This is a genomic window from Treponema primitia (assembly GCF_046533075.1).
GTDB classification, from domain to species: Bacteria; Spirochaetota; Spirochaetia; order Treponematales; family Breznakiellaceae; genus Termitinema; species Termitinema primitia_B.
The window spans coordinates 1-56087 of record NZ_JAJQRB010000060.1 but is presented as its reverse complement, the minus strand read 5'-3'; the positions used below and the strand labels follow the sequence as shown (position 1 = coordinate 56087).

Below are 56087 nucleotides of genomic sequence, written 5' to 3'. Positions count from 1 at the left end.
CTCTATGTGGTTCCATATCGGCGCCAACATGGATCAGCGGGAACAGGTGTTTATCGGCACTATGACTGCGAAGGGCCTTGGGGTCCGCAATGTCGGTGACGATTCTATTCTTTCGCTGGCCGATCCGGACAGCGCCAACCGTGCCATTGGAACCCTCGACGAGGCGTTGAAGAAGATCAGCAAACAAAGAGCTGATCTCGGCGCCTACCAGAACCGCTTGGAACACGCAGTCCGTGGATTGGATGTCGGAGCTGAAAATATGCAAGCTTCGGAATCCCGCATCCGCGATACCAACATGGCGAACGAGATGGTCAACTTTACGAAGAACCAGATCCTCAACCAGGCTGGAACCGCAATGTTGGCTCAGGCCAATCAGAAAGGTCAGACTGTTCTCCAGCTTCTGCAATAGCTTTAACCCGACGTCGGCCGCCGCATAAGCGGTGGCAGACACGGGCAAAAGATGTAACACAGAAGACGTACCGGGAAGGCGCCGTTCCGGCTTAGGCCGGAACGGCTTCTTTTTTCTTAAAACAGAGTTATGTTTATCCATGCATTTTAAAGAAGTCAAAGGTATCCTATCCGCAACTAACGGTATGAACATCAGCCGGGGCTGCCTTCACGGTTGTATCTACTGCGATGCCCGAAGTAAGTGCTATGACATGAAGCACGACTTTGAGGACGTGGAAATAAAGATAAACGCCCCGCTTTTATTGGAAGACGCCCTGCGGCGCAAGCGGAAACCCTGTATGGTCGGCACCGGCGCCATGAGCGACCCCTATATTCCCATCCCGGAGAACCTTGCCAATATTCGATCCTGTCTGGAAATCATCGAAAAGTACGGATGCGGTTTGGCGATTCAAACCAAGTCCAATTTGATACTCCGGGACCTGGACCTTTTAGTAAAGATAAATGAAAAATCGAAGTGTATTGTTGAAACAACCTTTACCACCTACGATGAGGCCCTGTGTAAGATCCTGGAACCCAATGTCTGCACAACCAAGATGCGTTTCGAAATGTTAAAAACCATGCGGGACAATGGCATAAAAACCATCGTGTGGATAAGTCCTATACTCCCTTTTATAAACGATACCGCAGAAAATCTCCGTGGCCTATTGCAGTACTGTGTTGAAGCAAAGGTGTACGGCATTATTTGTTTCGGTATAGGCATGACATTGCGGGAAGGAGACCGGGAGTATTACTACCGGAAACTTGAGGAACATTTTCCCGGGCTAAAACAGAAATATCAAAAAAAATACGGAAATAACTATCAGATTACCTGTGATAATAACAATGAATTGATGGATGAATTTTTTGCGGTTTGCAATCAGCACAATATCGTTTACGGTGTTGAAAAATTGTTCACCCATATGCGTACCTACGAAGAAAAACACCCGGTAATCCAGCTCGACTTGTTCAATGGAGTTTAATTATTTCTCCGTAAGGTTATCAACCCCAGTATCCCACTTTTCCGGACTTGGGGGTGCGGCGGTATATTTTTCACAGCGGTCCAGGTATAGTTTTGCTACCCGGTCCTGGTCGTTTTTCTGGTATATAGATTTGAAAAGATCCAGCGCCCCGGCGAAATCCTGGTTCTCGTAGGCGTTAAAAGCTTTTTCCCAAACGCTCAGCATATCCTGTATTTCCGGCGAAGCGTCTTCCCGAAGCTCCAGCATTTCGTAGAGCCGCAGGGGCGTATTAACCCCCACCACCCGCACCCGGCTTAATCCCCGCAGCACAAAGGCATCCCCGATTTTAGCGCGGGTATATTCACTTATCAGAATACCACTGGTATCGTATTGTTTGTTGACCCCCTCAAGCCGGGCGGCCAGATTTACTGCGTTCCCCATGATCGTGTAGTCCATCTTGTTGGGGGTGCCCATATTTCCCACCACCATGTCCCCGGTGTTGATCCCAATCCTGGTATAAAGGGGCCGCTCGGGGCGGATCACCCTATCGGCTATCAGCTTGTTTAAGGGAGTATAAAATGCGCCCCCACTCTTCATGATCTCTTCCCGTAATTCCAGTTCCCGCTTTTTCATCATGATGGCGCTGCGGCAGGCCAGAACGGCGTGCTGATCGGTCCAGATGGGAGCCCCGAAAAAGGCGATGATGGCGTCCCCCTCGAATTTGTCGATGGTTCCCCCATTGTTAAGGACAATATTACTCATCTCCGTAAGGTAGAGATTAAGGAGATCAACCAGTACTTTAGGGCCTTCATCGGCGTATTCTTTCTGGAGGGCTTCGGAAATTGAGGAGAAACGCTGTATGTCCGTAAAGATGGCGGTCATTTCCCGTTTTTCACCTCCCAGGTTAAGTCTTGAAGGGTCGACGATAATCTGTTCGATCACCGAGGGGGAAAGGTAGCGGGAGAAGGCGGATTTGATAAACCGCTTTTGGCTGCCCTCAGTGGCGTACTTGTAGATAGAGGCTGCCAGAAAAGCGAAGATCGCCCCCGACAGGGGAAATACAATGGGGACCCAATAGCCCAAGTAATAAGTAAGGAAACCTATACCGGTAATGATGGTGATCAAAGCGATACTACCGGCAACAGTAATGGTGATATGTGAACTATATAGAACCAGGATGACCATGATGCCTATGGCGAGAAGACTCATCAGGGGCGCCAAGGTGGAGGGGCTTTCCCGGATAAAATCATCATTAAGGATATTATCCAGCATGGTGATATGTATCCCCATACCGGGATATACGGTGCTCAAGGGGGTACTGCAGATATCAAAGAGCCCCGCCGCGTAGAAGCCGAAAAAAACATATTTCCCTTCAAAGTCTTCGGGGGGCAAGAGGGGTTCCTCTCCCCGGGCATAGGCTTCGGCGCTTTGGAGTATATTCTTTGCCGAATAGGGCCAATATTTGTCCAGGTTGCCTCCCTTGAACCGGAGGAGGCTGCCGCCGTTTTTCCCTGTTGGAATGGTATATTCCCCCCAACTGATGGTACGATCCTTCCGGTCATAGCTGATATCCGTATCACTTCCGGAGACTAAAAGGGAAGCTGCGGAAAGTCCCGGCACCGCTTTCCCGTCAAAAAGGGTAAAAAGCCGGGCTCTGCGAACAATCCCGTCCGATTCAATGAGGCTCGTCACATTGCCGATGCTTCCTGCGGTATTCATCAGACCGGGAATAGGAAACTGGGCGCCGGTCCGTCTTTCTTCGGCATCATTTACAAAATTCAGCAAATCGTATTGAAGAATAACCGGATCAAAACCGGTAAGATCGAAGGTCTTTGTGTTAAGTTCCCGGGGCCATGAATAGACGCTGCCCCAGCTGGAACTGAAAAAAACGGTATGTATGCTCCGCTTAAAGTCCTCGTCCGCGTTTATAAAGGCAACATCATCCTCCGGGCCATATACCGAGGGTTCAGAAAAAATAACGTCGAAGGCTACGGTAGCTGCCCCGGCGGTATTCATATAGTCCACCAATTCGGCATAAGCCTGTCGTGGCCAGGGCCAGCCCCACCCGCGTTCCTGATTAGCCCAGTCAATACTGGGTTGATCCAGAAGTATCACAATAACATCATCGGAAGTACGGTAGGAATCGGCAAAAAGCCGTACTCGAAAGTCGTAGGTCTTCATCTCAAGAAAATCGAAGACTCCGGCGATATTGGCAAAAAACAATACAACAAACACTGAAACTATTATGATTGGAACGGCAATTTTTTTGATGATGCTCTTTAGATTAAGTTTCATATTCTATAACACTTGTTTTACCACACCGAAGCGAGGTTCTCGGTAGGTCCGGGTGTCCAGTACTTTATCCCGGTACTGCCGCAGGTATTTTTGTACATTAGCTATCCGTTCCTCCGGTGTTGGGTGGGTTTGATTGAACCCGCCGGGATGCTGGAGCTGACTATGCTCCAAAGCCTGGAGCATAGTCAGCAGACTTGAGGGCTCATACCCGGCGTCGGCTAAAAGTACTACAGCCCGGTTATCTGCCTTATATTGCTGTTCCTGGGAATATCCTTCCCGCAGGGCGGTAACAATTTCCTCAGCTGCTTCGTCAAGTACACCTGCAAGTTCTGAAAGGGCAAGACTAGCAACGGAAGAACTGGTCTCGGCGATGGCACTTACCACCCGATTGGAACTAATAACTTCAATACCATGTTGTAGCTGGATATGAGCAATTTGTTGGGCAAGAACCGCCGCTAGGTCGTCCTCAGAGGTAGCGTAGGCAAGAAATCCCCGGGTAATAAAAATATGCCCTCCTGGGGTGGCAAATGCGTTAATCTCATCGCTGTCCAAAATCGCTGTATGATACCCATTATAAATTTCAGGTTTTGAGGAATGAATTACAATGGCGGTGGTAATCAAGTTTAGATAAAGGGTTAAATCCGGATTTTCGTTATAGATCTGATAGTTCGTAAGGATGTTCGCCCCCACAGCGCGGCCTATAAAGTACTCCTGTTCCGGAGTGATATACTCCAAGGCTCTTTCAATTGAAAGAGCGGACCGGGACAGGGCGTTGGCCCCTTTGGGATCTTCCATTTCATCGGTCCTATCCCCTATGGCCTTGGCCACACCGGTACAGGAAAGAATCGTTGTAGAGAAAACTAGGATAATGTAAAAAGGTATGAATCGGGAAATTCGGGGTACTACCGGATGGAATGGATTAAGTAATGTATTCATCATTATTACCAGTTTCATAAATACCTTTATAACCTAAAAATGAAATCAAAGAAAATACTGTTTACGTAATTGTACCAAAACGGGTTTCTCGGTAGGTCCGGGTGTCCTGTACTTTATCCCGGAACTGCCGCAGGTATTTTTGTACATTAGCTATCCGTTTCTCCGGTGTTGGGTGGGTTTGGTTGAACCCGCCGGGATGCTGGGGCTGACTTTGCTCCAAAGCCAGGAGCATGGTAAGCAGACTTGAAGGCTCATAGCCGACGCCGGCTAAAAGTTCTACAGCCCGGTTATCTGCCTTGAATTCCTGTTCCTGGGAATATCCCTCCCGCAGGGCGGTAACAATTTCCTCAGCTGCTTCATCAAGTACACCTGCAAGTTCTGAAAGGGCAAGACTAACAACGGAAGAACTGGTTTCGGCGATGGCACTTACCACCCGATTGGAACTAATAACCTCAATACTATGCTGTAACTGGATATGGGCAATTTCATGGGCAAGAACCGCCGCCAGGGCATCCTCCGATTTGGCGCAGTTCAAAAGTCCCCGGGTAATAAAAATATGTCCTCCCGAGGTAGCAAATGCATTGATCTCATCGCTGTCCAGAATAGCAGTATGATATCCATTATAAATTTCCGGTTTTGAGGAGTTAATTACAATAGCGGCGGTAATCTGGTTCAGATATAGGGTTAAATCCGGATCTTCGTTGTAGATCTGATAGTTCGTAAGGAGGTTCGCCCCCACTGCGCGGCCTATAAAGTACTCCTGTTCCGGAGTGATATACTCCAAGGCTTTTCCAATTGAATGGGCGGTCCGGGACAGAGCGTTGGCCCCTTTGGAATCTCCCATTTCGTCGGCGCTATCCCCTATGGCTTGGGCTATACCGGCGCAGGAAAGAACCAGGGCGGCAAAAACCGGGAATATACAGATGGGCAGGATTCGTTTTATTATTTTCACCCTACTCTCCCCGGGCCAAACGGCCTTCTTGCAGGAAGGTAAAGAGTTGCCTGTTTGGTATTTGCAGCGCCTCTATGGCGTCAATGGCATCATAATTCAGGGTCCCGTTTTGACGGTAGACATCTTCAACTTGCTGGTTGAAGCCTTTTCCCGCCAGGGCAATTTCGTTGGCGGAAGCGGAGGTTGTACCGGCGGATACTATGATGCGTTTGGCGGTGAGACTGGCGGTGGCAACCCAGCCGCTTATAACAGGCGGTTCCAAGGAGCTGATTTTAACCCACTTTCCGTATTCCTGCAGAACCGAAACCGGATCGCCGTAAGACATGGTTCCCAGGGTGTCCGAAAAAAATGCGGTTGAACTTTTTACCTCGATGGTTTTTGCGGTGACATACATGGTTTTCGACTGGGCGCTTAGGGCGCCTATCCCTAAAAGGCCAAGAACTGAAAATAGAACTAAACGTTTCATAAACACCTCTAATATACCGGTAACTTTATATACATAAGTATACCACTAATAAAAAAAAGTATCTAGAATTGAAACTAAAAATTAGGCCTTTAAGCGTTGACGGGTTACTTCGTAGAGCAGTACCCCGGCCGCAACTGAGACATTGAGGGAATCTATGCGGCCCCGGGAGGGGACGGCTACCACGGCGTCGCATTTTTCCTTGAGGAGCCGGGTTATACCGGTTCCCTCGCCCCCCAGGATGATGGCCGTCCGGCCCCGGAGGTCCTTGCTCCAGACCGGGTCTCCTCCCATGTCGGCGCCGTAGATCCAGAAGCCCGCTTCTTTGAGGGATTCCATCGCCCGGGGCAGATTGGCGGTTTCTGCAACCGGAACCCAGGAATCCGCCCCGGCCGAGGTTTTGGAGACGATTTCGGCGTATTTGGCGATGCGCCGGGTCCGGGTTATCACCAGATCCACCCCGAACTGGTCACAGGAGCGGAGTATGGCGCCGTAGTTGTGGGGATCCGTGACTTCATCCAATATTACCACAAGCGCATCCTTCCGGTCTTCCAGGCTAAGGAGGAAGCTTGCCAGGGTAACTTCATAACCCGCGCCGGTGTCTTCGGTGTAGAGGGCGATACCCCGGTGGTCCGGAGCCAGGCGGTCCAACTCGTGGGTACCTACCCGGTTCACCTGGATCTTCCGTTCCACCGCCAGGTCGACAATTTCCCGCGCCCGGGGACCCGCCTTGGCCACCAGAAGCGGCCCGGTCTGTCCCGGAGGCGAAGCTTTTATCCGTTCTTCAATAGCATGAAAGCCGCTTAAATACCCCATTTTTACACTTTATTCATATTTTTTATTTCAAGACTTATATCTTCAATAGTTAAATTATCCAGCCAAGAATGCCGTTCCTTAGTATAATCACCATAACCGGAATCAAATTGGTGCATAAATTCAACCATTCCTAACGGCCCCAGTTTTTCCATCAATGCTTCTATTCCTAATTTTCGTATGGCATTCATATCTCTTACGATTGCTTGATTATTCATTCTCAATCTCCTTCATATACCAAGTTACTGGATTTTCGATTAGCAATGATGATTTAATTTGTTTTGCAATGGTGACAAAATCTTTATCAACGGTTAATAAAACAGATACGTTTTTATATTCAGCAGAGGCAAAATGTAAACTATCCATTGCTTTTAATCCATGCTTTTGTAATTCCAATGCTCTGTTTTGTATCTCTCCATTGAAAGAAACAGTATCCTTCTTTATGGAATATATATTTAATACTTCATTTCTTTTGTTTAAATCCGGTGTTTTCATAATTTCATATGTTACTATATCACTTCCAATCAGGAGCCATTTTCCATAAAAGCACTTCCACAATATAGCCATAATGGTATCACTTTCTATATGGATTTTATCTTGAGTTTGATCATCAAATGGTCTGTTTAGACAACAACAATCCATATAAATTTCCATATTAAATAGACTAGCATATACTATAAAAAAAATCAATATGATTCTATCGACTCCCTATATTTAAGGCAATATCGCGTCTACACGTATAGACCCTCAAGTTGTAAAAGCTGTATTTTTTTGTTTATGCCGCCTGCGTATCCGGTAAGATTTCCATTGGCGCCGACAACGCGATGGCAAGGAATTATAATGGAAATTTGATTGTGACCTACCGCGCCGCCGACTGCCCGCGGGGACGTAGGTTTTTCTTTACTTTGAACCCCATACTGTTTTGCTATTTCCCCATACGTTATTGTTTGCCCGTAGGGTATTTTACAAAGAATATTCCATATTGATTTTTGAAAGGGGCTTCCCTTAGGCAGAAGGGGCGGCATAAAATCAGGTTCTTTTTCTGCAAAATAACAATCAAGCCACTTACGGACACCTTCGAATACCGGCATATTTTTTTCCACAGAGTCTTTGTCCAAAGTATGGGCAAAATATTTTTGCCCCTCAATCCAAAGCCCTAAAATATTCTCTCCGTCGCTTGATACCGTAAGCATTCCAACCGGCGATTTTATTTTACAAACGTATTCCATTTTTTATCTCCTTTTTTCTGTATTTTGATGGTGATATATCCATTTTTTTCCTAAACAGCTTATAAAATGCGGATAGGCTCTGAAATCCAACATCATACGCAATATCCATAATTGTATCATCCGTAGCAGCTAGTTTCTTTTTTGCTTCTTCAATCCTCAGGGTATCATAATATTCTTTAGGGGTCATACCATACCGTTCCTTAAATATGGTTACCATGCGATGCTGGGATATGCCAAGCTGTCCAAACTCTTCCATAAGTTTTTGTTGTTCGGTAAAATATTTATTAAGGAGTAGTTTTACTTTTTCCGCAATGTCCTTTATCGGCTGATATTCCAAAAGATCGGGACGGCAGCGTTTACAATAATGGTAATCAGCTTGTTCTGCCTTTTCTCTGGACTCAAAGTATACTACATTCTTTTTTAGCGGTAATTTTGATTTACAGGACGGGCGGCAGAATATTTTTGTCGATTTTACTCCATAAAAAAATATGCCGTCATAGTTTTTGTCATTTTCCGATACGGCTTTCCATTTTTGATCATCAGTCATTTTAAGCCGGCTTTTTTCTTTGGTGCGTAATCTTTCATTCCGGCAATTGCTCCTCCTGCGACTGTCCAGATATAGAGACTTGCAACCGTGCCATAGGGGCTAAACTTACGCCTGTATTTTTCAAATTTCTTTTTATCTATACTTCTATGGTGATACAGCATACGTAATCCCCTATGAATAGCCAGATCAGTATAGCTAAAAATATCCGGTCTTTGCAGACAAAATATCATGAGCATTTCAGCTGTCCACACGCCGATTCCTTTAAGGGCAGACAATTGAGTGATAATTTCATTGTCACTTTTATCGTTTATATCGTCTAAAATAAGTTCGCCGGATTTAATTTTGTTTGCAAAGTCCTTAATATATTCAGCTTTCCTAAAAGTCATCCCGAATTTTTGTATTTCATCTATACTTAGATCATTAATAGCATCTACGGTTATTTCTCCAATTTTACTATTAATTCGTTCCCATATTGTTTTTTGCGCGGCGGTTGAAATCTGCTGTCCTATAATATGATGTATTATTGATGAAAATAAATCTGTATCTACCGTTCTTTTGATATGGCCTATTTTGTCGATTGCATCGCCGAGTATTTTATCTCTGCTTTTTAGATAGTCGCTCTCTTTTTTTCCATATTTAAAAAACAAAATGCCACCTCTTTCCTAATAAAATATACTATACCATTTGGTGAAATTTCTTCCCGTTTTTGAACATTCAATTTAATTTTTTACTTAGATAGGGCGTCATCTGCCTGTCTGGAAAACCAGGATAGAATCGCCTCCGCACGGTTGGAGAAGGATCGCCCTGCCCGCTCGTTCATCCCCGGGAAAGAGGCGGCCTTGGCCATGGAGGCCACGTACACCAATAGGGAGTCCCCGGCGTCAATTACCGCCACCACTGAACGTAAACGGTTCTTTCTTACCACCGTGATAGGTCCCACGGTCATGGAGCTGATGTTTTCCTGAATAAAGATCAGGCTGTCCGGATACGCATAGTAGGTATACTGATAGATATTATCCCCAAAGGTAAGGTCTTTCTGGCGGGCATAGATAAGCAGTTCTTTCGGGGGCGTAGCATAAGCAGGGTCAGCGAGGGGGCGCTTGGTGTCCGGGTCGTCAATTACCGTGGAAGTTTCATAAAAGGTACGCATACGGTTCCGGCTTGCAGAAAAATACTCTATCCCCTGCAATGAACTGATGGCCAGGGTTGCGTTGTAGAGGGCGTTCCGTTCCGCTTCGGTCCAAGTTTCCTGGGGAGCTTCGGCCCTGCCGGCTGCGGCAGGTTTCTCGTACCGGTAGAGGCTTTCCACAAACAGGGTCGGCTCCAGGGCTTCCATGGCGTCGTTGATTAAGCGCCGAAGCCGCTCATCCCGGGGCATAAGCCGGGGCCGGGGGTCCCGAAACTGAACCTCGGTGAGGGGGTTAGTGGCGGCCAGTTCCGCTATCTTGTCGGCGCCGAGAAGCTCCTCCAGACCGGTGGAGGAGCCCGTAACGGCGATGGAAAGGAAAAGCATGATAGAAAAGAAACATTTAAACCGCAAGGACATCTCGTTCAAAGCTTTTAAATACCTTGGTGGGACATTTTTCCGAACAGGCGCCACAGGAAGTACACTTGGCATAATCCACCACGGGGATACCGTTCTGCAGGGTGATACAGTTTTCCGGACAGTTCTTGACGCAGAGTTCGCATTTAATGCACCCGCCCTTACAGTTTTTCATTACATTGGCTTTGATCGTGTTTCTGTTGGAGCAGATTACCAGGGAACCCTTGTTGTTCCTGGGCAGGGCCCGCAGAACACCTTGGGGGCATTCGGCAACACAGATCTTACAGCCCGTACATTTAGTGTGATCAATTTTTGGGAGGCCGTTTTCGCCAAGGCTTATTGCGCCGAACTGACAGACAAGGGTGCAGTCGCCGTAACCCAGGCAGCCCCAGATACAGAGCTTGGTTCCCCCGGTGGAAAGCTTGGCTCCCCGGCAGGTTTGCAGGCCCGTGTAATTTCCCTTTTTGGGCGCCCTATCCGGCGTACCCTGACAGGCAAGCACCGCCACCACCGGTATTACTGCGCCGGCATCGGACCCCATGATGGCGGCAAGTTTTTCCGCCACATCCTTCCCGCCGACCGAACAGTGGTTGGTTTCTGTGGATTTGGAGGCCACCGCAGCGGCATAGCCGTCGCAGCCGGGGAAACCGCAGGCCCCGCAGTTGGCCCCCGGAAGACAGGCCCGCACTTCGCCGATCAAAGGATCCTCTTCAACGGCGAACAAATTCTTGAAAACCCCCAATGCAATACCCAGCACAAATGCCAGAAGCGCCGCAAACAGGGCGGTGATTAAAACAATATTCATACCTCTCCTCCTACTTTACTAAACCGGAAAAACCCATGAAGGCCATGGACAGAAGAGCCGACGTTACAAACAGTATGGGGGTCCCCTTGAGGAACGAAGGAAGCGGGCTGGTTCTGATCCGCCTGCGGACTCCGGAAAGGAGGAGCATTGCCAGGAGAAAGCCTGCGGCAACTCCCACGGCATACATCACGGACTGCACAAAGGTGTAGGCTTGTCCGGTGAAGACACAGGATTTGTCAATCACATCCAGGGTAACCGCCAGGATGGCGCAGTTGGTGGTGATCAACGGAAGATAGATACCCATGGACGCATAGAGCGCCGGGGCGGATTTCTTAAGGTAGAATTCCACCAGCTGTACCAGGGCGGCGATAACCAGGATGAAGACCAGAAGCTTAAGGAAAACCATCCCCAGGGGTTCCAGGATAAACCTGAAAATAGGCCAGGTAACGCAGGTTGCCATGACCGTTACAAAGGTTACCGCCAGGCCCATGCCGATGGATTTATCCTCGTCGGTACTCATTCCAATGAAAGCGCAGAGGGCGATAAAGCGCATGAGAACAATATTATCAATGAGAAAGGCGGAGATGAATATCTTAAAGAGGATCATATCCGGGCCTCCTTATTTTTGGACTTAAGAAAACTATTGAAACTGATGAACAGGGCAAAGATGAAGAACCCTCCCGGGGGCAATATGAAGAACAGTATTGGTGTGTAGCTTTCGGGTAGGATCTGAAAACCCAGGATGCTGCCGTTTCCTAAAAGTTCCCTCACAAGGGAGATGCCCGCTAGCACCCAGGTGTAACCCAAGCCCATGCCCAGGGCGTCAAAGATAACGTTCCCCACGGGCTGTTTGGAAGCAAAGGATTCCACCCGGCCCATGATGATACAGTTTACCACAATAAGCGGGATGAATACTCCCATGGCCTTGGACAGATCCGGAAAGTAGGCCTTGAGCATATAATCTATCACCGTGGTAAAGGCGGCAATAACGATGATGAATATCGGTATGCGGATGGATTCGGGGATGAGCTTCCGGAAGATGCTTATCACCACTTCCGACATGAGGAGTACGAAGGTCATGGAAAGGCCCATGCCAATACCATTGACCACCGAGGTGGTAACCGCCAGGGCCGAACAGAGACCTATCATCAACACCAGCAGGGGGTTTTCCTTTACCAGACCGTTGGTGAATATTTTAAAGAACCGGCTCATTTAGCGCCTCCTCTTGAAGTTTCCAGCCAAGCCTTGCCCGCAGTTCCGGCGGCTTTAACGATCTGGGTTATGGAGCGGCTGCTAATGGTGGCGGCCGTTATGGCGATCACATCGCCCTTTACCTCGAAGGGATCGTTCATGGATTTTCCGGCGAACTGTCCATAAAAGGTTACGCCCGTAGCTTTATCCACAAAATAAGCGGGGGATGAGGCGTTTGCTCCCAGCCCGGGGGTATCGGAGATTTCCATGATTTTAATGCCACTGATCCTTCCGCCGGTGTCCACACCGATCAGAATCGTTGCGGGTCCGCCGTAGCTGGACCCGGTAGCGGTGATGGCGGCGCCTATAACGCTGCTCCCTTGGCGGACTTCGTACTGGGCGCCGAAGCTCACCGACGGGTCGGGGCTTTGTATAGCGCCGTCAAGGCTGCCAAAACCGTCCGCCTCGGGGAACAGCTCCTTCAGGGCGGATTCCAGATCCGTCTGTGAACGCTGTTCGATAACCGTTTTTGTGGCGGAGTATACAAAGGCAAGACCCACGCAAGCCACGGTGGCATAGATGGTCAGGGTGACGCCGAGTTTTAAGATACCGGGAACGTTCGTGCTTTTCATTTCGCTGCCCCCTTAGCTTTAGGAACTGTGCCGTATTTTTTCGGCAGCAGGCGGTTGAGGAAGGGGGCGGTGGCGTTCATTATCAGGATGGCGTAGGAGACCCCCTCAGGGTAGTTCCCGAACTTTCTAATGAGCACCGCGATGATCCCCGCGCCGCAGCCGAATATAAGTTTCCCCTTGGCGGTGAGGGGGGCGGATACATAATCGGTGGCCATGAAAACCGCGCCGAAGATAAGCCCGCCTGAAAGGACACTGAACAGGGGGTCCATACCCAAAACAAGGGAGAGGATAAACGCCGAACCTATCATGGTTACCGGCGCCCGCCAGTCGATAGTTTTTTTAACCAGCAGGAAAACTGCGCCGGCGAGGATAAGCAGTATTGATGTTTCCCCGGTGCAGCCCCCGTGGTTGCCGATAAAGAGGGTCCGCAGGGTAGCCCAGTAGTCGGCGGAAGAGGCCAGCTTATTTGCGGCAAAGTCTGCGCCTACCGCCTGTATGCCCGCTGCCGCGTTTTTACCCAGCTTGAAGATCCCCAGCGGGGTAGGGCCGCTTACCGCATCGCTTAGGGCCGTTCCAAAGCCCAGAGGCCGGGCCCAGTTAGTGACCGCCGCCGGGAAGCTCATCAGGAGGAAAGCCCGGCCTATAAGGGCGGGGTTAAATACATTGGCGCCCAAGCCGCCGAAGAACTCCTTGGCCACCACAATCGCGAAGATCGCCCCCAGGGCGGTCATCCAGAGCGGAGTAGTGGGGGGGAGTACCAGCGCCAGGAGCAGCCCGCTTACAATAGCGGAATTGTCCTTTATCCGGATATCCTGTTTGGTGATGTACCGGAACAGGGATTCCGCCGCCACCGCCGATACAATGGAAACCAGGATATTCAGCAGGGCGGGAAGCCCAAAGCTCATGACCCCAAAGATGGTGACCGGGGCCAGGGCAATCAGCACATTGCGCATCAGCGCCGCGGCGGGAACCTTGGACGCAATGTGAGGGCTTGAGGAGAGGAAAAGCTCCTGCGATAGAGATTCGGTTTGTGCCATTAAATTCTCCTTAAGTTTTTGCGGGGGCAGGCTTTGCAGCCTGTGCGGCTTGTCGGGCCTGTTGTCTGATCCGTAGGCGCCCTTTTCCAACCCGGAACCGTTGTACCAGCTTAATCCGGGCGGGGCACATGAAGGTGCAGCTGCCGCATTCTATACAATCCATCAGCCCCGCGGTGACCGCTTCGTCCAGGTCTCCCGCTTCCAGGGCCATGTTCATAATCACCGGGGAAAGCCGTATGGGACAGTTCCGGATACACCGGCCGCAGCGGATACAGGGACCTTCCAACTCCGCCACGGTTTCTGCGGCGGTCATAAGGATGATGCCCGAGGTGTTTTTCTGTATCGGTATGTTCAGATTCGGAACCGCGTTACCCATCATAGGGCCGCCGTAGAGGATCTTACTCAGTTTGTCGTACCCAATCTCCATAAACACCGGCGGCAGATCCGGCAGCAATGTCCCGATGGGCGCCCGGATGTTTTTAGGGGTTTTACAGGCCCCGCCGCTTACCGTAAGGTCCCGGTCAACCAGGGGCTTACCCAGACTAAAGGCTTCGGCAATGGCCACCAGGGTACCCACGTTTTGGACTATGCAGCCCGCATCCATGGGCAGCCCGCCGGAAGGCACTTCCCGTCCGGTCAGGGCGGTGATGAGCAGCTTCTCCCCCCCCTGGGGGTAGCGGGTCCTGCAAAGCCCTATGCTAATTTCGCCTACCGATGCGGCCTGTTCGCTTAACCGGATCTCCCGCTCTATCATGGGGATAAGCTTAGCCTTGTTATCCTCCATCCCGATGATGGCCTTTTTCACCCCGGTGATTTTCATCACGATGGTAAGGCCAAGTATTAACAGGTTGGGTTTTTCGGTGAGTACCGCCTCGTCGGTGGTAAGGTAAGGTTCGCACTCGGCGCCGTCGGCAATGATAATGTCGATGGGTTTATTCGGAGGCGGGTTGAGCTTTATGTGGCAGGGAAACCCCGCTCCGCCCATACCGATGATTCCCGCTTCCCGAATCCGGGCCAGGGCTTCCTCTTTGGTACAGGTAAAAGGATCCAGGGGCGGAAGAAATTCTTCCCCGCCGGACCCGGAATCGACGCTTTCCGCCTCGATAAGTACGCAGATTCCCTCGGTATTGTTGGATTGGGTCCGGGGCTCGATCTTCTTAACCACCCCGGTAATGGACGCATGGACCGGTACGGTCATGGGCCCCGGAGCCGCAGCATCGGCGATTTTCTGCCCCCGTTTTACATGGTCCCCCACATTTACCAGACATTTATTCGGCGCGCCGAAATGCTGATTAATGGGGATCACCACTTGTTTGGGCAGAGGGGCAAGCTCTACGGGCTTCCCCTCGGTAGCATCCTTCCGGGTTGGAAGGCGCAAACCTCTCTTGAATGTACTTACAGCCATTAGCGACCTCTCTTCTAAATAAACTGCCTACAAACTATATTATGGGTATATTATAATATTATCAAATTCAACAGGCGTCAAGATATATTAAATAAAATTTTATAGATAAAATATTTTTTATTTGAGAGTCTGGTTTTATTACTGCCCTGCGAGTTCCGAAAGGGGAATAGGTTTGGGTGAATCCACTTCGCCTTCGACCTTGGACAGCTCTTCCATGAGTTCCCGCCCCCGTTTGGAAAGCTTGGCGGGGATCTGCACTATGACCTTGATGTAGAGGTTACCCCGGCGACCGCCTGTGGGGACGCCCTCATCCCGGATACGCAGGAGTTTGCCGTTCTGGATTCCCGGGGGGATCTTAACTTTTATGGTTTTGCCATCCAGGGTAGATACCTGAATATCCGCCCCCAGGCTGGCCTGGGTTACGGAAATGGGTACCGCGCAGTAAAGGTCTTCATTCTGTCGCTCAAAATATTCATGGGATTTAACCCGGATAAATACGTAGAGATCTCCGGGAGGACCGCCTCCGGGGCCGGCGTCTCCCTGCCGGGAGATTACCACCCGTCGGCCATTTTCCACCCCCGGCGGGATAGTAACCATAATCTTCTGTCGTTTTTTCTGGGTTCCCGAACCGCCGCAATCCTTGCAGGGATGCTCGAAAATATACCCTTCCCCGCCGCAGGACGGACAGGTACTGGCCACCGAAAAAAACCCCTGACTGTGACGAATCTGACCTGAACCTTGGCAGGAGGGGCAGACTTTTTTTCCGGTCCCGTTGGCAGCTCCGGACCCCTTACAGGTGGGGCAGCTTTCATTCCGGGAATACTGGATTTCAACCTTGGAGCCAAAAACTGCATCTTTAAAGGGAATCTCAATATCGTAACGAAGATTGGCGCCCTGTCGGACGCCGCTATGCCCGCCGCCGGAACCGCCGCTGCGAAAACGAGTACCCCCACTGCTCCCAAAAAAAGAATCGAAGATCCCGGAAAAATCTCCAAAAATATCCTCGAACCCCCGAAAGGCCTGGGAAAAATCCTGACCGCCCCCCATACCTTCAACCCCGGCATGGCCGAATTGGTCATAGGCCGGGCGTTTCTGGTTGTCCGAAAGGACTTCGTAGGCCTCGCAGGCTTCCTTGAATTTCTCTTCCGCCTCTTTATTCCCCGGGTTTTTATCCGGATGGTACTGTATGGCAAGCTTTCGATAGGCCTTTTTTATATCATCCTTGGAAGCGTCTTTCTGGACCCCTAAGACTTCGTAGTAATCACGCTTAGCCACATCATCACCCTTTCTTTAATGTAAAGAAAGGAATTTGAAGAAGGGATGAAAAATAATATTTTCTTCTCTCTCCTCTCCAAATCCCAATTTCTTATTTGTCGTCTACTACTTCGTAATCGGCATCTTCCGCACTTTTGGTGTTGTTACCGGGGCCGGAGGAATCGTCGCTGCTGGGACCCGCAGAGGGGCCGCTGCCCATGCCGCCCATTCCCATATCCGGTCCTGCGCCGCCTTGAGCGCCCTGCTGCTTGTAGAGCTCCTCGGCGATTTTGTAGGAAACCTGTTTCAGGGCTTCGGTTTTGTCCTTGATGGTTTGGATCTCTCCACCCTCCAGGGCCCTGCGCAGATCCGCAATGGCTTCTTCGGTCTTAGACTTATCTTCGGCGCTTATTTTATCGCCCAGGTCCTTAATGTTCTTTTCGGTACTGTAGATCATGGTGTCCGCTTCGTTGTGGACCTCCGCCTTTTCCCGCTCTTTCTTGTCTTCCTCGGCGTGGAGTTCCGCTTCCTTAACCATGCGGTCAATATCCTGGTCGTTCAGGCCCGAGGAGCTTTCGATACGGATTTTCTGTTCCTTACCGGTACCCAGGTCTTTCGCGGATACGTGCACTATACCGTTTGCATCAATATCGAAGGCGACCTCAACCTGGGGAACTCCCCGAGGCGCCGGCGGTATGCCCACCAAGTCGAAACGACCCAAGGTACGGTTCTGGTTGGCCATTTCCCGTTCACCCTGGAGTACATTGATGGAAACCGCGTTCTGACCATCCGCAGCGGTGGAGAAGATCTGGCTTTTCCGGGTGGGGATGGTGGTATTCCGGGGGATGAGCTTGGTCATAACCCCGCCCAGGGTTTCGATGCCCAGGGAAAGGGGTGTTACGTCCAGGAGGAGTACATCCTTCACATCACCACCAAGGATACCGCCCTGGATAGCGGCGCCAATGGCTACCGCTTCGTCAGGGTTAACCCCTTTATTTGGTTCTTTTTTAAACAGATCCTTTACGATCTGTTGTACCGCAGGGATACGTGTGGAGCCCCCCACTAAAATTACTTCGTCAATCTGATCCGCAGTGAGCCCCGCATCGCTCAGAGCCTTTTTACAAGGGTCTTTGGACCGTTCCAGCAGGTCCCCTACCATCTGTTCAAATTTTGCCCTGGTGAGGGACTTTTGGAGATGTTTGGGTCCCGTCTGATCCGCCGTAATAAACGGAAGGTTCACTTCGGTACCCTGCATGGCGGAAAGCTCTATCTTAGCTTTTTCCGCTGCCTCCCGAAGCCGCTGCAGGGCCATACGGTCCTTGGAAAGGTCGATTCCCGTATCCTGTTTGAATTCGGTGATAAGCCATTCCATGATGCGGCGGTCAAAATCGTCACCCCCCAGGTGGGTATCGCCGTTGGTGGATTTTACTTCAAAAACCCCTTCCCCCAGTTCCAGGATGGAAACATCGAAGGTACCGCCGCCCAGGTCGTAAACGGCGATGGTTTTTTCTTTTTTCTGGTCCTTATTGAAACCGAAGGCCAGGGAGGCCGCGGTTGGTTCGTTGATGATCCGTTTAACATCAAGGCCGGCGATCTTTCCCGCATCCTTGGTAGCCTGGCGCTGGGCGTCGTTGAAGTAGGCCGGTACGGTAATAACCGCCTCGGTAACCGCCTCGCCCAGATAGTCCTCGGCGGTCTTCTTCATCTTCTGCAATACGAAGGCGGAGATCTCCTGGGGAGAATATTTTTTCCCGTCAACGTCCACCCGGACATCATCTCCCTGTTCTACTACCTTATAGGACACCAGACTCATCTCGTTGGAAACCTCGGAATACCGACGTCCCATAAACCGCTTTATGGAATAAACAGTGTTTTCGGGGTTGGTGATCATCTGGTTTTTCGCGGGCTGGCCCACAGGCCGTTCGCCCTTGCTGGTAAACCCAACAATGGAGGGGGTTGTCCGGCCCCCTTCTGAATTCTGGATAACCACCGGTTCGCCGCCCTCAAGGACAGCCACACAAGAGTTGGTGGTCCCTAAGTCAATACCAATAATTTTGCCCATATATCGACTCCTTTACTTTAATATACTTAATTTTCTTGCCGAAGGGTTTCCTCGGGCATTAAAACCTTTACTTTAGCGCTTCTCACGACCCGGTCTTTAAGAGTATAGCCTTTAAAAAAATCTTCTTGAACCACGGGGTCGGTAATTTCCGGAGATTTTTCCATCATAATAGCCTCATGCCGGTTCGGGTCAAAGGCTTCACCCGCAGAATCAAATCGCTTAAGCCCCCATTTGTTTTCCAGCTGGGTGGTAAGGCGTTTTTCTATCAGGGTGATACCCTCGTAAAAACTGTCAAATTCCTTTGAGTTTTCCGCGGATTTAATAGCCCGGTCAAAATCGTCGATTATCAGAATAAGGTCTAAAAGCAGGCTCTGGTTGGCAAAGTCTATGGCATCCTGCTTTTCCCGGTTCATCCGTTTGCGGAAATTTTCAAAATCCGCGGCCTTCCGCAGATACAGATCATTGGCTTCCCTAAGCTTTTCTTCCAGGTCGGCGATCTTCTCTTCCGGGCTAAGTTCGGCTGACGCCGTTGCCGAGTCTGCCCCAGCATCCGCCGCCGGGTCGGATGACGGTACATCTATAGAAAGATCCGGCTCCGATCCACCCTGAACCGGGGCTGTCGGTTCACCTTCAGCGAAAGCTGCTTCTTCTGATTGAGTTTTTTCAATATCTTTCATTTTGTACAAAAATACTTATACCAGAGATAAAGGTCAAGGAAAATCCTTTTATTAATTAAAAGAAGAAATGGAAGAAATGCTGATCCGCCAGGACCAGGAAACCCAGGATCGCCATATAGAGGGCGAAGCCTCGGAAGGACCGGGTTTTGACAATTTTCAGCATAAATTTTATTGAGAAAAAACCGATTACCGCAGCGGTCACTGTTCCGGCTATCATAGACGCCGGATCCATAGTTGGGGGGAACCCACTTTTGGCAAGATCCTTTAGCTGCAAAATCAGGGCGCCCAGGATTGCCGGAATGGAGAGGAGGAAGGCGAATCGTGCGGCAAAATCCCGGTTCAGCCTGCGGGAAAGAGCCCCCGAAATGGTCAGCCCGGACCGGGAAACCCCCGGAATAATGGCGATAGCCTGACAAATACCGATAACCAGGGCATCAAACCAGTCCATAGCCGCCTGAGGCTTAACCCTTACCGAAAATCGAGACACCTGTTCCGATACCAGGAGGGCTAGGGCAGTGAAAAGGAAGGAAAATCCCAGAAAAGCTGCTGATTGGAAGGTTTCTTCGATAAAATCTTTCAAAAGGAGGGCCACAATAACCGTAGGTATGGTTGCCAGGATGAGGTACCCCGTAAGGGGCTGAACAATTCGCCGTAGGATGGTCGAAATATCGTTCCATAATACAATAAAAACCGCAATCAAGGTCCCCACGTGGACCAGGGTATCAAAAAGCAGCATCGGTTCAGCGATACCGAAAATTTTTTGTAAAAGGACCAGATGTCCGGAACTGCTTACCGGAAGAAATTCCGTAAGCCCCTGAATAGCGCCCAGAACAATGGCTTCAAATATATTCATTAATTTACCATAATGATAATATCAGCCCTATACAAGGCTACATCCTGTCCGGAGCTAAATGACGGCAATCATGACCCTAATCTTTAAAATATTACCTAAAATACCTGCTCTGTTGGTTGTAGTCAGTATTTGGTGTCTTTCTTCCCAGAGCATCCTCCCCACTCCAAAGGGCATCCTGGGCTTCGATAAACTCCAGCACGTAATTGCCTATCTGGTCCTCGCGGTTACCGTATTCTTCTGGTTTTCTCCCGCCCAACGTAAATTCCACCGTCTGCGGACCCTGTTTCTGCTTGTTTTTATCAGCTCCCTCTATGGGGTAATTGACGAGGTACACCAGTTTTTCGTACCCGGCCGTGACTGCAATGTATGGGACTGGATAGCCGACACCATCGGCGCCTTTCTCGGGGCTGTTTTTTTGGGGTCTGCTCTTTTCACCCCTCCCCCAAGTAAGCCTTCTTAATCCCCTCATTATTCAACAGCGCCGCTCCCGTGTCTTGCATGGTGATTACCCCAGTCTCCAGGACGTAGGCGTAGTCTGCTATTTCCAGCGCAGCGTGGGCGTTCTGTTCTATCAGCAATACGGTGGTACCGTTTTTGTTTATTTCCCGGACGATTTCGAAGATCATCCGGGAGACCAGGGGGGCAAGGCCCAGGGAGGGTTCATCCAGCATGAGAAGTTTTGGGCTTGACATGAGACCCCGGGCTACGGCGAGCATCTGCTGTTCACCGCCGCTCAGGGTACCGGCGTGCTGATGGGATCGTTCTTTGAGCCGGGGGAAGAGGGTGTAACAGCGGTCGCGGTCTTTTTTGATGCCCATCTTGTCGCTGCGGGCGTAGGCGCCCAGGCGGAGGTTTTCTTCCACCGTCAGGTTGGGGAATACGCGGCGGCCCTCGGGGATCAACACCAGACCCATGGAGACTATATCCTTGGTGTCTCGGCCGGTAATATCCGCTCCATTCCAAAGGATTTTACCTGAAGAGCTTTTTATCAGGCCAACAATACTGTTGAGCATAGTGCTTTTGCCTGCGCCATTGGCGCCGATAAGGGTAATGATCTTACCGTCCTCAACCTCTATGTCGATACCCCGCAGAGCGTGGATGCCGCCGTAGTATACCGAAAGGTTTTCCAGTTTAAGCATAACCCCTCATTTGTGCGGCGGATACCGCACAGTTGAATCGAAACGGAACGAAGTTTCGCATTAGTCCACCCCCAGGTAGGCGTCGATGACCTTCTGATTTTTCCGTATCTCTGCGGGGGCGCCCTTGGCGATGGTAATGCCGTAATCAAGCACATAAAGCCAGTTGCAGATACCCATCACTACCTGCATATGGTGTTCTATCAGTAATACTGAGATCTTGAATTTGTCCCGAATACCCACAATAAATTCCATCAGCTCCTGGGATTCCTGAGGGTTCATCCCCGCGGCAGGTTCGTCCAGGAGCAGCAGGCTTGGCTCGGTGGCCAGGGCGCGGACTATTTCCAGGCGGCGTTGTTTCCCGTATGGCAAGGATACTGCGTTATCATTGGCGTTATTGAGGAGTCCCACCGATTCCAACAGGTTTAAAGAAAATTCCCGGGCCTTTTTTTCCCGGGCTATATAGCCGGGAAGGTGCAGCACCGATTCAAAGAGATTGGGTTTCTCCCGGAGGTTACAGGCCACCAGAAGGTTTTCCAGCACCGTCATCTCATGGAAAAGGCGTATATTCTGAAAGGTCCGTGCTATACCCGTACCGGTGATCCTATGTGGCTGTTTACCGGCGATGTTTTTTCCGTTGAAAAGTATGGTTCCCCTGGTGGGTGTATAGACCCCGGTAATTACGTTAAAGGCCGTGGTTTTTCCCGCACCGTTAGGGCCGATGAGTCCTACAATTTCACCGTCCGCCACGGTGATGGAAAAATCGGATACCGCGGTGAGGCCGCCGAACTGCATGGTAATGTTGTTGGTTTCCAGCATTACGCGCCTCCACGACCCAAGAGTTTTTTTATTAGCCCGGCATCAAGGATGCGGTTCCAGGAAAATTCTTTTTTCCCCATAAGGCCTTCCTGGCGATAGATTACCACTAAGAGAAGGAGGGCGCTGAATACCACCATCCGGAGGCCCGGAAGACCCTGGGTTCGGAAAAGCAGCAGGTTTAGGGGGCCGTCCAGGAAACGGAGGGCCTCCATGGAGATCGTTACTATAAGTGAGGCGATTATCGATCCGGTGATGCTGCCGTTGCCCCCAAGGACCACAATGAGCAGGATGTTATAGGTCAGGCTGAAGGTGAACATTTTTGGGTCAATGGTGCTCATCAGGTGGCCCAGGAGGGCGCCGCCTACGCCGGCCATAAAACTGGAAATAGTAAAACTGAGGATTTTAACCCGGGCAATGTGGATGCCCATGGCCTGGGCAGCTATTTCGTTATCTCGAACCGCCTTGCAGGCCCGGCCAAAAGCGGAGTTTATGAGCGCAATCATGAAGACCACCGTTAGGAACACTAAGGCCCAGATCATATAGGTACTTGCATATTTCGGCAGCCCCTTAAGGCCCAGGGCGCCGTTGGTTACCGGTTGAAGATTGGTGAGTACCACCCGGATTATCTCAGAAAAGCCCAGGGTGGCGATGGCTAGATAGTCGTCCCGAAGCCGCAGTACCGGTGTGCCGATGAGGAAACCCGCCAGGGCTGCCGTAAGCCCGGCAATGATAAGGGCGGGGATAAAGGGAAGCTCCACATTCGCCAGGATAGGGACAATGGGGGTCATAAAGTAATTCATGCTTTTCTGGGCAGGACTCATGGTGAGGAGGGCGCTCACATAGGCGCCAATGGCCATGAAACCCGAGTGGCCCAGAGAAAAGAGTCCGGTAAAGCCGTTAAGCAGGTTGAGCGAGAGCGCAAGAATAATATAGATTCCGCAGAGGTTGAAGATCCTTCGGGAAAAGGAACTAAAGACCGTGTCCGCCAGAATGACAAAGCCAAGGGCCAGGATGAGAGCGATAATGCTTACGGTACGGTTTTGTTTTTTGTCCAGAATCATCCGCCGCTCCCTATACCTTTTCTACCTGGTTTCTGCCCAGAAGACCCGAGGGCTTTACCATGAGCACAAAAATGAGTAATACAAAGGCAAAGGCGTCCCGGTAACCCGTAAGGGTTGGGAGGAATGCGATGATCATGATCTCGATGAAGCCCAGGAGGAGACCCCCCAGGACAGCTCCGGATATATTGCCGATTCCGCCGATAACTGCGGCGATAAAACATTTGAGCCCGGGAATCATCCCCATGGTGGGGTTAAGCTGGGGGTATTTGGTTGCCCACATGACTCCCCCGATGGCGGCTAATACCGAACCGGCGCCAAAGGTAAACGAGACGATCCGGTTTACATCAATGCCCATAAGCCGGGCTGCGGACAGATCCGTGGAAACTGCCCGCATGGCCATGCCGGTTTTTGTTTTGAGCACAATGATCAACAGTATCGTTAATAATACTGCGGTAAGCACCGGAATAAGGAGGCTGATGTAGGCTACAGAAACACTGCCAATGTGGGCCACATGGTTAAAAAGCTCCGGTACCGGGAAGCCCTTGGGCCGCCCGCCGAAGATTACCGTGGCCAGGTTTTCCAGCAGGAAGGATGCGCCGATGGCGCTTATCATAATGGAAATCTTGGGAGAATTACGCAGGGGTTTATAGGCCACCCGTTCCAGACCTATGCCGAAGATCCCCGTGAGTCCAAAGGCTACAATAAAGCCGACCCACCAGGGCATAAAAAAGACCGTAACCGCGTAAAAGGCGATATAGCCGCCGAGCATAAACACATCGCCATGGGCAAAGTTGATGAGCCGGAGTATGCCGTACACCATGGTATAGCCGATGGCGATGAGGGCGTAGAGACTACCCAAGGACAGGGCGTTGGAGATATGCTGCAGAAATACATCAAAGTTCACTCGTCCTGTCCTTTTTTACGATCTAGGGATTAACAATGGTCTGGAAAGCGAACTTTCCCCCCTTAACAATCTTGAGGAATGCACTCTTAGTGGCATCCCCGTTGGAGTCTAGGGAAACGATCCCGGCGGCGCCCACAAAGCCCTGGGTTTTTGCAATAGCGTCCCGAATAGCCTGGGGGTTCACCGAGCCGGCCCGCTTGATGGCGTCCAAGGCGACTAGATAGCCGTCATAACCAAGCGCGGTTACTGCAGCGGGTTCCTTGTTGTACCGGGCGCGGTATTCTTTAAGGAAGGATTCCGCTATCGGGGAAGCAGCGTATTCGGAGGCGAAGAAGGTAGAAAACACTGCCCCTTCAACGTATTCCCGGCCCACATCGATGAATTCCGGGGTCTCCCAGGTATCACCGCCGATAAAGGGCACATTGATGCCCAGTTCCCGGGCCTGTTTAATGACCAGGGCGGATTCGGTGTAATTGCCCGGAGCGAAGATTACCTCGGGATTCAGGGCTTTGATACCGGTGAGTTGGGCGCTGAAGTCCTGATCGCCGGTATTGTAATTAACTGTGGTCAGGATGGCGCTATTGTTCTTGGTGAGAAGCTTGAAATTATCGGAGAAGAATTTCGCCAGCCCTACGGAGTAATCGTTAGAAACCTCCTGAACAATGACGGCGGTCTTAGCCTTGAGATCGTTGAAGGCGTAGTTGGACATAACGATTCCCTGGAAGGGATCGATAAAGCATACCCGGAAGTAGTAATCATTTCCCGCAGTAACCAGGGGATTGGTGCAGGAAAGGCCGATTACGGGGATCTTTGCATCCTTGGCGACTTCGCCTCCGGCCATGGAAAGGGATGAACCCCAGGAACCGAGGATGACCTGGACCTTCTCCCGGTCGATAAGCCGCTGAACCGCAGTGGCCGCTTCAACCTTATCGGATTTGTTATCCACAATAGCCAACTCAACTTTGTAGGTCTTCCCGCCAACTTCAATAGTGGGGAAAAGTTCGTTGGCAAGACGTATTCCTTCGGTTTCCATAGCCCCGCCCGCAGCGTTTGCCCCGGTCATGGGTTCAAAAACCCCGATTTTGATAATATCCCCATTACCGGCCGCGACGGTATTCTTTTTACAGCCGGTAATCAGGGAGACCGCCAGGAGCGCCATAAACACCCCTAAGCTTAACCCTTTAATAGCTTTTTTCATAAATTCCTCCATTTTAAAAAAACGCTTAAAATATTACGCTATTATGCATTATTACCGCCAATATAGCAAGGATGTTGAAAAACCGTTTAGGGATTGATTGGACCGGGAGCTTCTTCATTTGCCCCGGATGGTGTTGTATTCCAAATAAGCCTTTATTGCCCGTCTGGTTGAATCAAAGGCCAGATCCTCCGGTTTAATGTCTCCGGGTTTAACAAAACGAATCCCGCCAATTTCCTTTTCTTCCAGCTTGAAATCTCCGGGTTTGAGGCCCGGAACGGTGATGGTAAAAAAAAGATCGCAGGTATTGTAGGTAATGTTCTTATAAGGGTAGATATTGGGGAAGGAGGCAAAGAGGGTGAAGTTCGGCCCCGGGTCCCAACCGAGCTCCTCCCGGCATTCCCGGCGCAGGCCCTCAAAGGCGCCCTCTCCGGGGTCCACAAAGCCGCCGGGTAGATCCAGCTTTCCCTTGGCGGGGTCCTTGGCCCGGACCAGGAGAATAATTTCCTCCCCCGTACTGACAACACAACCCGTGGCGGCGGCGGTATTATGGTAATATGAAAATCCGCAGTCCGGGCAGTGGAATTTTTTGTTGTTTTCAAACTGAATGTTTTGGGAACCGCAGGACGGGCAAAATTTAAACATGCTAACCTCGTTGAATAGGACTTTTCTGTATTATATAATAGCAACCATGATTTGTGAATGTTCTTTAACGGTTCGTACCTACGAATGTGACAGCTATGGCCATGTGAACAACGCCAACTATCTGAACTACCTGGAATTTGCCCGGTACCAGCTGCTCAAAGCCGTGGGCTTCGATTATCCCAAGGTGATTAAAGCCGGTTACGGGGTCTATGTTGCCAAGGTTGTGATCGAATACAAGAAATCCGCCATAGCGGAGGATGAGCTTCTTATCAAATCCTGGCCTATCAAGAAGGGCGCAGTAAGCGGCATTATCGCCCAGCGCATACTCCGGGGCGAGGATATCATCGCCGAGGCGGAGGTCACCTGGGCCTTCGTGGATTCCAAGGGCATACCCACCAAGATCCCCCCGGAATGGGATATGCCAGGGCTCAAACCGGATTCAGCGTAGCATCAGGGAAGCCCCCCTCTTCTCCGTGTCCTCTGTGTTCTTCCCTCTGCGTCCTCTGCGGTTTCTCTTCTTTGTCCGTGGTTAAATTCTTGGTTATTTCACCGTAAAAGCAGTATCCGCCAGGGTGCGGACGGCGGCGCTGAGTTCCCGGGCGGAGAGCTTTGGGAGCGGGATGGGGCGCTGCCATACCGAGGCGCCTCGGCCGGCATCGTAGAGTTCGCAGCGGAGTTCGCCGGAGCCGATGGTGACGGTCAGGCGGAAACGGGGCGGAATGGCGTTGCTGGTTTCGTATACCGGGATCAGCTGAAAACCCGCCTTGGGGAGCAGCCTACGAAGGGACCGTTCTATGCGGCGGGTTTCTTCGGCCGGTCTATCGCCGTCGGAACCGAAGAGTTCGATGATAAGTTCCACCGGGAGTTTAATGCCCTTCTGGCGGAGAGCTCCGCGGTTCAGAGCGTAGAGCCGTTCGGCGGTGTCCTGCCGTTCATCACGGCGGTTAGCGCCCTTGGCCAGAAGGGCAAGTTCGGTATAGGTATCGGCTATCATATCCCGTTCCCATATTGGGTCAAAGGCGTCGATGGTCTGGCGGAGGAGTTCCCGGTTCTTAAAGAGGGCTCCCGCTTCTTCATCGTAGGAATTGGCCGCCTGGGGGATCAGGGACGTCTCAAAATCCCGGGCCATGGTAAGATAAACATTGGCCCGCCGGGGGTAGGCCTCAAAGGCGTTGTAGTATTGGATTAGGGCATCCAGACGGAGTTCTCCTGATACCGGCGTTTCCGCCCCATAAGCTTGGGCCGAAAGGAGGCTGTACTTCCGGAAGAGATGGCGGTGGACGGCGGACTTAAACCGGTAGTATTGCAGCCGGACGAAATTATTGAGGCGATCCCTAAGACCGCTGTAGGGGCTCAGGGCTTGAGTTTCCGCCAACCCGGAATAGGTGTGCCAGAGGATTTGGTGGAGATCCCGTTTATACCGGTCCGGATCGATACCGTAGTTCATCATCCATGACAGGTCTCGGGAATTAAGGCTGTCTTCGGCATAGAGCCGGGCTTCCTCAAGCCGGCCGGCGATTTGGAAAACCTGGGCCATGTTGATCTTGGACAGGGGGGAGTTATCGATTTCGTAGGCCTCCTGGTAATCCGCAAAGGTCCGGGGAAAATCCAGCCGGTGGAGGTACAGTTCCCCCCGTGCCAGCCATCCGGAGGCGCGGTTCTGGGAGGCCAGGGAAGAGTTGGTCCGCTCCAGGGATTCGGGAAAATGGTAAAACCGGGCTTCCAGAAGGGATAGGTTGTAATGGGCCACCGAAGCAAAGGCCCGATCCCCCCACTTTTTCCCCCCCTCAATTGCTTCCAAATACCATTTTTTCGCGTCCTCGTACCGAAACATTTCGGAATAGATGGTACCCAGGGTCATGGCGAAATCGGGGCTTGGGCCGAACCGGTTCTGGGTATCCAGGAGGAGCCGTTCCCCTTCGCCCAGCCGGTGGAGCTTGTAGTACATCCACGCCAGGTTGCCGATGGCATCCAGGTTGTCCGGGAATGTGGTTAAGAGCCGTTCCAGATACTCCACCGCTGTGGCGTTTTCGTTCAGATACCCCGCGGTAAGGGCCATCTCGTACAGAAGATCCGGGTCGTAGGGTATCAGGGTTTCCGTTTTTCGGAAGGCCTCCCAGGCAAGTCCGTAGAGCTTACGGCTTTCGTAGAGCCGCCCCAGGGCCCAGGAAAACCGGAAGTCCAGGGGAAATTCTTCCATACCCTGGGTGTATAGCTCGATAGCCCGCTCCCAGAATTCAGCCTGCTGGGCATCCTGGGCTTGGTTGTAAAGCGGGGCGAATTCGCTGCTTTCCGTTATCCGGGACTGGTCATCCTGGGCTCGCGCCGTATCCCCGCTTAGGGGGATCAGCAGGATTGCCAGGAACAGCGCCAAGCGGCGTCCGGCGTTTTTTGCGGCCATGGCCAGGGGCGGCAGGAGCCAGCCGAGGATACGCCGGGGGAGGGATACCTGTTTCCGGTAGTTTGCCGAGAATAGGCGGTACTGCCCGTCCAGGGTTTTCCACTGTTCCGCAGTATATTCCGGGGCGTAGCGGGCGGCGGCTATGTTCTGGTAAAGATCCCGGGTACCCGGGAAGAAAGGCTCCATATCCCGGGCCCACTCGGCCTCTCCCTTTGTCCGGGCATCCCGTTTATAGCCCGCCAGGCGGAGCCTCCGGAGAGTATGGACCCAGAGAAGGCCCGCTTTTTTCCGGGGCTTTCGCGCCAGCTTTGAAAGCCAGAGGAAACCGGTACGTATGCTTAAGAAGATGCTGCAGACCAGGGTGATCACCAGGGGCAGCCAATGGTTCCGGAGGAAGGAACGGACATTACGGCCAAGCGCGCCCAGGACAGTGGTGGTAGAGTTATCGTCGGCGCCTTCCTTGGGATTCAGGCGGGAACGGTTTTCCAGGATTTCCCGCATAAGCCGTTCAAACAGATCCTGGGGAACCCCGGAGGAAAAGCGAAAGTCCTCGTCCTCCGCTAAGTTTTCCGTGGTGGGGTCGTATTCTATCCAGCCGTACCCGGGGTAGCGGACCTCCACCCAGGCATGGGCCATATCGGAACGGACCGGGTAATAGTTAAAGGTATCCAGAGAAGGATCGATAAAAAAGCCTGCGGCGATCCGGGCAGGGATACCCAGGGAGCGCAGGAGCATGGTAAAGGCAAATGCGTAATAGGAACAGTAACCCTTTTTAGTTTCAAAGAGGAAATAGCCCAGCTGATCGCCGTCCGGGGCAATCCCCGGTTTCAGGCTGTAACGGTAATCGCCGTATTTCAGGGTCTCAAAGATAACCTGAATCTTTTCCCAGTTGGATGCAAGCCCCTGGGTAAGCTCCTTGGCATATTCGGCTATCCGTTCGTTTTCGCCGTACTCGGTATAGTAGGCGTACTCTTCCGGGCTTAGTTCCAGGCTTTCCCCCGAAAGCTCCTCCGGCATGGCGTCCGCCAACTCGAAGGGCAATACTTCGCTGGTCTGGCTTTGAACGGCATAGGCGGAACTGAAGGAGGAGGCGTCCCAACTGTCAAAGGGAACAATTTCCACGGGCTCCTTTAAGGCGATCAGGGCGGAGGAATCGAAATTAACCAGAAAATATTCCTGGTTGGTAAAGCGAAAATTTTCTATGGGCTCCGCTTCCAGAACGATACGCCGGTCCGGCAGCCGCTGTGGCTGGGCGGCTTCATCGATCGTTTCGTGGCGGTAGAATCCCTGTTTGGGGTTGTAGCCGGAAAGTACGTAACGCCTCAGGTAAATGTGATCATCCTCAGGATCCTTGCGGACGATAAAGACCAGATCATCGTTCATGCTGATTTCACTTTCCAGCCGCAGTACCTGGGAAAAATCGAAGTGGAACATATTCGGTTCCAGGAGCCCACCGCCCTTATCCACCGCCCCTTCCTGGGAAGGCCGTATCATGAGCATCCCCCCAAGGACAACCAGTATAAACAGGGTCAGCCCCCCCAGTATCCCCTCCCGTTTTTTCAGCCGGTACTCCGGGGGCAGGGAGAGCATAAACGCGAGAATCTGCAGGAAAATGATGAGGGAAAAAACGGCGATCATCAGCACCGGCCAGCGGTAAGCGGGGAGATCAGAGCTGCGGACTATGGAGTAAAGCACCAGGAGGAGCACGTCCGCGGCGATAATATCGGCCCGCAAAAAACGGCGGAACCGGGCGGCAAAGTAGGTAGAAAAGGCCGCCCAATAAAAGGGAACCAAGACGACAAAGCTGTTCCGGTCCAGGTTGAGGAGCAGGGAATCCAGGGTGATAGCAACACCGGGCACAAAGAGCCGTGGCAAGGCGATACCCGCCCGGGCAGCCCAGGGTATGAGAAATAGGATCAGTAGGGCGCCAACGGTGCCAGGCACCTTTTTGGCGAGATATAGCGCACTAAGGAAGGCGAAGATTAGGGTGGCGGCGTAAACAGCGGTATCCGCCAGATCGGCGGCCAGGAGACGGAACTGCCAGAGTATGGCGAAGAGGGCTACGGACCTAAGAAGGAGGGCGATTAGGTGTTGAAGCTTTGCGGATCGATCGGGCATCTCCATTTTTAGAGCGTAGCATAAATAAGGCGTTTTGCAAACGCAGGACCTTCCGGAACAACTTAGCCCCTCTGGGACATGATTTCCAAAATTGCCCTGTTGGTATTTTCCATCCCGGTTTTTGTAAGATATTCCATGTTCCGGAATACATCGTGGATATCTTCCGCCAGGATGCCATCATCTTCGGATATGGAAAAATCCGAGACCGCGGTCATGGCGGACAGGGCGGCGGTGGCGGCGGAAATGGCTACCTTGTTGGCGCAGCCTTCCTTGGCGCCGTCGCAGATCATCCCGGTTATTCCGCCGATCATGCTGCGGATGGCTCCCATCATTTGGGCGGTATTACCGTCCAGGAGATAGACTATACCTACTGCGGCGGCAAGGCCGGAAGCAACGCCGCAGGCGCATATGGGCGCCAGGGTACCCAGGTAGGCTTTGGCGAACAGATTCACCCCCATGGCCATGGCAAGTCCGCGGATTAGCTTTTCCCGGGGCACTTCCAGTTTTTCAGCCGCCGCCGCAACGGTGAGGAAAATGGTGATCCCCTGGTTTCCGCTGCCCGTGGCGATCATCACCGGCAGCTGAACCCCGGTCATACGGGCAAAGGAGGCCGCCCCGGTAAGCATCTGCACGTGGGGAATAAGGGAGTCCCCCCAGAGGAGGTTCTTGTTCAAGGCAGAAAGGGATTTGCCAAAACCCATCTCCATCCCCTTGGCCGCTATGTTCCGGTTGATCGCCACACCCTCTTCAAGAAAACTGATTTTTTCAAGGGCGGCCTCGTCGGCAAACTGCCGCAACCGGCCCAGGGTGAATTTTTTAATCCGTTCCGCATCAAGGTTAATCTCCGGCTCAAAGACACTGTAGGGGGGGTGCTCGACACCGGCTATGTGGTCGTGGTTCTTATAGGTGATGACCCGGGTTTCGGCAATGTCGGTGGTTATGATCGTTTCAATGTAGAGTTCGCTGCAATCTTCCCGGGGACTGACGGCGATCCGGGGCAACAGCGATTGTGCGGCCCTTTCATGCTCCCCCGTAATCCTGCTCAGCACATCCATCCCGTCGTCGGGATCTCCACCCAGGATGCCCAGGGCGGCGCAGAGTTTAATACCCCGGCCTGAAACTCCGGGGATCCCCACGAACATGGCGTTTTTAAGTAAGCCCATATCCATTTTAATGGTTACCGATTTGATTTCCCCCGGAGTATGTTTACGGGCAACCGCGCAATTCAGGGCAATCGCCACGGGTTCCGTACAGCCTGTGGCGATTTTCACGGAATCCTTGATCTGGTCAAGGAGAAATTCAAAGTCTTCCATCAATCCCTATCCATTGTTACAGGCAATGGCTTCAATTTCTATGGATGCATCCCTTGGAAGCCGGGATATTTCTATGGTTGACCGGGCCGGAAAGACGGACCCCGCAAAAAATTCACCATAAATCTTGTTTACCGTCTCAAAATCCGCCAGGTTTTTAAGAAAAATAGTGGTCTTAACCACATTATTCCGGCTAAGCCCCGCTTCCTGTAGAATGTTATCGATATTCTGCAGACTTGCCCGGGCCTGTTCGCCGATGTTACCGCCCATTTTTCCGGTTTCCGCATCTATAGGCAGCTGGCCGGAGATGTAGAGAAATCCCCCGGCCGATATAGCCTGTGAATAGGGGCCTATGGCCGCCGGCGCCTTGGTTGTTGCGATTGCTTTTTTCATACCGTTTCCTTTTTTTGGGACGATTTATGTTCCCGTATATAGTTGTAAATGGTGTAACGGGAAACCGAAAGTTCCCGCGCCACAATATCGATCGCTCCGCGTATATCAAATAGTCCTTTCTTAATAAGTTCACACACGATGGTCTTGTTTTTCTCGTGGTTGGGAATATCATGATGTCCGTTTATGTTTATGATCGTTGCCCGCAGGGTTGTTTGTATCAGTTCATCCAGGTTAGTCACGAAATTTTCCGGACCTTCGGGATTTTCCGCCTGTGGAATAGCCAAGGTGTTAATCAGGCTAAGCAGTGGGGCGTTCATGTTCATGTTAATACATATCATGCCAATAGGCTTGTTTGCGGGGTTACGGATCGTGACGGTAATGGACCGCAGGGTTTTTCCGTCCGTGGTTTTTGAATAGGAGCAATCGGTGACATCCTTGCTGGTGTTGGCGGATTCCCGGAGAATTTTCATTCCCAGTTCCGTTATGGGGGACCCTAGACCTCGGCCGGTTACATGGCTGTTGGCAATATGAATAACTGAGCAATCCAGGCTCTCAAGGGAATGGAGTACCACCTCGCAATTCTCGCCCATAAAAGCGGCAATACCGTCTACAATGGGTTTTACGGAGTCCAGAATCTGCTTATCCTTTACGGTTATTGAAGCATGGGTTGTTGTCATCTCTGAAATGAATAATAAACCAAACTTTGCAAATTTGTCAATAAGAATTAAAAAATATTAATAAATATTAAATTTTTTTAATGGGTACTTGCTTCTTTTTTCACATTGATCTATAGTGGTTCGTAAAACTCAGAGGAGAGGAGCCTTAGTATGTCGCAAATCAAGAATATCGCAAATCCCACCGACGTGGTTGGGGACGTAAATCGAGCCCAGATTGAACACCGGGCAACCTGGATGGGACTTATCTATGACGAGATGAAGAAAGCCGGAATTGACGCCGAGCCGATTATCCGGCGCGCTATTAAACGGTGCGGCCGTATCCACGGGGAAAACATCAAGGGCAAATGCGCTGATCCGAAGGACTGCTCGGATTTCAAAGATAACTTTTTAAGCGATCTGGTTATCAAAACCTTTGATATGCGGCCCATCAAGACGGATAAGGATAATCTCAATGTAGATTTTCATTATTGCGCCCTGGTCAGCGCCTGGCAGAAACTGGGCTTTGACGAGGCAACCTGTACCCTCCTTTGCGATATGGCAATGGACGGGGACCGGGGTATCGCCGAAGTAATGGGCCTGACCTTGGGCTTGGACGAGACCATCGCTAAGGGCTGCCCGGATTGCAAACTGCATTTCTATAAATAAGTAAACACGGGCTTTCTTATGGAAGACCTGAAAACAAGAGGAGGAAAAAATGAAAAGAGTATTGGTTTTGATGTTGGCGGGCCTGTTGTCCGCAGCTGCCGTTTTTGGTAACGGCCAGCAAGCAAGCGGCAGCGGTGATACCGTAAAGATTGCGGTGGCGCTGCCCATGACCGGGGACAATGCCGAATACGGGCAGAGTTTTTTGACTGCGGCGCAAATCATGGTAGAAAGGTGGAACAAAGCGGGGGGAGTTTTAGGCAAGCAGATAGAGCTTGTTATCTACGATGATAAAAACTCCGCCGAAGAAGCCGCTTCCATCGCCCAGAAGATCGTAAGCAACAAGGATATTATCGGTGTTCTGGGACACTTCTCCTCCGGGGTCAGTATGACCGCGGCGCCGACCTATCAGGAAAACAAGGTTATTGAGATTTCCAACTGCGCTTCTCATCCGGACTATTCGAAAATCGGTAATTATATTTTCCGGAATAATACCGTAATTTCAGAAGAGTTCAAGGTTGTAGTTGATGTGGTGGCCAACGATTTAAACCTCAAGAATGTCGGTATTATCGCTATTAAGACCGACTGGGGAACAACCGCCGGGGGCATTGCGGCGGATTATGTCAAGTCCAACAATAAACTTAACCTGGTAGCCTACGAACAGGTTCTTGAAACATCAGACGATTATACCCCGGCCATTGCTAAACTGAAGGCCGCGGGCGCCGAAGCGGTTATTGCAGTTGGTATGTACAGCCTCTACGGGCCCCTGGCCAGGCAGTACAAAGAAGCGGATCCCAAAATTCAGCTTCTTGGGGTATCCAACGCGTACACCCAGCAGATCATTCAGCTCGGGGGCAGCGCCGTTGAAGGTCTCTTTGCGCCGGTAAGCTTTTTCGCCGAATCTCCGGACCCGACGGTTATGGAATTTGTCAACGAGTTCAAGAAGCGGTTCGGCATGGAGCCGTCTTCCCTGGCTGCACAGGCCTATGATTCTATCGGGATTCTGCTTGAGGCGATCAAAAAGGCGGGTACCCTGGACCACGAAGCGGTGCGGAATGCGGTGAACAACATCAGCTATCCCGGTATTACCGGCCCCACCACATTTGATGCCATCGGAGACGCTTCAAAAACATTCCAGAAGGTGGTAATCAAGAATGGTAAGTTCGTTCAGTATTAAACAATAGTGGCGACCACAGGGGGTGAACCGTGGCAGTATTGATACAGCAGCTTTTTAATGGAATCGCTCTGGGGCTGGTATATGCCCTGGTGGCGGTCGGTTATTCATTGGTATTCGGTATACTTAGGCTGATCAACTTTTCCCATGGCGCGGTTTATGCCTTTGGCGCCCATGCTGCGCTGTTTTTTGTGGGTATACATTTTGGTCCCATCCCCGCGATTATTTGTGCGGTGGTCATAACCGGTCTCCTTGGCGTGTTGATCGATAAACTTGCCCTCTCTCCGCTGCGGAAAAAAAAGTCCGTACCCATTGCTGCCCTGGTAACCACCCTGGGCATATCCAACATAATCCAGAATATGCTGGTGGTTATTTTCGGCAGTCAGCGGAAACCCTTTCCGGATTTTTTTAATCTGGGGATGCTCAACTTCAACGGGATACAGATGAACAGCCGTCAGTTTGTTATGTTCGGTGTGTCCCTGGCGCTGCTTTTAGTTCTGCTGCTGGTTGTACAGAAAACCAAAATCGGTCTTGCCATGAGGGCGACGGCTCAAAATATTAAAGCCGCCTCCCTCATGGGTGTTAATGTAAACAGTATCATTACCCTTACATTCCTGATGGGGGGAGCTTCCGCCGCCATAGCCGGGGGTATGGTCAGCGGTTACTATCAGGTGGTGTACCCCGGCATGGGCTTTATGATTGGTCTTAAAGCATTTGCCGCTTCGGTGTTAGGGGGTATCGGCAGCCTCCCGGGGGCGCTGGTAGGGGGCCTTGCGGTTGGAATCATCGAAAGTGTCGCCGCCCTGTACATCGGTTCCAATTACCGGGATTCCATGGCCTTTATTATTCTTATTGTGGTTTTGATTTTCCGCCCCGCGGGAATCTTCGGTAAGAATGAAGTAATAAAGGTGTAAGCCATGGCAAAAAAACAGACGGACTTTTTCTTTAAAATAGAAGAATTCCTATCCGCCCGGAGGGTTTATTTCTTTGCCGGTCTTATCCTCCTGCTTGCGGCGGTACCCCTTTTCGGGTTCAGCCGGTATATCATGCGTATCCTCATCGTTATCGGCATCTATTCCATCCTGACCCTGGCGCTCAACCTGGTCGCCGGGTACACGGGTCAGCTTTCCATGGGGAACGCCGGTTTTTACGCCATCGGCGCCTATACCTCCACCCTGCTGATGATCCGCTTCGGCTTGAGTTTCTGGCTTTCCATGTGCGCCGGGGCGGTGCTGGCAGGGTTCTGCGGGTTTTTGCTGGGACTGCCAACCTTCCGATTAAAAGGTTCCTATCTGACCATTGTTACCCTGGGATTTGGGGAGATCATACGGATGATTCTGATGAACTGGGACCCGGTTACCAATGGGACCCTGGGGATACGGAATATTCCCCTGCCGGTTTTTTTTGGCATAAAACTGTCCTTCGCCAATAACGGTCTGTACTATTTGATCCTGGCCCTGGTAATTCTGGTTTCTCTTTTTTGTAGACTTATTATTAAGTCCAAAATAGGCAGGGCGTTTATTTCCATCCGGGAAGACGAGATCGCCGCCCAGATGATGGGCATTAAAACGACCTACTATAAGGTGCTGGCCTTTGTGCTGGCCGCGTTTCTTTCCGGAATCGCCGGGGCCTATTACGCGCCCATGGTTGGGTACATCGATCCCAATTCATTCACCTTTGATGTTTCTTCACAAATTATCAGTATGACTATTTTGGGCGGACTCGGCACCATGCGGGGGATGTACTTTGGGGCGGCAGTTCTGATCATCTTCCCCGAGATATCCCGGTTCATGATGGATTACCGGTTTGTGCTCTACGGGCTCATCCTGGTTTTGATGATGCGTTTCAGGCCCCAGGGGCTTTTGGGCTGGCAATCGCGGCTGCCCTACGGGTTTTCAAAGGACATGAAAAAAATTTTGGAAACCGACGGGCTTCTTTCTATAAAGTAAAGGCGGGGCGGAAATGGCGTTATTGGAGATAGATGGGATTGGTCTTAGTTTCGGCGGCCTCCGGGCGGTTGATAATGTAAGCCTCTATGTTAACCAGGCTGAGGTTGTCAGCTTGATTGGACCCAACGGAGCCGGCAAAACCACGATTTTTAACATACTGACGGGGATCTATAAAATTGACACCGGGAAAATCCTGTTTGAGGATAAACCTATCCATAATCAGATACCCCAGGACATTGTAAAGGCCGGGATCGCACGGACCTTTCAGAACATCCGGCTCTTCCGCAATATGCGGGTAATTGAAAATGTCCTGGTGGGCTCCCATATTACCGCCCATTACGGGCTGCTGGAGACCATTTTTCGGACTTCCCGGTTTAAGCAGGCGGAAACCGAGAATACGGTTAATGCGGTACATCTTCTTAAGGATGTGGGGCTCCTGAACCGCCTACACGACTATGCGGCTAACCTTCCCTACGGCGAACAGCGGAAGCTGGAGATAGCCCGGGCCTTGGCTACCGGGGCACGGCTTATCCTGCTGGATGAACCCGCTGCGGGGATGAATCCCCAGGAATCCGCAGAGCTGCTGCGTTTCGTCCTCAGCCTGCGGGACAAGGGTTATACGATTCTTATGATAGAGCATGATATGAACGTGGTGATGAATATATCTGACCGGATCTATGTGCTTGATTACGGTAAAGTCATCTCCCAAGGACTGCCGTCTCAGGTAGCCAATGATCCCAAGGTCATTGAGGCCTATTTAGGGAGTGCTCCGAATGCTCAGAATAAGTAATTTGAATGCCTTTTACGATAACATACATGCCCTCAAGGATATCAGCCTGGAAATACAGCAGGGGGAGATTGTTTCCCTCATCGGTAGTAATGGTGCGGGAAAGACCAGTACCCTGGCTTGTATCACCGGCCTTGTACCCGCCCGATCCGGCGCCATCATCTACAAGGACCAGCCTATTACCAATATGCCGGTTCACAAAATTGTGGACCGTGGGATAAGTTTGTCCCCCGAAGGACGGGAGGTATTCCCCGGGCTTACGGTGGAGGAGAATCTTAGGCTGGGAATGTACTCCAAGAAAAATAGCGCCGCAAAGACACATGAGGCCTTTCAACGGGTATACGGTCTTTTCCCCCGGCTTAAGGAACGGGTAGCTCAGATTGCGGGTACCCTTTCCGGGGGGGAACAACAGATGCTTGCCATAGGCCGGGCGCTGATGAGCGAGCCGGAACTCCTGCTCCTGGATGAGCCCTCCTTAGGGCTTGCCCCCAATCTAGTCCTGATGATTTTTAAGCTCATAAAGGAGATTAACAAGCAGGGGGTTACCATCCTCCTGGTTGAACAGAATGCCAATATGGCTCTGTCTATTTCCAACCGGGCCTATGTCCTTGAAACAGGTAGGATTGCCCTGTCCGGGGAATCTCAAAAACTAATGAATGACGAAAATATACGGAAAGCATATCTGGGCAATATTTAAGTTCCAAGCCGGGTTTGCCGGGCATGAACTCCTGCTCTCTGGCTGTAGAGGCGAACACAGGTTTGGGCAGCCTCTTCCAGTTTGTCATCCTCGTAGAGGAAAACCAGATCCACAGCCTGTTTTTTCAGGAACCGGTCTAGGGCGCTTTCGGTGATGGTCCGGGGCAGGGCGAGGATCAGGATACCCCGGTCGGCGGGGGCCGCGGGCAGCTCAGCTTGGGCGGGAAGCTCCGTTGCAAGTTGCGCTGCGGGATAGGCCAGGGCCTCGGCAAGTACCGCGCCGGTTCCTTCGACGATGCTGCTGCCGCCTGCATAGCCGATGGACAGCTCCATGCCCCGGCGCTGGTACTCCAGGGCGATGGCCAGGGCGTTTTCGCAGAGCAGGTCCACACCCCGTCTGCCGGCCGCAGGACTGTAGAGCGCCGGGTCGGCCAGGGTGTCTACCAGGATGATTAAACGGGAATGGGGCGGCGGTTCGGGCTCGCCTTCCCGGACAAAAAGCTCGTTGGATGGGGCGTGGCCGTACAGCTTCCAGTTAATCCGCCGGGGATCGTCTCCGGGCACGTAAGGCCGGTGATCGATCAGGTTGTCGGTGCGCTGGTAGCGGACATTTTGCCGTTGAGATTCGCCCCCGGAACGGATGTATACCGGAATAGGTTCCGCCGCCGCCTGGGGAAGGGCCAAAATGCGGGGGGTTTTATCTTGGGGCAGGGGCAGATAAAAACGGAAAAGCCCCAGGATGTCGCCGATAAAAAACCGGTCCGCCTCCCCGTAATAGGCGCCGCGCTCAGGAACCGGGAAAGAGTAAGAGGCTTCGTCTTTTCCATCGGGATCGAAAAGATGCCGGATTTCCCGGCCATCCCGGGTTGTAAGCCGGAGCTCATAGCGGATAAGTATCCCCGGGAGGCGGAAAAACCGGCCCTTTCCAACCTTATCACGGTTTAAAATGACCTCGGCGTTTTTTCCGGCAAGGATATTCCGGTTCAGGAACCGGGAAGAAAGGAGCCGGACCCGCTTGGAATGTATGCTCCCCAGAATAATTGCGGAGAGGACGGAGAATACCAATATTACCAGGAAGACTCCGCCCACCAAGGTCAGAGCAAGCTCCTTCCGCAGGGCCCCTGCCCCAAGAGCAAGGATAGTCAGGATAAATAGGAATATTCCCAGATCAGACGGTCTTGATCCTGTCGATTCGCGCAAGGCAGATCTCCCGTATAAGCTTTTCACCCTGAGAACGGGGATCACGCAGTTTAAGCCTGTGGGCCAGAACTGGCGCCGCCAGGACAGTCAGATCTTCATCAATAACGTAATCCCTACCCCGGACCAGGGCCAGGGCTTTGACCGCGCCCAGAAGTTGGATGGCCGCACGGGGAGAGGCGCCTAAAAGAAAGCCCCGGTGGGTACGGGTATCCCGGACTATGTCGGCAATGGCTTCTTTCAGGGAGGGATGGCAGAATATTCCCGCTGCCGCTGCCTGGGCTGCCAGGAAATCTTCTATAGTGAGCACCGGTTCCAGCTCATTTAAGGGGGTTTCCGAAGGATTTTCTTCCAGGATAGACAGCTCCGCCTCCCGGTCCGGGTAACCCAGAGAGAGGCGCATCATAAACCGGTCCAGTTGGGCCGCCGGCAGGGGAAAGGTTCCCTCGCTTTCGATGGGGTTCTGGGTGGCAATTACAAAAAAAGGCAATGGCGGGTAGTGGGTTGCGGCGCCGATGGTTACCTGCCGTTCAGCCATCACCTCAAGGAGGGCGGATTGAACCTTTGGCGTGGTCCGGTTGATTTCATCGGCCAATACTATGTTAGCCAGTATAGGCCCGGGGATGAACCGGAAAGAGCGGCTTTCGGGATCGAATACGTCCACCCCGGTGATATCATAGGGTAGCAGATCCGGGGTAAACTGGATACGCTTAAAAAGCAGGGGGTTTCCGTCTTGCCCGGCAATCAGCTTTGCCACGGTCTTTGCCACCGTGGTTTTTCCCAGCCCGGGGTTATCTTCGATGAGTATATGCCCTTTGGAGAGAATTGCCGCGGTAAGCAGTTCCAGAAATTCCCGCTTTCCCAGGATTATTCGCTGGATTCCCGTAATCAGGGTTTCCGCCGCCTGTTCAGGTTTCATATCGAATTAGCATAACATAGGCGGGGTATTAATTGGAAGGAGGGAGGGTAGGCGAATAATATCGGAGTTTTTAAGAAAAAGTTAAGAAATTTATAGGCAAAACAGCAATTATTGACGATAATTATCATGGTAAACTATATTAGACGGGTTGGATATAAAATGAAAAAGCTCATGTGTCTTACAATTCTTTTATCCTCGGCGATTCTGGCATATTCTCAGAATAGGGCAGATACAACCTTGTATATCGAACCTATTAGCGGCGGCTCTGCGTCGGATCGGTCTTTCTTCGATGAAAACCTAAAAATGGAAGTTAATGCCGCCGGTTATGCCCTGATCGACGATCTCCTTGACGCCATATATTCGATAAGCGGCGCCATTGCTCCGGAGGATGATGGTTACGTCCTGAGCATAACCCTGAGCAACGTGGAGGAAAGCAGGGAAATGGTTACCCAGGAATTGTTTTATGTTAAAGTAGAAGAATCCTACGAGATACTCCCCTTCCTGGTCTGGCAGATGCTTGCCAACGCCCCCTTCCTCGTTACCGAAGCCCCGCCGCCGCCACCTCCGCGGGCGTACAATACCGATACGGAAAGTTCCAATAACTCCGGCAGGATGGCCCCCATTGTTAACCTGGTAAATGCCGTTCCGGATGACGATTCCTGGAAAAATAAATGGATATATCTGGGCGCAAAATTTGGGGTATCCCCCCGGTTTTATACATCCAGCGGGGAAGATGTTAATGCGGAGACCATAACCTTTGAAGTTGGGGTGGATATGGGAATACAGGTACTGGATTTCCTGGTTGTCCAGCTTGAAGCGGACTTCGGTATGGATAATGCGGACTATCAGAAATTAAAATATCCAACCATAGGGGAAGTTACCAAGGATCCTGATGATATTACGTATAAAACTTCCATATTGAGCTTCCCGCTGTTGATAAAGGGTGTGTTAAAGCCCGGAAGATCCTTTCTTGTGGAGCCCTACGGGGGCGCTTATCTCAACCTTCCCTTTGGTACGGAAACCGCGTCCCCCGTTGGCGGGTGGCTCGCCGGGATCGATTTTGGAGTTAAAGTTGGGGGGAACGGCTACATCTTTTTTGATTTCCGTTATGCCAATGATCTTGGAAATACTAAGGTCAAGGATAAACGGGTTGAGTATAATAGAAATATTGTTTCAGTTACCGCCGGGTATAGGGTGGGATTCCTTAATCGAAAGCAAAGCGCCAGCCGTTTCAGAGGCGCGCGATATTAACGCGATACAAATAGAGGTGTAAAAAAATGAAACGCTTAGTAACGGTACTTTTGTTGGGTATAAGTATTACTACCCTGTGTGCGGCTCAGGCACAAATCCGGAATTTCAAACAACGGGGCGCCGCCACGGGAACCTTGGATTCCGATGGGATTACTGCGGCACACCCCAGCTTGCCAATCGGTACCCTGATAAAGATTACCAATACGGAGAATGATAAAGAGGTAACTGCAACCGTTACGGGTCGTATATCTACCTCGGTTGACCGGATCGTGGATCTTTCCGCCGCTGCCGCTTCAGCCATTGGGGTGCCCGGCGATGGATCTGTCCAGATAATCCTTGAGCGGGTGAACGCCGTACCCCAGCCGGAGCCGGTTATTGTCGAGGCCAAGCCGGAACCGGAACCGGAGCCCCTACCGCCGCCGCCTCCCCCGGTTATCGCGAGTGCGCCTCCGCCGCCACCTCCCCCCCCGCCGCCTCCGCCGCCGCCTAAGGTGGCTAAGGGTCCTGCGCGGATCATTCCCCGCATGCCCGATCCGGGAAGTACTACGATTTTCCGGGTGCAGGCAGGATCGTATCTGCTGCCCCTCCATGCCAGAGAAGCTTTTGATCGCCTGGTAGCGGCGGGATTCCACCCCTACTTTGAACGGTTTGAAAACTATATCCGGGTGGTTATCCCCGGGGTCCCCGCTGCGTATATCCCCTGGATAGCTCAGCGCTTAGGCGACCTGGATGTTACGGAAGCCTGGATTAGGCCGGAGAGTTATTAAACAGATTTGATAATAGAGTATAAAAAAGGACCCCGGGTTGGGGGTCCTTTTTTGTTTAGCGGATTTATTATTGGCGCCAGTAAATAGTATCGTCTAAATTAATTGAAGTACCGATGGTTGCTAATTCTCCGCCCCTCTGCAATTTTGTTATCCGGCGTATATCCGGGGCTCTCCATTCGAAGACATGGATTGCATCGTCATCCCAGCCGACAATACGCTGGAAATGATAGGTACCGGCAGCGGCCTGGAGTACCTTTGCATTGCTGATATTGATTACTTCGTTGACAATCGGGGCGTTAACATCAAGGGCAAGGATATTGCTGTCATTATCGGAGCCTATTATGACATATACGGTGTCATCAATAACCTTTAAATCTCTGATATGGGCATTAGATCCTACGGCAGCAGACCCAATAAAAGTGACATTGTTGTTCTCCTGTTTGAATTTTAAAATGGTTGGTATATTTGTGGCAAAAAGAGTACTAAGATTGCCGGTATCGACACCAACATATATAAAGGTATCATTACCATCATTGTGAGTTGAAACAAACTGCTGGTCTGAAAAGTACCCAAAAACCCCCTCGCTGTCCGTCCATTGCTGCTGCTTAGTACCGGTTGAATCAACAGAATAAAGTGTAAGTACATCGGTAACTACTACCCATACCTTAGTAGTATAATAGACCCGCCCGCCCTTTCTGTCATAGCCGATGCCATAGGGCCGATTTTCAATAATGTCAGTTACGGCTTCATTTTTATCTTTGTTAACCTTGGTAAGTTGAAATTTATCATTAACATGATTCCAAATAAATAAATTGCCATAGGGATCGAAGTCAAAGGGCGATATACTATTGTTGATCTGTATTCCCAGGTTTGTTACATTTATTGGTGTACCATCGGCAGGATCTGCATAGGAAAATAGAACAGATTGACCGCCGCTCGGCTGTCCCAGCAGAACTACCTCCGTTTCCCGGAGGGAAAGGGGTATGGCAGCAGCATTGTTTTTGAATGGTCCTTCCGCGCTGCCTTCCAGGGATTTTATAAAGGGAAATGAATCATTCCCGGAGTGATTCACCACCGCTTTTATATCTACCGTGTAGTTTTTTTCTTCAGGAATAGGAACATTATAAGAATTGTTACTGCCGCGGGTATAGCTTACTGTTTTCCCATTAATACTGATAGTTACAGCAGAGAATGTCGGGAGCTTGACGGGCGGATCATACACCGCCCTGGAGGAATCGCTCTCCCCCAGATATAGGGTTAGTTGTCCGTGCTGTCCCAGGTCTTCGTTACTGAAAAAGAAACCACAGGCGCTAAGCAGCAATACTAAGCCAACCGAAAAAATCGTTGTGTGTAATAAACGCGTATTCATGTTTCCCTCCCTATCTCCTATTAGGCCTGTACCAATCAAGACTAATCCCCAATGAATTGTTCATCGGCCGGGGGCCTGTGCCTGCCGGGGCGCCGAAAACCAGAGCGCCGGCTGGCCCCACCGGAGCCGGGGGGGCCAGCCGGGCGATGGTGACTTCCGCCGCGTTTAAAGCCCAGCCAAAGCGGCCGCTGATATAGCTTGATTCGCCGGCCCTGACTACGGCGGGGACTCCGTCGCTGCCGGAAAGATTTACCCGGCCGCTGGCGACGCTGAGATTTTCTCCGTCAAAGTCAAAGCTGGTTCCCCGCACCGAAGCGGTGGCCACGGGGCTGCGGACGGTAAAATCGGTTTTCCCCCCGCTGGGAGGGGTTACTTCGGTACGTATCCGGCCGGAATGGATGTATATTTCTACCTTTTCCGTATCCTGGTTCCGGGTCAGTTCTTCCAGGCTTAAACGGGTCAGGGGACGCACGGTAATGATCGAATTGCCCAGGGCTATGACCGCAGTACTCTTGATGCCCGTGGATATGCTGGCGGCCTTTACCAGCGGCATCCCCTGTCTGGCCGCTGTCCAGTCCGCAGTACCCGAAGCTTTAACTTCCACGGTACCCATTAATTCCCGGATGATTGCGGTGGTTTCCTGGGCGGAAACAAGGGATGAACTAAAGCAGAAACTCAGTATTACTGCTAGTGTAGTGTTTTTCATATATACTCCTTACAGTGAAAAAGCAAGACCTAGGGATATTTTCCCCCTGATGGGAGCATCCGAATCCAGGGCGTCTCCCAAACCGGGAAGGAAAACCCCGGCTCCCAGAACAGCCTGTAGATCCGATACGGGGGCCCAAATTACCGAACCGTACAATTCCGTTCCCAGGGCATAGGAATCCGACTTCACATGCCCGGTGTAGTATGAATCGGAGAAGGAAGTCCCCAGGTCGGTCCTGAGGAAGTACCCGAGGTCGGCGGAAACCGAAAGGGAAGGGTTCAGGCTGAGTGTATAATTAGTCTTAATGGTCATGAGCCCCGAAAGTATGGGATCGAAAACCCGGCCCTGGGGAATGGCGGTAACCGGGGCAAAGGCAGTTCCCTTCGCTCCGGAGGACCAGAGTATATTAAAGGATAGGAGGTCCCGGAGTTTACCGGGAACTAACCAGTATACACCGGCGGAACCGGCCAGACCGATCTTAGGGTCACCGGATTCACGTTCCGCCAGGTCCAGGGCTGCGGCAAGGTTCAGATCAAGGCCGGTAATCAGGGGAACCGTAAATTTGGCGCCCAGGTATTGGGAATGGAGGTAAGTGGAATGGCCGTTAAGATCGAATTGAATCAAGCCGGTCAGGCTTGCCGATAGGGATGATCCAAAAAACGCAGGAATTTCCCAATTAAGGCCCCCAAGGAAACGCTTTGAGGCGAAATAGACATCCGAATCACCATAATCACCAAAGTCATCGGCGGTAAGTTTTATTTCCGCCGTTTTTTTATAGAGGAGCCCGGTATAAAAGAGGCCCAGGGAAAGCCGGGTCCCATTAAGCGCCATGGAACCCTTAAGGCCGTCAAAAAGCCCGGAGGCTATTATCCCTATGGGATCGGTAAAATTAACACGCCCCAGTTCCAGGCTTAGCCCTGTCGCAGGATAGAAAAGAAATGCCGTCCGGTTAAGCTGGGGTATGGGTTCCCAGCCATCATCCTCATCATATTTTAGCTCAAAGGAGCCGGATGCGTGGAAGTCAATGTTTTCCCTAAAGTGGGTGGCAAACCAAGGGCCGATGCTGAGGGTATTGGCAACTCCATCGGCGGAATATTCCGGGGTTTCGCCGATAACAAGGCCGAAATCATAGGCGGCCAGCAATTCGGCGCTCAGGAATACTATGATGGCAAATACCGGGGTTTTTTTAGAACTCAAGAGCATTTTACATATCCTCCCCGGTATAACTTAGGACCCGGCCGAGGATATGCAAAAACTGCTCCCCCGTAACCTTTGCGCTTGGGTCGGATGAGTCCGGGATACACCGGCGGTAGCGTAATTCCCGGTAGGCGTACCGGGGGCTTGGGAAGACGGAATACATAATTCCCCCCTTAAGCCCGAAAGACTTCATGAGCAGTAGTGAAAGCTCACCGGTGTTAATTTTTTTCTCACCCTCGGCGCCGGTCGGCAACAGCCCCTTTTCCGAAGCGATCTTGGCGGTGATTCCCGCGGCCGGAAGGATAAATCGGACTGCTTGTGTATAGGATAGCTCTTTTTCTTCCAAAATGCGGTCCATATCGCGGGCGTTTTGGGCATATATAAGGACTGAACTCAGCAAAAAAAGACCCAGGACAATATTTTTTCTCTGCATAGAAAACTCCCTTTACAATATAGGTGCATATTTTAAAAAAGAAAAGATCAAGTGGTCTAATCGTCTTTTTTTTGTAGTTTATTACTTTTACAATCAAGTATTTTTTCTTATTCCCTTGACCCTTGGGCTTAAATATTATATCTTTTACATGGATGGTACGGTTATTTAGACAAGTTTTGCACCAATGGTCTTTCAATCAGTCTAAAGTTTGTTGAACTTTATTGTGAATGCAGCAACCGTGTTGTCTTTGCCTCCCGGGTTTCTTCACCTCCTTTTCCCGGGGGGTTTTTTTATTTACTTTCTAAGTTGAATGTGACAATATAGCAAAATATGTCATCTTGACTTTATATTCCAAAAGGGATACAATGCTCGTTGGAGTATCGTTTTATGGAACAAACCCTTCCACTTATGCTTCGGAAACGAGTCCGGACTATACCCTCCGTTGTTGCCCAATATGCAAAAGATGCAGCCGGGCATTTCCAGCCCAAGACCTATCAGCAGTTTTATAATGAAATTCTCTACACTGCGTCGGGACTTCTTGAATTAGGAACCAAACGGGGAGATCATATCGGTATTATTTCGGATAACCGCCAGGAATGGATAGTTACGGATTTTGCGATACTTTCCATCGGAGCTGCGGACGTGCCCAGGGGCTGTGATTCCATGGAACAGGAAATCACCTATATCCTTGGATTTACCGAATGTCCCCTGTGTTTTGTGGAAAATCAAAAACAAATTAGCAAAATCATCGCCCGCCGGGCGGATCTGCCCCTGCTCAGTATAATTGTCTCCTATAATCATGTTGATCAACATATTTTGGAAGCAGCAAGGGACGCCGGAATTAGGGTACTCGAATTTGGCGGATTACTGGAACTGGGTAAAGGGCGGTGTTCCCTGAATCCCGGGGAGATTGAAACGGAGATGGAGAAGGGCCGGAAGGAGGATCTGGCGACCATCATTTTTACCTCCGGCACCACCGGGGAGCCTAAAGGGGTTATGCTGAGTCATGATAACTTCCTGGTGCAGCAGCCATCGTGGCGCCTGGTTTTTGAAGTAAAGACCGGGGATATCTGGCTTTCGGTTCTACCGGTGTGGCATGTGTTTGAACGGAGTATGGAATACATCATTTTTTATCTGAACAGCGGCATCGCCTATTCCAAGCCGGTTTCCTCGGTGTTACTGGCGGATTTCCAGAATATCCGCCCCCACTGGATGGTCAGCGTGCCCCGGGTCTGGGAATCCATCATGGACTGGTCTAACCGCCATGTAAAGAAGCAGGGCTGGATTTTTAAGAACGGTTTTGAATTTTTTATGACCGTGGGGATCATGTACAATTACTTTCGGGATCTGACCTTTGGGCGTATCCCCAACTTCCATGGCCGGGTCCGGCTTTTTGATTTTTTCATGGGGATCATCCCCCTGATTTTGCTTTGTCCTATCCAGTGCCTTACGGCGCTGATCGTATTCCGGCCTATAAAAAAGCGGCTTGGCGGGCGGTTCAAGGCCGGCTTATCCGGCGGGGGCGCCCTGCCCCTCAAGGTGGACCTTTTTTTCAACGCCATTGGGATACGGCTTCAGGAAGGCTACGGTCTTACGGAAGCGGCGCCCATAGTGGCGGCCCGCCGGTACAAAGCCCCCCGGTGTACCACCGTGGGACAGCTTTTGCTTAATACCGAGGCGAGGATTGTTGACGATACGGGTACGATACTGCCCCCGGGACATAACGGCCACCTGCAGGTAAGGGGCGGTCAGGTCATGCAGGGCTACTATCGCAAGCCGGAACTCACCGCCAAGGTGTTGTCACCCGATGGCTGGCTGGAAACCGGGGACATCGCCATGATGACCTACGATAACGAGGTACGGATCACCGGCCGGGCCAAGGATACCATCGTACTCCTTGGGGGTGAGAATGTTGAACCGGTTCCCATCGAAAACAAGATTCGGGAGAGTTCCTGGGTTTCCCATTGCATAGTAGTTGGTCAGAACCAGAAATACATCGCCGCTCTTGTCGTTCCCGTTCAGGAAGCGTTGATGAGCTTTGCGGAGGAAAACAACATCCCTATCGTGGACTACGAGTCTCTTCTGCAGCAGGCGGAGATTAACGAGCTGATATCCAATGAAGTATCCCGTTTGGTAAGCGCTCAGGCGGGGTTTAAGACCTACGAGCGGGTTTTTAAACTCAAGCTTATCCCTAAGCCCTTTGAGGTGGGGGAAGAGCTGACTGGAAAAATGGAACTTCAACGTGCCAAGATTACCGCCAAATACGGAAAGGAAATCGGGAGCCTGTTTAAGAACTAAGCAGTTTTTGCCGTTCAGCCTCGGCGGCGATATGCATTTCCTCCAGCCTTTCCATGATAGTATCCACCACGGCCTGTTTTTTGTCCTCGATTCCCGCAGCTTCCGCTTTAAGGCGGGCGGCGCTTCTGAATTCGGTGCAGGACTGGACCGGCCCGGCGGTGTACCGTATCACATCTTCCTCGACGAAATCATCCATCATGTCCCCTGGACGGACATGGAGCAGTTCGCCGTTTATGGCCACCATACACATATAGTCGAAGGATTTTATATACGAATCAATTTCCCGGACCCCCTTTTTTGTACTGGGGTCCCAGGGCCGGTATCGGGTTCCGGAGGGAAAAACCAGGATGAGTTTGCCCTTAACCTTGATATCCATAAGGGACTTCATGGCTGCCCGGTTTATGCTGTTACTGCGGACTATTTCGGCCCGGTCCTTGACGGGGTCCAGGTGCGACAGGGAGCGGCTGGGGTAGATTACCAGCCGGGTATGGGCGCCGGTAAAGGCCGCAACCACGGGGTTTTCCTCGTTTAGCTTGATCCCCGCGATGGCTACCAGGGCATTGGCAATGTCCTTGCCGGGGTCCGGTTCCTTCCCTAAAAGGTAGTGGAGCGCGGACAGATCCATATTGCTGTAGTGCTCCACAAACAGGAGACAGGAGTGTCCCGCATTGGCCTTTTCCAGGAGATCCTTTAGATGCTCAAACCCGGAGATTCCTGAACCGGGCAAAGCTACGGTTTCAACCATTTTATGCAACAGGGGCAGGACATTTTCGTCCCCCTCCTGATAAACATTCTGTTCGGTTACCACCGAGTCTATTTTTGAACGCCCTACCGCATCCTGTATAAGGTCTTTAAACTTGCCGCTTAATGTTTCCATCTTGATACTATAAAGTTACCTTAGTTAGCTGTCAACAAAAAGTCTTCCCCCCAGAGGCGGATTAGTTCGATTACCAGTTTACAGGCCATGGTCATCTCGGAGACCGCCGCCCATTCGGTACGGCCATGCCAATTACGGCCGCCGGTAAAGATATTGGGGGTAGGAATCCCCAATTCCGTAAGCCGTGAACCGTCGGTGCCTCCCCGTATGGGTTTAAGGTAGGATTCTATTCCCAGATTGGCAGCCGCCTTTTTGAGCGTTTCCAGCGCCTCCGGCCGGGCGTCGATTTTTTCCTTCATGTTAAGATATTGGGCATCGGTATTCATCGTGATTGATCCGCCGGGGAACTGGGCCTGTACCGCCAGAAAAAAAGATTTCAAAGCCCCAAGGCGCCACTCTATGCCGGATTGTTCAAAGTCCCGGATAAAAATTTTCAGGGAAGCGGTTTCCTGATTGCCCGTAATTTCCATGGGGTAGTAGTAGCCGTAATAGCCATCGGTGGCTTCCGGGCTTTCCGACCGGGGAAGCATGGTGGCGAAGGAGGAGGCCATGAGGACCGCATTGGCCATGATCCCCCGGGCATAACCGGGATGTATGGCCTTCCCCTGGAAATTAACCGTTGTAACGTAGGCGTTAAAACATTCCACCTCAAGCTCCCCCAAGGGGCCCCCGTCCAGGGTATAGCAGACCGCGGATTTGATGCGCTCCAGGGGAAATTCCGGAAGACCCTTGCCGGTTTCCTCGTCCGGGGTAAAGATAATTTCCACCGGCCCGTGGGGAATCTCCGGGTGAGCCAGGAGCCATTCCAGGGCGCCCATAATTTCCGCTATGCCCGCCTTATCATCCGCCCCCAGGAGGGTGGAACCGTCGGCATGGATAATGGCCTTCCCCTTCTGTGCGGCAAGGGAGGCGTCCTGGCCGGGATCAAGGACATTGTTGCCGGTCAGTTGTATTTTTTGCCCATCGTAATTGTTAACCAGTTGGGGCTGAACATCCTTGCCGGAAACATCCGAGGCGGTGTCCAGGTGCGCCAGGAACCCCAGCGCCGGCCGGGATTCCCTGCCCGGGCTGGAGGGCAGCCGGGCTATGACATAACAGTGATCCGTCAGGTCTACATCCGTAAGCCCCAGGCCCCGCAGTTCCTCCGTCAGGGCCTTTGCCAAATCCCATTGGCCGGGGGTAGAGGGGGTTTCCTTAACATCAGGATCACTGGTGGTCCAGTAACGGACGTATTTTAGGAAACGGGGGACTATTAAGTCCCTAAGCTTGGCATCGTCTATTTCTCTAATCGGTATTTGCATGTTTTATTACCTCAACCCCTCTATTTCTCTTTATCTTAATCCAAACATCTTATTTTGCTTTTATAAATTCATCTGCCGTTTGGATTACAATATCCTTTCTTTTGAAATCTTTTACATTTCTTGTTATTATAGTCGATATTTTATTTTCTTTTGCGGTAAAATATTGAAGCCCATCTTCAAAATCACTAAATTCAGAATCCAGTGCAAAATCAACTACATTCTCGTTAATTGGTAATATATGAATTAGGAGACGCAATTTTTTAAATTTCTCCTTTGTTTTTTCAAAACCTGCCGTCTTCCTTAATATATAAAATACATTTGCTAATGCGACAGCCGTTGTAAAGAGTTCTACTTTTTTAGAAATACCCATTTCGAACAATTCGGCTGCTGGTGCAAGAAATTTCTCTCGTTCAGCTAATACATCAAGAATAATGTCGGAATCTAAAAATATTTTTTCACTCATATTATTTCTCTCTTAACAATCCATCGGGCTCTTGTGTCTTTTTCAACCAGATCATTTAAATCATCTTCTGAAATGACCCCTATTAAACTTTCAACCAAGGGAGAATATTTTTTAGGTGGAGTATACTCTTGCGTTAAGTTCTTAAAATAATTTTCAACTAACCTTGATAAACTTCGATGATTATTCTCTGCATATTTTTTTGCTGATAAAATAACCGCCTCGTCCATCTTTAATGTTAATTTTGTTTCCATAATATTCACTCCTACGTACTATATTAATCTACTAAATACGTATTAGTCAAGTATATTTTTAATCGGAAACAATGTCCGCTTTATCGTCCCGGTTGGGCAGATTTCCAGTTTAGTGCGACTTTGCGGTTTAGAGACGCTACTGTACAGAAATGTTCGTTGATTTTGAGGGGGTTGCCGTCGGGGTTTTCATTGGCGTTGCGGACCATACACATGGAGCAGAACCCCCTGTCCGGACATATCAGGCATTGGGGGAAGTCTTTTTTGCGGAGACGGCGCAGGTAGTTCATACGGGGGGAGTGTTCCCAGATTTCCCGCAGCGGCGTTTGGCGAACATTGCCGCAGACATAGTCCTGCCAGCCGGCGCAGGGATAGATGTTGCCGTTGGCAACCATGCAGGCCGAGGAAATACCCACACCGCATACTATCATTTCGCTTATATCCTCCGTATCAATATGATTGATATCAATACGGCGTATTTCCTGCTGATAGTCCTCATCGTAGTCCATGATGGTTTTGATAACCGCTTCGGTTTCCGCAAAATCCAGACGGTTTGCAAGATTGCCGGTTGAATGGTCGTAGCGGGCCATCATAATGTAATCGCAGAGGGGACGTATATTGTTCTGCTGCGCCCAGGTAATAACGGAACGCACAGAATCCCTGTTTTGCTTCATCACGGGGCAGGCGATTTGCAGGGGGATATTGTGTGCCCGCAGTTTTTCTATGGCCGCGCGGGTTTTGTAAAAAGAGCCGGGTACGCCGGTTATAGCATCGTGTATGGACGCTTCCATGCTGTAGAGGGATACCTGTACGCTGGAAAGGCAGGATTCTTCCATGGCGGCAATAACCGCATCATCCAGGAGGGTGAGGTTGCTTAACACGTTGACGGAAAAATCACCTTCCTTTGCCCGGCGCAAAAAATCGCAAAAGTCGGGGTGCAGCAGAGGTTCGCCCCCGGAAAGGGTGAGGCCAAGCACGCCCATTTGACGGCACTGTTCCAGCATGTCGTAATACAGGGCGCGTTCAATATCGTACTGTTTGTTTTCGTGGGGGATATAGCAGTGGACGCAGCGTTCATTACAGCGGCTGGTAAGTTCTATCTGAAACTGCCGTAAATGGGGTTGTTCGAGAAAATGCCGGTCCAGCAGGGCTTTGGCATCCCCTGGGTTAACAGTGTTACTGTCACCGCCGTAAGTAACGGCCGCGCCGTCTGTGATTGCGGCATACGAAAAGCGGACATCCTTTTGGGTAAGTTCCTCCGGGGTTTCGCCTGATACAATAAAGCCCCCCTGTTCCAGGGCGGTAAAAAGTTCCACGGCGTCCTGTTCCACCGTTTCCCGTACCGCGCCCGAAAAGGCGGACATAAGATAATCCGTAATTTCCCCCAGGCTTTTTGGCCTGCGGGAAAGGGCGGACAAAAATACCGCGCCGCTTGCGTCAAGGGCGCGGTCCGCAAAGGTAGCGGCATTCATGATGTAGCCAACGGCGCCGGCAAGGTCTTTGCCGGCCCTATAGATACGGATAAACGTATCCTGTTTTTGGCGGAACAGCACGGGTATGTGTCCTTACGGGTCTTTCCGCTCCCAGTTGTTATCGCCCTTGTAGGTGTAGACACCGCCTTTCCGGTTGTATTGGGCAAAATAGGTGTTCATAAAATCGCCGGGCAGATGGGTTTTTCCTTTAAATTTGTCGAACAGCGCTGCAGCAAGGCCTATAGGCCCCGCAATCACAAAACCAATGGCTGCTGCTGCACCGCCGCCCAGCGAGGCATCTCCCTCAACCATAACACCGTCACCGATAGTGATGGTTTTAATGAAGGGCTTTTTGATATCTTTGGGGGCGAAAGCGCCGATATTTACCACCTTGACGCTCGGCGGCAGGGTGATAGTTTCGATGGGGTTATTATAAAAAGCGTCATAACTAACAACCGCTACCCCGTCGGGGATAACTATATTTTTTATCTGGTTACCGGAGTAAATTCCCGCAGGAACAAACTTTTGCCCTTTGGGCAGAGTCGGCTCGGTAATAGCGCACTCCCTAAACCAGCCGTCATCCGCACCGTAATATAGATCGGTAGCGCCAGTCCATTTTGGAAAGTCCACCGGGCCGCAGCGCCAGACCACTGTTTTTAAATTTTTGTTTCTCGAGAAAGCGCCTTTGCCTATTATGGTTACCCCTTCAGGTATGATAACGCCCTTCAGCTCATTGTTACTAAAGACATAGCCCTCTAACACTTTCAGGTTTTTCGGCAGGGTCAGTTTGGCAATTTTGTTTTGGGTGAATGCATCATCCCCGATTGTGGTAACGCTGTCAGGGATGTACACTTCCGTTATGGACTGGCTGGAGAATGCGTTATTCCCAATCTCTTTGAGCGTCGAGGGGAGTACCACAGTGGTAACGGTGCCGTTCTTCTGATAAAAAGCGGAATCCCCGATTTTAGTAACCCCTTCGGAGACAACAATAGCAGTAAACTCTTTGCCTTTAAAGTATTCATTCAGATAGCGTTTCGGAATTTCAGTCATGCCTTCTGGAGTGGTCAGGATATTACCTTTCAGGGTGGTGGGGTCAATGGGTTTGGCTCCGTACAGTTCTTCAGGCGTTGGCGGGGCCTTGGGCTCGGCTTTCGGCTCCGCTTTTTTAGCGGAAGACGATTTTTCCGTCGATGTGGAACTGCTCTTACTCGTAGAAGCGTCCTTCCCGCCGCCTGAACAAGCGCTTATAGCCATAATTAGTACCGCCAGCAAAAGGCCGGTAAACGGTATCTTTCCGATAAATCCTTTTTCTTTCATTATAATCTCCTTTTAAATGTCATACGTCTTATGGCGCAGATGCTTCCGTACTACTTCGTACGTTCGCAGTTTTTGCACCCCGAACCACCGCAATTCAAGAGCCCAAAGAGCCCACCGCCGCGTCCCTGGGCGGGACAGCCTGCGGCATAGTTCTTCTGTGCAGCATTCTGCGCAATAATCTGCGGTTTACTGTATTGCATGGTATACCTCCTTTCTCGTTTAATGTCCGCCGACAAAATTTTGGTTTAAGTATAAAAGAGAAAAAAAGGCTTGTAGTGAGAGAAAACTCACAGTTTTGAGTTTTTTTACCAAAAATGAGGTTTTTTTGGATACCTTCTATAATTTGACCAGATCAGCACGCCCGGCAGGAAAGGGGTCAAATAAAAAACTACTTGATAATACTACAAAAAAGGACTTCACTAAAAACATGAGGCTACCCGGTATAGATTGGGATGAACGTCTATGGCGCCTGACACATTCTTGACAATTCCCGGTTTTATGGCGATACTTAAAATGTGGCGTAAACCACAGGGATGTTTTTGAGGGATCAGTAAATAAACCTGTTTACGGGTTTATGAATGGTTAGTATACCGGCATCCCTATTTTTTTATTATAATATCACGTTAATGGCCTCAATCGAATACAGTTTGTTAACAAGTTTTTCATCAAAATACTCTTTTACTGTAAATTTAACCAATATTACCTTATCGCCAACATCTAAGGGCGCATAAAGATAATGCCTGTTTTTCAATCCATCGTTATTTTTCTTGGGATTAAAGTCAAATTTCCACGGCTCAATGGCGTTTGAGTACAATTTATCAAGGTTAGCAGCGGCTAAATAATGAATTTTCTGGTCAAATGATGCGTTTGCGGCTTCACTACTGACAATTTTACCTATAGATTTACCTGGAAGCCGGGCTGGTAGTCCTGATTTACTGGTCATTAACCCCCTTTCGACTATTATTTTAAGAATTTCGGTTGCCTCACGGCGATTTTTTGCCGTGCGGATAGGTTTTATCATTTCTTTTATGGCTTCCGGGCTTCCAAACATTTCCGGTTTAATCATTTTTGCCTTTTCATTACTGCTATCCCACTGCTCCTTATCGACCACCTTTTCATCCTTTTCATGTATGGGTATAAGTAGTACCAGCTTAACATAGACGGTCTTTCGGTGTCCATGTTGTATTCCAGCAGCCCTTTGATGTTATGAAGGTGAAAAGCCGGATTCGGCGCCCGGCGCCTCTCCGGCCTATAATTTGACCAGATCGCCCCGGGTGGTCATACCGGTTTTGTCGTAGATACGGCTCAGGTAGTTTTCTATGGTACGCAGTTCCACATTAAGCTCACGGGCGATGCGGCTATTATTGTAATTTTTTTGTACCAGGATCAGAATTTCCCGTTCCCGCCGGGTAAGCCGGGAATAGAAGTCGGGAAGGTCCGTCATTTTTTCCATGAGGCGTTTATCCACATAGGACTCTCCCGCCAGAACAGCGTCCAGAGCCGCCTCAATTTCGCCTTCATCCGCCGATTTTGAGATATAGCCCCGGGCGCCCATACGCAGGGCCGACTGTACCCGAAAGGGGTCTTCAAAAATTGAGTATACCAGTACCGCCGGGACATCCGTCGAAGTTCCCTGCGGCACGGACTTATGTTGGGTATAGTGTTCTTCGATCCAGGGGATAAGTTCCAGACCGTTGCTTTCCCCCAGTTCTATGTCAAGAAGAACAAGCGCGGGCGGACAGGGAAGCGTTTCAAACAGGGCATAGACTTCTTTGGGTGATCCGGCTTCCCCCACCACATCAAAACGGTTTGTTTCGGTAAGGTAGGCCCTAAACCCCTTGCGGATCATCCGGTGATCGTCGATTAAAACCAGGGTAGGCTTTTCCGCTTTACACATATTTTAATTTCCGTATAAGCAGGGCAAGGCCGTATCCACCGAATACAGACAGCAGGCGATCAAAAATATTTATAGGGAAGCGGGCCATTATCTCCACCGCGAGAGGGGGCACATTATTTATCAGAAGTCCAAGTTTGAAATAGTTTTCGGGCGAAACGGTATACTCAGGCGCCGGGACCAGCAGGGGAATAAGCGCGGCGATAAGTCCGCCCATGATGCTCATTTGCAGACACATTACCACCGAGAGCAGCAACAGTATGGTAAAGGTAATAAAACCGGTGTTCGCCTTTATTCCGGCGGTACCCCCCCCCCCCCCCCCCCCCCCCCCGGATTTTATTGGGGAGTTGTGGGCAATATTATCCCCTGAA

At 50.9% G+C, this 56087-nt stretch carries 59 protein-coding genes and 1 pseudogene (1 of these 60 running past the window's edge); 13 read left to right on the top strand and 47 right to left on the bottom strand.

Going from position 1 to position 56087, the window contains the following annotated elements; translation table 11 throughout:
• Both LQZ19_RS12820 and LQZ19_RS12815 read left to right on the top strand, forming a co-directional pair.
• Positions 1-409, top strand: partial view of a flagellin N-terminal helical domain-containing protein gene (locus tag LQZ19_RS12820; RefSeq protein ID WP_411048068.1) — the final stretch only. The gene continues 452 nt to the left of window position 1, outside the view; only the last 409 of its 861 coding nucleotides appear in the window; the start codon falls outside the window, past its left edge; the stop codon is at positions 407-409.
• A 139-nt stretch (positions 410-548) separates the two neighbouring features.
• Positions 549-1427: an SPL family radical SAM protein gene (locus LQZ19_RS12815; protein ID WP_411048067.1), complete on the top strand. Its 879-nt coding sequence runs from the start codon at positions 549-551 to the stop codon at positions 1425-1427.
• On the opposite strand, the gene LQZ19_RS12810 is transcribed toward LQZ19_RS12815, so the two are convergent.
• The 21 genes from LQZ19_RS12810 to LQZ19_RS12710 form a co-directional block, all read right to left on the bottom strand.
• Positions 1428-3701: a CHASE2 domain-containing protein gene (locus LQZ19_RS12810; protein ID WP_411048066.1), complete on the bottom strand. Its 2274-nt coding sequence runs from the start codon at positions 3699-3701 to the stop codon at positions 1428-1430.
• 3 nt (positions 3702-3704) lie between these two features.
• A complete protein-coding gene (locus tag LQZ19_RS12805; protein WP_411048065.1) occupies positions 3705-4655 on the bottom strand; it encodes a M48 family metalloprotease in 951 nt (316 codons plus the stop codon).
• A 43-nt stretch (positions 4656-4698) separates the two neighbouring features.
• The gene (locus LQZ19_RS12800; RefSeq protein WP_411048064.1) at positions 4699-5589 is read right to left on the bottom strand and encodes a M48 family metalloprotease; all 891 of its coding nucleotides are present in this window, start codon (positions 5587-5589) and stop codon (positions 4699-4701) included.
• Position 5590: 1 nt separating this feature from the next.
• A complete protein-coding gene (locus tag LQZ19_RS12795; protein WP_411048063.1) occupies positions 5591-6055 on the bottom strand; it encodes an SH3 domain-containing protein in 465 nt (154 codons plus the stop codon).
• A gap of 81 nt (positions 6056-6136) precedes the next feature.
• A complete protein-coding gene (gene rlmB / locus LQZ19_RS12790; protein WP_411048062.1) occupies positions 6137-6868 on the bottom strand; it encodes a 23S rRNA (guanosine(2251)-2'-O)-methyltransferase RlmB in 732 nt (243 codons plus the stop codon).
• A gap of 2 nt (positions 6869-6870) precedes the next feature.
• Positions 6871-7083: a hypothetical protein gene (locus tag LQZ19_RS12785; protein WP_411048061.1), complete on the bottom strand. Its 213-nt coding sequence runs from the start codon at positions 7081-7083 to the stop codon at positions 6871-6873.
• Entirely contained in the window at positions 7076-7519 is a 444-nt protein-coding gene (locus tag LQZ19_RS12780; protein WP_411048060.1) for a PIN domain-containing protein, read from the bottom strand. Before LQZ19_RS12780 ends, LQZ19_RS12785 begins: the two co-directional genes overlap by 8 nt.
• Positions 7520-7596: 77 nt before the next feature.
• A complete protein-coding gene (locus tag LQZ19_RS12775; RefSeq protein ID WP_411048059.1) occupies positions 7597-8094 on the bottom strand; it encodes a methylated-DNA--[protein]-cysteine S-methyltransferase in 498 nt (165 codons plus the stop codon).
• On the bottom strand, positions 8078-8641 hold the full coding sequence (locus LQZ19_RS12770; protein WP_411048058.1) for a bifunctional transcriptional activator/DNA repair enzyme AdaA: 564 nt from the start codon (positions 8639-8641) through the stop codon (positions 8078-8080). The genes LQZ19_RS12775 and LQZ19_RS12770 overlap by 17 nt, the downstream gene beginning before the upstream one ends.
• Positions 8638-9288, bottom strand: coding sequence for a DNA-3-methyladenine glycosylase family protein (locus LQZ19_RS12765; protein WP_411048057.1), 651 nt, complete (start codon positions 9286-9288; stop codon positions 8638-8640). The genes LQZ19_RS12770 and LQZ19_RS12765 overlap by 4 nt, the downstream gene beginning before the upstream one ends.
• 80 nt (positions 9289-9368) lie before the next feature.
• Complete coding sequence (locus LQZ19_RS12760; protein ID WP_411048056.1) at positions 9369-10154, bottom strand: DUF6675 family protein; 786 nt, start codon at positions 10152-10154, stop codon at positions 9369-9371.
• 16 nt (positions 10155-10170) lie between these two features.
• The gene (locus LQZ19_RS12755; protein WP_411048055.1) at positions 10171-10989 is read right to left on the bottom strand and encodes an RnfABCDGE type electron transport complex subunit B; all 819 of its coding nucleotides are present in this window, start codon (positions 10987-10989) and stop codon (positions 10171-10173) included.
• A gap of 10 nt (positions 10990-10999) precedes the next feature.
• Positions 11000-11596, bottom strand: a complete 597-nt coding sequence (locus tag LQZ19_RS12750) for an electron transport complex protein RnfA (protein WP_411048054.1) — start codon at positions 11594-11596, stop codon at positions 11000-11002.
• Entirely contained in the window at positions 11593-12201 is a 609-nt protein-coding gene (gene rsxE, locus LQZ19_RS12745; RefSeq protein WP_411048053.1) for an electron transport complex subunit RsxE, read from the bottom strand. Before rsxE ends, LQZ19_RS12750 begins: the two co-directional genes overlap by 4 nt.
• The gene (locus tag LQZ19_RS12740; protein WP_411048052.1) at positions 12198-12812 is read right to left on the bottom strand and encodes an RnfABCDGE type electron transport complex subunit G; all 615 of its coding nucleotides are present in this window, start codon (positions 12810-12812) and stop codon (positions 12198-12200) included. The genes rsxE and LQZ19_RS12740 overlap by 4 nt, the downstream gene beginning before the upstream one ends.
• The gene (locus LQZ19_RS12735) at positions 12809-13849 is read right to left on the bottom strand and encodes an RnfABCDGE type electron transport complex subunit D (RefSeq protein WP_411048051.1); all 1041 of its coding nucleotides are present in this window, start codon (positions 13847-13849) and stop codon (positions 12809-12811) included. The genes LQZ19_RS12740 and LQZ19_RS12735 overlap by 4 nt, the downstream gene beginning before the upstream one ends.
• Positions 13850-13859: 10 nt before the next feature.
• Entirely contained in the window at positions 13860-15254 is a 1395-nt protein-coding gene (gene rsxC, locus LQZ19_RS12730) for an electron transport complex subunit RsxC (protein ID WP_411048050.1), read from the bottom strand.
• 138 nt (positions 15255-15392) lie between these two features.
• Positions 15393-16529, bottom strand: coding sequence for a molecular chaperone DnaJ (gene dnaJ, locus LQZ19_RS12725; protein ID WP_411048049.1), 1137 nt, complete (start codon positions 16527-16529; stop codon positions 15393-15395).
• 91 nt (positions 16530-16620) lie between these two features.
• Positions 16621-18570, bottom strand: a complete 1950-nt coding sequence (gene dnaK / locus LQZ19_RS12720) for a molecular chaperone DnaK (protein WP_411048048.1) — start codon at positions 18568-18570, stop codon at positions 16621-16623.
• Positions 18571-18596: 26 nt separating this feature from the next.
• Positions 18597-19247, bottom strand: coding sequence for a nucleotide exchange factor GrpE (gene grpE / locus LQZ19_RS12715; protein ID WP_411048047.1), 651 nt, complete (start codon positions 19245-19247; stop codon positions 18597-18599).
• Between the two features lie 55 nt (positions 19248-19302).
• Entirely contained in the window at positions 19303-20100 is a 798-nt protein-coding gene (locus LQZ19_RS12710) for an undecaprenyl-diphosphate phosphatase (RefSeq protein ID WP_411048046.1), read from the bottom strand.
• Between the two features lie 58 nt (positions 20101-20158).
• On the opposite strand from LQZ19_RS12710, the gene LQZ19_RS12705 reads away from it, so the two are divergent.
• Entirely contained in the window at positions 20159-20560 is a 402-nt protein-coding gene (locus LQZ19_RS12705) for a VanZ family protein (RefSeq protein WP_411048045.1), read from the top strand.
• On the opposite strand, the gene LQZ19_RS12700 is transcribed toward LQZ19_RS12705, so the two are convergent.
• The 6 genes from LQZ19_RS12700 to LQZ19_RS12675 all read right to left on the bottom strand — a co-directional run bounded on the left by LQZ19_RS12700 (position 20532) and on the right by LQZ19_RS12675 (position 25860).
• A complete protein-coding gene (locus LQZ19_RS12700) occupies positions 20532-21239 on the bottom strand; it encodes an ABC transporter ATP-binding protein (protein ID WP_411048044.1) in 708 nt (235 codons plus the stop codon). The genes LQZ19_RS12705 and LQZ19_RS12700 overlap by 29 nt on opposite strands.
• 60 nt (positions 21240-21299) lie before the next feature.
• Positions 21300-22055, bottom strand: coding sequence for an ABC transporter ATP-binding protein (locus LQZ19_RS12695; protein WP_411048043.1), 756 nt, complete (start codon positions 22053-22055; stop codon positions 21300-21302).
• Positions 22055-23116 carry a branched-chain amino acid ABC transporter permease gene (locus LQZ19_RS12690; protein ID WP_411048042.1) on the bottom strand — a complete coding sequence of 354 codons (1062 nt, stop codon included), beginning with the start codon at positions 23114-23116 and terminating at the stop codon, positions 22055-22057. Before LQZ19_RS12690 ends, LQZ19_RS12695 begins: the two co-directional genes overlap by 1 nt.
• Positions 23117-23126: 10 nt before the next feature.
• Complete coding sequence (locus LQZ19_RS12685; protein ID WP_411048041.1) at positions 23127-24020, bottom strand: branched-chain amino acid ABC transporter permease; 894 nt, start codon at positions 24018-24020, stop codon at positions 23127-23129.
• A gap of 22 nt (positions 24021-24042) precedes the next feature.
• Positions 24043-25218, bottom strand: coding sequence for an ABC transporter substrate-binding protein (locus LQZ19_RS12680; RefSeq protein ID WP_411048040.1), 1176 nt, complete (start codon positions 25216-25218; stop codon positions 24043-24045).
• A gap of 114 nt (positions 25219-25332) precedes the next feature.
• A complete protein-coding gene (locus LQZ19_RS12675) occupies positions 25333-25860 on the bottom strand; it encodes an NUDIX hydrolase (RefSeq protein ID WP_411048039.1) in 528 nt (175 codons plus the stop codon).
• A 46-nt stretch (positions 25861-25906) separates the two neighbouring features.
• Here LQZ19_RS12675 and LQZ19_RS12670 point away from each other — a divergent pair, with 46 nt between their 5' ends.
• Positions 25907-26308, top strand: a complete 402-nt coding sequence (locus LQZ19_RS12670) for an acyl-CoA thioesterase (RefSeq protein WP_411048038.1) — start codon at positions 25907-25909, stop codon at positions 26306-26308.
• 93 nt (positions 26309-26401) lie between these two features.
• Here the strand turns inward: LQZ19_RS12670 and LQZ19_RS12665 are convergent, their stop codons facing one another.
• The 4 genes from LQZ19_RS12665 to LQZ19_RS12650 are packed head-to-tail and all read right to left on the bottom strand — an operon-like array spanning position 26402 to position 32759.
• On the bottom strand, positions 26402-30385 hold the full coding sequence (locus tag LQZ19_RS12665; protein ID WP_411048037.1) for a transglutaminase domain-containing protein: 3984 nt from the start codon (positions 30383-30385) through the stop codon (positions 26402-26404).
• Between the two features lie 56 nt (positions 30386-30441).
• Positions 30442-31692, bottom strand: a complete 1251-nt coding sequence (locus LQZ19_RS12660; RefSeq protein ID WP_411048036.1) for an L-cysteine desulfidase family protein — start codon at positions 31690-31692, stop codon at positions 30442-30444.
• Between the two features lie 6 nt (positions 31693-31698).
• A complete protein-coding gene (locus LQZ19_RS12655) occupies positions 31699-32082 on the bottom strand; it encodes a RidA family protein (protein WP_411048035.1) in 384 nt (127 codons plus the stop codon).
• Positions 32079-32759, bottom strand: a complete 681-nt coding sequence (locus LQZ19_RS12650) for a helix-turn-helix transcriptional regulator (protein WP_411048034.1) — start codon at positions 32757-32759, stop codon at positions 32079-32081. The genes LQZ19_RS12655 and LQZ19_RS12650 overlap by 4 nt, the downstream gene beginning before the upstream one ends.
• Before the next feature lie 150 nt (positions 32760-32909).
• Between LQZ19_RS12650 and LQZ19_RS12645 the strand changes: the two genes are divergently transcribed.
• Genes LQZ19_RS12645 through LQZ19_RS12620 form a run of 6 tightly spaced genes read left to right on the top strand, consistent with a single transcriptional unit; the run spans position 32910 to position 38008 of the window.
• Positions 32910-33404, top strand: a complete 495-nt coding sequence (locus LQZ19_RS12645; RefSeq protein ID WP_411048033.1) for an L-2-amino-thiazoline-4-carboxylic acid hydrolase — start codon at positions 32910-32912, stop codon at positions 33402-33404.
• A gap of 49 nt (positions 33405-33453) precedes the next feature.
• A complete protein-coding gene (locus LQZ19_RS12640) occupies positions 33454-34578 on the top strand; it encodes an ABC transporter substrate-binding protein (protein WP_411048032.1) in 1125 nt (374 codons plus the stop codon).
• Between the two features lie 29 nt (positions 34579-34607).
• Complete coding sequence (locus tag LQZ19_RS12635; protein WP_411048031.1) at positions 34608-35489, top strand: branched-chain amino acid ABC transporter permease; 882 nt, start codon at positions 34608-34610, stop codon at positions 35487-35489.
• A gap of 3 nt (positions 35490-35492) precedes the next feature.
• Positions 35493-36524 carry a branched-chain amino acid ABC transporter permease gene (locus LQZ19_RS12630; protein ID WP_411048030.1) on the top strand — a complete coding sequence of 344 codons (1032 nt, stop codon included), beginning with the start codon at positions 35493-35495 and terminating at the stop codon, positions 36522-36524.
• A gap of 13 nt (positions 36525-36537) precedes the next feature.
• Positions 36538-37314, top strand: coding sequence for an ABC transporter ATP-binding protein (locus LQZ19_RS12625; protein WP_411048029.1), 777 nt, complete (start codon positions 36538-36540; stop codon positions 37312-37314).
• Positions 37298-38008 (top strand): ABC transporter ATP-binding protein, encoded by a 711-nt coding sequence (locus LQZ19_RS12620; protein ID WP_411048028.1) that lies wholly within the window; start codon positions 37298-37300, stop codon positions 38006-38008. Before LQZ19_RS12625 ends, LQZ19_RS12620 begins: the two co-directional genes overlap by 17 nt.
• Here LQZ19_RS12620 and LQZ19_RS12615 read toward each other — a convergent pair.
• Complete coding sequence (locus tag LQZ19_RS12615; RefSeq protein ID WP_411048027.1) at positions 38005-39207, bottom strand: DUF58 domain-containing protein; 1203 nt, start codon at positions 39205-39207, stop codon at positions 38005-38007. The genes LQZ19_RS12620 and LQZ19_RS12615 overlap by 4 nt on opposite strands.
• Positions 39176-40123 (bottom strand): AAA family ATPase, encoded by a 948-nt coding sequence (locus tag LQZ19_RS12610; RefSeq protein ID WP_411048026.1) that lies wholly within the window; start codon positions 40121-40123, stop codon positions 39176-39178. The genes LQZ19_RS12615 and LQZ19_RS12610 overlap by 32 nt, the downstream gene beginning before the upstream one ends.
• Before the next feature lie 159 nt (positions 40124-40282).
• On the opposite strand from LQZ19_RS12610, the gene LQZ19_RS12605 reads away from it, so the two are divergent.
• Entirely contained in the window at positions 40283-41374 is a 1092-nt protein-coding gene (locus LQZ19_RS12605) for a hypothetical protein (RefSeq protein ID WP_411048025.1), read from the top strand.
• A 26-nt stretch (positions 41375-41400) separates the two neighbouring features.
• A complete protein-coding gene (locus tag LQZ19_RS12600; RefSeq protein ID WP_411048024.1) occupies positions 41401-42141 on the top strand; it encodes an RlpA-like double-psi beta-barrel domain-containing protein in 741 nt (246 codons plus the stop codon).
• 67 nt (positions 42142-42208) lie between these two features.
• Here the strand turns inward: LQZ19_RS12600 and LQZ19_RS12595 are convergent, their stop codons facing one another.
• Genes LQZ19_RS12595 through LQZ19_RS12580 form a run of 4 tightly spaced genes read right to left on the bottom strand, consistent with a single transcriptional unit; the run spans position 42209 to position 45846 of the window.
• Positions 42209-43510: a hypothetical protein gene (locus tag LQZ19_RS12595; RefSeq protein ID WP_411048023.1), complete on the bottom strand. Its 1302-nt coding sequence runs from the start codon at positions 43508-43510 to the stop codon at positions 42209-42211.
• A 10-nt stretch (positions 43511-43520) separates the two neighbouring features.
• Positions 43521-44216, bottom strand: coding sequence for a FecR family protein (locus LQZ19_RS12590; protein WP_411048022.1), 696 nt, complete (start codon positions 44214-44216; stop codon positions 43521-43523).
• A gap of 9 nt (positions 44217-44225) precedes the next feature.
• Positions 44226-45413: a hypothetical protein gene (locus tag LQZ19_RS12585; RefSeq protein WP_411048021.1), complete on the bottom strand. Its 1188-nt coding sequence runs from the start codon at positions 45411-45413 to the stop codon at positions 44226-44228.
• 7 nt (positions 45414-45420) lie between these two features.
• Entirely contained in the window at positions 45421-45846 is a 426-nt protein-coding gene (locus LQZ19_RS12580; RefSeq protein ID WP_411048020.1) for a hypothetical protein, read from the bottom strand.
• Between the two features lie 387 nt (positions 45847-46233).
• Between LQZ19_RS12580 and LQZ19_RS12575 the strand changes: the two genes are divergently transcribed.
• Positions 46234-48144: an AMP-dependent synthetase/ligase gene (locus LQZ19_RS12575; RefSeq protein WP_411048019.1), complete on the top strand. Its 1911-nt coding sequence runs from the start codon at positions 46234-46236 to the stop codon at positions 48142-48144.
• On the opposite strand, the gene LQZ19_RS12570 is transcribed toward LQZ19_RS12575, so the two are convergent.
• The 10 genes and pseudogenes from LQZ19_RS12570 to LQZ19_RS12525 form a co-directional block, all read right to left on the bottom strand.
• Positions 48134-49021 (bottom strand): lysophospholipid acyltransferase family protein, encoded by an 888-nt coding sequence (locus LQZ19_RS12570; protein ID WP_411048018.1) that lies wholly within the window; start codon positions 49019-49021, stop codon positions 48134-48136. The genes LQZ19_RS12575 and LQZ19_RS12570 overlap by 11 nt on opposite strands.
• Positions 49022-49041: 20 nt before the next feature.
• Positions 49042-50322 (bottom strand): peptidase T, encoded by a 1281-nt coding sequence (gene pepT, locus LQZ19_RS12565; protein WP_411048017.1) that lies wholly within the window; start codon positions 50320-50322, stop codon positions 49042-49044.
• A 49-nt stretch (positions 50323-50371) separates the two neighbouring features.
• The gene (locus tag LQZ19_RS12560; RefSeq protein WP_411048016.1) at positions 50372-50785 is read right to left on the bottom strand and encodes a type II toxin-antitoxin system VapC family toxin; all 414 of its coding nucleotides are present in this window, start codon (positions 50783-50785) and stop codon (positions 50372-50374) included.
• Positions 50782-51036: a DUF6364 family protein gene (locus LQZ19_RS12555; RefSeq protein ID WP_411048015.1), complete on the bottom strand. Its 255-nt coding sequence runs from the start codon at positions 51034-51036 to the stop codon at positions 50782-50784. The genes LQZ19_RS12560 and LQZ19_RS12555 overlap by 4 nt, the downstream gene beginning before the upstream one ends.
• A gap of 80 nt (positions 51037-51116) precedes the next feature.
• Positions 51117-52586 (bottom strand): radical SAM protein, encoded by a 1470-nt coding sequence (locus LQZ19_RS12550; protein ID WP_411048014.1) that lies wholly within the window; start codon positions 52584-52586, stop codon positions 51117-51119.
• Positions 52587-52598: 12 nt separating this feature from the next.
• On the bottom strand, positions 52599-53822 hold the full coding sequence (locus tag LQZ19_RS12545) for a leucine-rich repeat domain-containing protein (RefSeq protein ID WP_411048013.1): 1224 nt from the start codon (positions 53820-53822) through the stop codon (positions 52599-52601).
• 50 nt (positions 53823-53872) lie between these two features.
• Entirely contained in the window at positions 53873-54022 is a 150-nt protein-coding gene (locus LQZ19_RS12540) for a hypothetical protein (RefSeq protein ID WP_411048012.1), read from the bottom strand.
• 410 nt (positions 54023-54432) lie between these two features.
• On the bottom strand, positions 54433-54933 hold the full coding sequence (locus tag LQZ19_RS12535) for an LPD3 domain-containing protein (protein ID WP_411048011.1): 501 nt from the start codon (positions 54931-54933) through the stop codon (positions 54433-54435).
• Positions 54934-55071: 138 nt separating this feature from the next.
• Complete coding sequence (locus LQZ19_RS12530) at positions 55072-55719, bottom strand: response regulator (RefSeq protein ID WP_411048010.1); 648 nt, start codon at positions 55717-55719, stop codon at positions 55072-55074.
• Positions 55712-56087, bottom strand: a pseudogene (locus tag LQZ19_RS12525) (hypothetical protein); the annotation flags it as partial. The gene LQZ19_RS12530 and the pseudogene LQZ19_RS12525, both read right to left, overlap by 8 nt.

Excerpts from the sequence above, each read along its gene's own strand:
- rsxE (WP_411048053.1), bottom strand. The coding sequence starts at position 12,201 with ATGAGCCGGTTCTTTAAAATATTCACCAACGGTCTGGTAAAGGAAAAC.
- LQZ19_RS12605 (WP_411048025.1), top strand. The coding sequence starts at position 40,283 with ATGAAAAAGCTCATGTGTCTTACAATTCTTTTATCCTCGGCGATTCTG.
- LQZ19_RS12695 (WP_411048043.1), bottom strand. The coding sequence starts at position 22,055 with ATGCTGGAAACCAACAACATTACCATGCAGTTCGGCGGCCTCACCGCG.
- pepT (WP_411048017.1), bottom strand. The coding sequence starts at position 50,322 with ATGCAAATACCGATTAGAGAAATAGACGATGCCAAGCTTAGGGACTTA.
- LQZ19_RS12645 (WP_411048033.1), top strand. The coding sequence starts at position 32,910 with ATGTCGCAAATCAAGAATATCGCAAATCCCACCGACGTGGTTGGGGAC.
- LQZ19_RS12675 (WP_411048039.1), bottom strand. The coding sequence starts at position 25,860 with ATGTTTAAATTTTGCCCGTCCTGCGGTTCCCAAAACATTCAGTTTGAA.
- dnaK (WP_411048048.1), bottom strand. The coding sequence starts at position 18,570 with ATGGGCAAAATTATTGGTATTGACTTAGGGACCACCAACTCTTGTGTG.
- LQZ19_RS12805 (WP_411048065.1), bottom strand. The coding sequence starts at position 4,655 with ATGAAACTGGTAATAATGATGAATACATTACTTAATCCATTCCATCCG.
- LQZ19_RS12690 (WP_411048042.1), bottom strand. The coding sequence starts at position 23,116 with ATGATTCTGGACAAAAAACAAAACCGTACCGTAAGCATTATCGCTCTC.
- LQZ19_RS12810 (WP_411048066.1), bottom strand. The coding sequence starts at position 3,701 with ATGAAACTTAATCTAAAGAGCATCATCAAAAAAATTGCCGTTCCAATC.
- LQZ19_RS12640 (WP_411048032.1), top strand. The coding sequence starts at position 33,454 with ATGAAAAGAGTATTGGTTTTGATGTTGGCGGGCCTGTTGTCCGCAGCT.
- LQZ19_RS12665 (WP_411048037.1), bottom strand. The coding sequence starts at position 30,385 with ATGGAGATGCCCGATCGATCCGCAAAGCTTCAACACCTAATCGCCCTC.
- LQZ19_RS12770 (WP_411048058.1), bottom strand. The coding sequence starts at position 8,641 with ATGACTGATGATCAAAAATGGAAAGCCGTATCGGAAAATGACAAAAAC.
- LQZ19_RS12735 (WP_411048051.1), bottom strand. The coding sequence starts at position 13,849 with ATGGCACAAACCGAATCTCTATCGCAGGAGCTTTTCCTCTCCTCAAGC.
- LQZ19_RS12740 (WP_411048052.1), bottom strand. The coding sequence starts at position 12,812 with ATGAAAAGCACGAACGTTCCCGGTATCTTAAAACTCGGCGTCACCCTG.
- LQZ19_RS12560 (WP_411048016.1), bottom strand. The coding sequence starts at position 50,785 with ATGAGTGAAAAAATATTTTTAGATTCCGACATTATTCTTGATGTATTA.
- LQZ19_RS12555 (WP_411048015.1), bottom strand. The coding sequence starts at position 51,036 with ATGGAAACAAAATTAACATTAAAGATGGACGAGGCGGTTATTTTATCA.
- LQZ19_RS12530 (WP_411048010.1), bottom strand. The coding sequence starts at position 55,719 with ATGTGTAAAGCGGAAAAGCCTACCCTGGTTTTAATCGACGATCACCGG.
- rsxC (WP_411048050.1), bottom strand. The coding sequence starts at position 15,254 with ATGGCTGTAAGTACATTCAAGAGAGGTTTGCGCCTTCCAACCCGGAAG.
- LQZ19_RS12670 (WP_411048038.1), top strand. The coding sequence starts at position 25,907 with ATGATTTGTGAATGTTCTTTAACGGTTCGTACCTACGAATGTGACAGC.
- LQZ19_RS12700 (WP_411048044.1), bottom strand. The coding sequence starts at position 21,239 with ATGCTTAAACTGGAAAACCTTTCGGTATACTACGGCGGCATCCACGCT.
- LQZ19_RS12610 (WP_411048026.1), bottom strand. The coding sequence starts at position 40,123 with ATGAAACCTGAACAGGCGGCGGAAACCCTGATTACGGGAATCCAGCGA.
- LQZ19_RS12710 (WP_411048046.1), bottom strand. The coding sequence starts at position 20,100 with ATGAATATATTTGAAGCCATTGTTCTGGGCGCTATTCAGGGGCTTACG.
- LQZ19_RS12760 (WP_411048056.1), bottom strand. The coding sequence starts at position 10,154 with ATGCTTTTCCTTTCCATCGCCGTTACGGGCTCCTCCACCGGTCTGGAG.
- LQZ19_RS12625 (WP_411048029.1), top strand. The coding sequence starts at position 36,538 with ATGGCGTTATTGGAGATAGATGGGATTGGTCTTAGTTTCGGCGGCCTC.
- LQZ19_RS12600 (WP_411048024.1), top strand. The coding sequence starts at position 41,401 with ATGAAACGCTTAGTAACGGTACTTTTGTTGGGTATAAGTATTACTACC.
- LQZ19_RS12570 (WP_411048018.1), bottom strand. The coding sequence starts at position 49,021 with ATGGAAACATTAAGCGGCAAGTTTAAAGACCTTATACAGGATGCGGTA.
- grpE (WP_411048047.1), bottom strand. The coding sequence starts at position 19,247 with ATGAAAGATATTGAAAAAACTCAATCAGAAGAAGCAGCTTTCGCTGAA.
- LQZ19_RS12785 (WP_411048061.1), bottom strand. The coding sequence starts at position 7,083 with ATGAATAATCAAGCAATCGTAAGAGATATGAATGCCATACGAAAATTA.
- LQZ19_RS12580 (WP_411048020.1), bottom strand. The coding sequence starts at position 45,846 with ATGCAGAGAAAAAATATTGTCCTGGGTCTTTTTTTGCTGAGTTCAGTC.
- LQZ19_RS12755 (WP_411048055.1), bottom strand. The coding sequence starts at position 10,989 with ATGAATATTGTTTTAATCACCGCCCTGTTTGCGGCGCTTCTGGCATTT.
- LQZ19_RS12595 (WP_411048023.1), bottom strand. The coding sequence starts at position 43,510 with ATGAATACGCGTTTATTACACACAACGATTTTTTCGGTTGGCTTAGTA.
- LQZ19_RS12795 (WP_411048063.1), bottom strand. The coding sequence starts at position 6,055 with ATGAAACGTTTAGTTCTATTTTCAGTTCTTGGCCTTTTAGGGATAGGC.
- LQZ19_RS12655 (WP_411048035.1), bottom strand. The coding sequence starts at position 32,082 with ATGAAAAAAGCAATCGCAACAACCAAGGCGCCGGCGGCCATAGGCCCC.
- LQZ19_RS12680 (WP_411048040.1), bottom strand. The coding sequence starts at position 25,218 with ATGAAAAAAGCTATTAAAGGGTTAAGCTTAGGGGTGTTTATGGCGCTC.
- rlmB (WP_411048062.1), bottom strand. The coding sequence starts at position 6,868 with ATGGGGTATTTAAGCGGCTTTCATGCTATTGAAGAACGGATAAAAGCT.
- LQZ19_RS12540 (WP_411048012.1), bottom strand. The coding sequence starts at position 54,022 with ATGCAATACAGTAAACCGCAGATTATTGCGCAGAATGCTGCACAGAAG.
- LQZ19_RS12660 (WP_411048036.1), bottom strand. The coding sequence starts at position 31,692 with ATGGAAGACTTTGAATTTCTCCTTGACCAGATCAAGGATTCCGTGAAA.
- LQZ19_RS12815 (WP_411048067.1), top strand. The coding sequence starts at position 549 with ATGCATTTTAAAGAAGTCAAAGGTATCCTATCCGCAACTAACGGTATG.
- LQZ19_RS12775 (WP_411048059.1), bottom strand. The coding sequence starts at position 8,094 with ATGGAATACGTTTGTAAAATAAAATCGCCGGTTGGAATGCTTACGGTA.
- LQZ19_RS12590 (WP_411048022.1), bottom strand. The coding sequence starts at position 44,216 with ATGAAAAACACTACACTAGCAGTAATACTGAGTTTCTGCTTTAGTTCA.
- LQZ19_RS12630 (WP_411048030.1), top strand. The coding sequence starts at position 35,493 with ATGGCAAAAAAACAGACGGACTTTTTCTTTAAAATAGAAGAATTCCTA.
- LQZ19_RS12620 (WP_411048028.1), top strand. The coding sequence starts at position 37,298 with ATGCTCAGAATAAGTAATTTGAATGCCTTTTACGATAACATACATGCC.
- LQZ19_RS12650 (WP_411048034.1), bottom strand. The coding sequence starts at position 32,759 with ATGACAACAACCCATGCTTCAATAACCGTAAAGGATAAGCAGATTCTG.
- LQZ19_RS12705 (WP_411048045.1), top strand. The coding sequence starts at position 20,159 with ATGACGGCAATCATGACCCTAATCTTTAAAATATTACCTAAAATACCT.
- LQZ19_RS12575 (WP_411048019.1), top strand. The coding sequence starts at position 46,234 with ATGGAACAAACCCTTCCACTTATGCTTCGGAAACGAGTCCGGACTATA.
- LQZ19_RS12750 (WP_411048054.1), bottom strand. The coding sequence starts at position 11,596 with ATGATCCTCTTTAAGATATTCATCTCCGCCTTTCTCATTGATAATATT.
- LQZ19_RS12780 (WP_411048060.1), bottom strand. The coding sequence starts at position 7,519 with ATGGAAATTTATATGGATTGTTGTTGTCTAAACAGACCATTTGATGAT.
- LQZ19_RS12545 (WP_411048013.1), bottom strand. The coding sequence starts at position 53,822 with ATGAAAGAAAAAGGATTTATCGGAAAGATACCGTTTACCGGCCTTTTG.